The 54,902-nt window shown below is 50.8% G+C and carries 62 protein-coding genes and 1 riboswitch (2 of these 63 cut by a window edge); of the genes, 31 read left to right on the top strand and 31 right to left on the bottom strand.

The features are described 5' to 3' along the window. The 5 genes from NSQ73_RS29560 to NSQ73_RS29540 all read right to left on the bottom strand — a co-directional run. Positions 1-160, bottom strand: partial view of a lantibiotic immunity ABC transporter MutG family permease subunit gene (locus NSQ73_RS29560; RefSeq protein ID WP_340989779.1) — the 5' end (the start) only. Its footprint begins 599 nt before the window's first position; 160 of the gene's 759 nt are visible here — the first part of the coding sequence; the start codon lies at positions 158-160; its stop codon lies off the left edge, out of view. Position 161: 1 nt separating this feature from the next. Continuing rightward, complete coding sequence (locus tag NSQ73_RS29555; protein WP_340989778.1) at positions 162-890, bottom strand: lantibiotic immunity ABC transporter MutE/EpiE family permease subunit; 729 nt, start codon at positions 888-890, stop codon at positions 162-164. After that, entirely contained in the window at positions 883-1,599 is a 717-nt protein-coding gene (locus NSQ73_RS29550) for a lantibiotic protection ABC transporter ATP-binding protein (protein WP_076243680.1), read from the bottom strand. The genes NSQ73_RS29555 and NSQ73_RS29550 overlap by 8 nt, the downstream gene beginning before the upstream one ends. A 166-nt stretch (positions 1,600-1,765) precedes the next feature. Further along, positions 1,766-2,023: a GlsB/YeaQ/YmgE family stress response membrane protein gene (locus tag NSQ73_RS29545; protein WP_039296107.1), complete on the bottom strand. Its 258-nt coding sequence runs from the start codon at positions 2,021-2,023 to the stop codon at positions 1,766-1,768. An 88-nt stretch (positions 2,024-2,111) separates the two neighbouring features. Beyond that, positions 2,112-3,197: a GntR family transcriptional regulator gene (locus NSQ73_RS29540; protein ID WP_340989776.1), complete on the bottom strand. Its 1,086-nt coding sequence runs from the start codon at positions 3,195-3,197 to the stop codon at positions 2,112-2,114. Between the two features lie 281 nt (positions 3,198-3,478). Between NSQ73_RS29540 and NSQ73_RS29535 the strand changes: the two genes are divergently transcribed. From NSQ73_RS29535 to NSQ73_RS29515, 5 genes are all read left to right on the top strand, one after another. Next, the gene (locus NSQ73_RS29535; protein ID WP_340989775.1) at positions 3,479-5,092 is read left to right on the top strand and encodes a xylulokinase; all 1,614 of its coding nucleotides are present in this window, start codon (positions 3,479-3,481) and stop codon (positions 5,090-5,092) included. Positions 5,093-5,095: 3 nt separating this feature from the next. Further along, complete coding sequence (locus NSQ73_RS29530; RefSeq protein WP_042140499.1) at positions 5,096-5,791, top strand: L-ribulose-5-phosphate 4-epimerase; 696 nt, start codon at positions 5,096-5,098, stop codon at positions 5,789-5,791. 40 nt (positions 5,792-5,831) lie between these two features. Continuing rightward, positions 5,832-7,256 (top strand): L-arabinose isomerase, encoded by a 1,425-nt coding sequence (gene araA, locus NSQ73_RS29525; protein ID WP_039296120.1) that lies wholly within the window; start codon positions 5,832-5,834, stop codon positions 7,254-7,256. Between the two features lie 465 nt (positions 7,257-7,721). Continuing rightward, a riboswitch (glycine riboswitch) is annotated at positions 7,722-7,801 on the top strand. 150 nt (positions 7,802-7,951) lie between these two features. Then, positions 7,952-9,328 carry an amino acid permease gene (locus tag NSQ73_RS29520; RefSeq protein WP_340989773.1) on the top strand — a complete coding sequence of 459 codons (1,377 nt, stop codon included), beginning with the start codon at positions 7,952-7,954 and terminating at the stop codon, positions 9,326-9,328. A gap of 63 nt (positions 9,329-9,391) precedes the next feature. Beyond that, positions 9,392-9,988, top strand: coding sequence for a Crp/Fnr family transcriptional regulator (locus NSQ73_RS29515; protein ID WP_340989771.1), 597 nt, complete (start codon positions 9,392-9,394; stop codon positions 9,986-9,988). Here the strand turns inward: NSQ73_RS29515 and NSQ73_RS29510 are convergent. Next, positions 9,945-10,652 carry a DUF4386 domain-containing protein gene (locus NSQ73_RS29510; RefSeq protein WP_340989770.1) on the bottom strand — a complete coding sequence of 236 codons (708 nt, stop codon included), beginning with the start codon at positions 10,650-10,652 and terminating at the stop codon, positions 9,945-9,947. The genes NSQ73_RS29515 and NSQ73_RS29510 overlap by 44 nt on opposite strands. 218 nt (positions 10,653-10,870) lie before the next feature. On the opposite strand from NSQ73_RS29510, the gene NSQ73_RS29505 reads away from it, so the two are divergent. Next, positions 10,871-11,692, top strand: coding sequence for a methyl-accepting chemotaxis protein (locus NSQ73_RS29505; RefSeq protein ID WP_042140495.1), 822 nt, complete (start codon positions 10,871-10,873; stop codon positions 11,690-11,692). Between the two features lie 23 nt (positions 11,693-11,715). Here NSQ73_RS29505 and NSQ73_RS29500 read toward each other — a convergent pair whose 3' ends face one another. Continuing rightward, positions 11,716-12,084 (bottom strand): DUF1304 domain-containing protein, encoded by a 369-nt coding sequence (locus NSQ73_RS29500; RefSeq protein WP_340989768.1) that lies wholly within the window; start codon positions 12,082-12,084, stop codon positions 11,716-11,718. Positions 12,085-12,230: 146 nt separating this feature from the next. On the opposite strand from NSQ73_RS29500, the gene NSQ73_RS29495 reads away from it, so the two are divergent. After that, positions 12,231-12,734 (top strand): GNAT family N-acetyltransferase, encoded by a 504-nt coding sequence (locus NSQ73_RS29495; protein ID WP_340989766.1) that lies wholly within the window; start codon positions 12,231-12,233, stop codon positions 12,732-12,734. A gap of 118 nt (positions 12,735-12,852) precedes the next feature. Here the strand turns inward: NSQ73_RS29495 and NSQ73_RS29490 are convergent, their stop codons facing one another. From NSQ73_RS29490 to NSQ73_RS29475, 4 genes are all read right to left on the bottom strand, one after another. Further along, positions 12,853-14,259 carry an S-layer homology domain-containing protein gene (locus tag NSQ73_RS29490; protein ID WP_340989765.1) on the bottom strand — a complete coding sequence of 469 codons (1,407 nt, stop codon included), beginning with the start codon at positions 14,257-14,259 and terminating at the stop codon, positions 12,853-12,855. Between the two features lie 42 nt (positions 14,260-14,301). Next, complete coding sequence (locus NSQ73_RS29485) at positions 14,302-14,664, bottom strand: phosphotransferase (RefSeq protein ID WP_340989764.1); 363 nt, start codon at positions 14,662-14,664, stop codon at positions 14,302-14,304. 15 nt (positions 14,665-14,679) lie between these two features. Then, positions 14,680-15,039: a phosphotransferase gene (locus NSQ73_RS29480; RefSeq protein ID WP_340989763.1), complete on the bottom strand. Its 360-nt coding sequence runs from the start codon at positions 15,037-15,039 to the stop codon at positions 14,680-14,682. Between the two features lie 170 nt (positions 15,040-15,209). Next, complete coding sequence (locus NSQ73_RS29475; RefSeq protein ID WP_340989761.1) at positions 15,210-16,874, bottom strand: histidine kinase N-terminal 7TM domain-containing diguanylate cyclase; 1,665 nt, start codon at positions 16,872-16,874, stop codon at positions 15,210-15,212. 149 nt (positions 16,875-17,023) lie between these two features. On the opposite strand from NSQ73_RS29475, the gene hprK reads away from it, so the two are divergent. Beyond that, positions 17,024-17,941: an HPr(Ser) kinase/phosphatase gene (gene hprK, locus NSQ73_RS29470; RefSeq protein ID WP_039296145.1), complete on the top strand. Its 918-nt coding sequence runs from the start codon at positions 17,024-17,026 to the stop codon at positions 17,939-17,941. A gap of 64 nt (positions 17,942-18,005) precedes the next feature. Then, on the top strand, positions 18,006-18,290 hold the full coding sequence (locus NSQ73_RS29465) for an alpha/beta-type small acid-soluble spore protein (RefSeq protein ID WP_039296148.1): 285 nt from the start codon (positions 18,006-18,008) through the stop codon (positions 18,288-18,290). Positions 18,291-18,365: 75 nt separating this feature from the next. Here NSQ73_RS29465 and NSQ73_RS29460 read toward each other — a convergent pair whose 3' ends face one another. The 3 genes from NSQ73_RS29460 to NSQ73_RS29450 form a co-directional block, all read right to left on the bottom strand. Next, positions 18,366-18,944, bottom strand: a complete 579-nt coding sequence (locus NSQ73_RS29460) for a class I SAM-dependent methyltransferase (RefSeq protein WP_336100089.1) — start codon at positions 18,942-18,944, stop codon at positions 18,366-18,368. Positions 18,945-18,968: 24 nt separating this feature from the next. After that, positions 18,969-20,468, bottom strand: coding sequence for a GNAT family N-acetyltransferase (locus tag NSQ73_RS29455; protein ID WP_340989759.1), 1,500 nt, complete (start codon positions 20,466-20,468; stop codon positions 18,969-18,971). 64 nt (positions 20,469-20,532) lie between these two features. Then, entirely contained in the window at positions 20,533-21,330 is a 798-nt protein-coding gene (locus tag NSQ73_RS29450; RefSeq protein WP_039296152.1) for an AIM24 family protein, read from the bottom strand. A 215-nt stretch (positions 21,331-21,545) separates the two neighbouring features. Between NSQ73_RS29450 and NSQ73_RS29445 the strand changes: the two genes are divergently transcribed. The 5 genes from NSQ73_RS29445 (at position 21,546) to NSQ73_RS29425 (ending at position 26,807) form a co-directional block, all read left to right on the top strand. Next, positions 21,546-22,784: an ATP-binding protein gene (locus tag NSQ73_RS29445; protein WP_340989757.1), complete on the top strand. Its 1,239-nt coding sequence runs from the start codon at positions 21,546-21,548 to the stop codon at positions 22,782-22,784. 89 nt (positions 22,785-22,873) lie between these two features. After that, positions 22,874-23,323, top strand: coding sequence for a tetratricopeptide repeat protein (locus tag NSQ73_RS29440; protein ID WP_340989755.1), 450 nt, complete (start codon positions 22,874-22,876; stop codon positions 23,321-23,323). 20 nt (positions 23,324-23,343) lie between these two features. Next, positions 23,344-24,156, top strand: a complete 813-nt coding sequence (locus NSQ73_RS29435) for a sugar phosphate isomerase/epimerase family protein (RefSeq protein ID WP_340989753.1) — start codon at positions 23,344-23,346, stop codon at positions 24,154-24,156. Between the two features lie 289 nt (positions 24,157-24,445). Beyond that, on the top strand, positions 24,446-26,152 hold the full coding sequence (locus NSQ73_RS29430) for an ABC transporter ATP-binding protein (RefSeq protein WP_340989752.1): 1,707 nt from the start codon (positions 24,446-24,448) through the stop codon (positions 26,150-26,152). Between the two features lie 79 nt (positions 26,153-26,231). Beyond that, the gene (locus NSQ73_RS29425; protein WP_340989750.1) at positions 26,232-26,807 is read left to right on the top strand and encodes a GNAT family N-acetyltransferase; all 576 of its coding nucleotides are present in this window, start codon (positions 26,232-26,234) and stop codon (positions 26,805-26,807) included. Between the two features lie 420 nt (positions 26,808-27,227). On the opposite strand, the gene infC is transcribed toward NSQ73_RS29425, so the two are convergent. Next, positions 27,228-27,740 (bottom strand): translation initiation factor IF-3, encoded by a 513-nt coding sequence (gene infC / locus NSQ73_RS29420; RefSeq protein WP_340989748.1) that lies wholly within the window; start codon positions 27,738-27,740, stop codon positions 27,228-27,230. A gap of 191 nt (positions 27,741-27,931) precedes the next feature. Between infC and NSQ73_RS29415 the strand changes: the two genes are divergently transcribed. Next, positions 27,932-28,513 carry an RNA polymerase sigma factor gene (locus tag NSQ73_RS29415; RefSeq protein ID WP_039296179.1) on the top strand — a complete coding sequence of 194 codons (582 nt, stop codon included), beginning with the start codon at positions 27,932-27,934 and terminating at the stop codon, positions 28,511-28,513. Further along, complete coding sequence (locus tag NSQ73_RS29410; RefSeq protein ID WP_340989746.1) at positions 28,506-29,351, top strand: anti-sigma factor; 846 nt, start codon at positions 28,506-28,508, stop codon at positions 29,349-29,351. The genes NSQ73_RS29415 and NSQ73_RS29410 overlap by 8 nt, the downstream gene beginning before the upstream one ends. Before the next feature lie 199 nt (positions 29,352-29,550). On the opposite strand, the gene NSQ73_RS29405 is transcribed toward NSQ73_RS29410, so the two are convergent. Further along, positions 29,551-30,801, bottom strand: a complete 1,251-nt coding sequence (locus tag NSQ73_RS29405) for an MFS transporter (RefSeq protein ID WP_042140484.1) — start codon at positions 30,799-30,801, stop codon at positions 29,551-29,553. After that, positions 30,798-31,970, bottom strand: coding sequence for a serine hydrolase domain-containing protein (locus NSQ73_RS29400; protein ID WP_179093498.1), 1,173 nt, complete (start codon positions 31,968-31,970; stop codon positions 30,798-30,800). Before NSQ73_RS29400 ends, NSQ73_RS29405 begins: the two co-directional genes overlap by 4 nt. Positions 31,971-32,146: 176 nt before the next feature. Here NSQ73_RS29400 and NSQ73_RS29395 point away from each other — a divergent pair, with 176 nt between their 5' ends. From NSQ73_RS29395 to NSQ73_RS29365, 7 genes are all read left to right on the top strand, one after another. Then, positions 32,147-32,605 (top strand): Lrp/AsnC family transcriptional regulator, encoded by a 459-nt coding sequence (locus NSQ73_RS29395; RefSeq protein ID WP_039296185.1) that lies wholly within the window; start codon positions 32,147-32,149, stop codon positions 32,603-32,605. A gap of 138 nt (positions 32,606-32,743) precedes the next feature. After that, positions 32,744-33,790: a DUF4097 family beta strand repeat-containing protein gene (locus NSQ73_RS29390; protein ID WP_340989744.1), complete on the top strand. Its 1,047-nt coding sequence runs from the start codon at positions 32,744-32,746 to the stop codon at positions 33,788-33,790. A 24-nt stretch (positions 33,791-33,814) separates the two neighbouring features. Then, the gene (locus NSQ73_RS29385) at positions 33,815-34,492 is read left to right on the top strand and encodes a response regulator transcription factor (RefSeq protein WP_081956746.1); all 678 of its coding nucleotides are present in this window, start codon (positions 33,815-33,817) and stop codon (positions 34,490-34,492) included. Positions 34,493-34,501: 9 nt separating this feature from the next. After that, a complete protein-coding gene (locus tag NSQ73_RS29380) occupies positions 34,502-35,884 on the top strand; it encodes a sensor histidine kinase (RefSeq protein ID WP_340989743.1) in 1,383 nt (460 codons plus the stop codon). A 149-nt stretch (positions 35,885-36,033) separates the two neighbouring features. Continuing rightward, the gene (locus tag NSQ73_RS29375) at positions 36,034-36,357 is read left to right on the top strand and encodes an ArsR/SmtB family transcription factor (protein WP_076243660.1); all 324 of its coding nucleotides are present in this window, start codon (positions 36,034-36,036) and stop codon (positions 36,355-36,357) included. 19 nt (positions 36,358-36,376) lie between these two features. Further along, positions 36,377-36,886 carry an SRPBCC domain-containing protein gene (locus NSQ73_RS29370; RefSeq protein WP_042140480.1) on the top strand — a complete coding sequence of 170 codons (510 nt, stop codon included), beginning with the start codon at positions 36,377-36,379 and terminating at the stop codon, positions 36,884-36,886. Between the two features lie 251 nt (positions 36,887-37,137). Beyond that, positions 37,138-38,868 carry an Imm51 family immunity protein gene (locus NSQ73_RS29365; RefSeq protein WP_340989741.1) on the top strand — a complete coding sequence of 577 codons (1,731 nt, stop codon included), beginning with the start codon at positions 37,138-37,140 and terminating at the stop codon, positions 38,866-38,868. An 87-nt stretch (positions 38,869-38,955) separates the two neighbouring features. Here NSQ73_RS29365 and NSQ73_RS29360 read toward each other — a convergent pair whose 3' ends face one another. Beyond that, positions 38,956-40,431: a collagen-like protein gene (locus NSQ73_RS29360; protein WP_340989740.1), complete on the bottom strand. Its 1,476-nt coding sequence runs from the start codon at positions 40,429-40,431 to the stop codon at positions 38,956-38,958. A gap of 710 nt (positions 40,432-41,141) precedes the next feature. On the opposite strand from NSQ73_RS29360, the gene NSQ73_RS29355 reads away from it, so the two are divergent. Beyond that, complete coding sequence (locus NSQ73_RS29355) at positions 41,142-41,810, top strand: HAD family hydrolase (RefSeq protein ID WP_340989738.1); 669 nt, start codon at positions 41,142-41,144, stop codon at positions 41,808-41,810. A gap of 92 nt (positions 41,811-41,902) precedes the next feature. Here the strand turns inward: NSQ73_RS29355 and NSQ73_RS29350 are convergent, their stop codons facing one another. The 3 genes from NSQ73_RS29350 to NSQ73_RS29340 form a co-directional block, all read right to left on the bottom strand. Further along, positions 41,903-42,250, bottom strand: a complete 348-nt coding sequence (locus tag NSQ73_RS29350) for a helix-turn-helix domain-containing protein (RefSeq protein ID WP_340989736.1) — start codon at positions 42,248-42,250, stop codon at positions 41,903-41,905. Positions 42,251-42,352: 102 nt separating this feature from the next. Beyond that, positions 42,353-42,712, bottom strand: coding sequence for a helix-turn-helix domain-containing protein (locus NSQ73_RS29345; protein ID WP_340989734.1), 360 nt, complete (start codon positions 42,710-42,712; stop codon positions 42,353-42,355). A 29-nt stretch (positions 42,713-42,741) separates the two neighbouring features. Continuing rightward, positions 42,742-43,092, bottom strand: coding sequence for a helix-turn-helix domain-containing protein (locus NSQ73_RS29340; protein WP_340989732.1), 351 nt, complete (start codon positions 43,090-43,092; stop codon positions 42,742-42,744). A 163-nt stretch (positions 43,093-43,255) separates the two neighbouring features. Here NSQ73_RS29340 and NSQ73_RS29335 point away from each other — a divergent pair, with 163 nt between their 5' ends. Beyond that, positions 43,256-44,002 carry a DNA-binding protein gene (locus NSQ73_RS29335; RefSeq protein WP_340989730.1) on the top strand — a complete coding sequence of 249 codons (747 nt, stop codon included), beginning with the start codon at positions 43,256-43,258 and terminating at the stop codon, positions 44,000-44,002. Positions 44,003-44,107: 105 nt separating this feature from the next. Here the strand turns inward: NSQ73_RS29335 and NSQ73_RS29330 are convergent, their stop codons facing one another. Further along, positions 44,108-44,308: a hypothetical protein gene (locus NSQ73_RS29330; protein WP_340989728.1), complete on the bottom strand. Its 201-nt coding sequence runs from the start codon at positions 44,306-44,308 to the stop codon at positions 44,108-44,110. A gap of 140 nt (positions 44,309-44,448) precedes the next feature. Here NSQ73_RS29330 and NSQ73_RS29325 point away from each other — a divergent pair, with 140 nt between their 5' ends. Continuing rightward, positions 44,449-44,820 carry a RidA family protein gene (locus tag NSQ73_RS29325; RefSeq protein WP_340989726.1) on the top strand — a complete coding sequence of 124 codons (372 nt, stop codon included), beginning with the start codon at positions 44,449-44,451 and terminating at the stop codon, positions 44,818-44,820. Positions 44,821-45,142: 322 nt separating this feature from the next. Then, entirely contained in the window at positions 45,143-45,331 is a 189-nt protein-coding gene (locus tag NSQ73_RS29320) for a hypothetical protein (protein ID WP_340989725.1), read from the top strand. A gap of 51 nt (positions 45,332-45,382) precedes the next feature. Here the strand turns inward: NSQ73_RS29320 and NSQ73_RS29315 are convergent, their stop codons facing one another. From NSQ73_RS29315 to NSQ73_RS29280, 8 genes are all read right to left on the bottom strand, one after another. After that, positions 45,383-46,195, bottom strand: coding sequence for a hypothetical protein (locus NSQ73_RS29315; protein ID WP_340989723.1), 813 nt, complete (start codon positions 46,193-46,195; stop codon positions 45,383-45,385). A gap of 218 nt (positions 46,196-46,413) precedes the next feature. Further along, the gene (locus tag NSQ73_RS29310) at positions 46,414-46,617 is read right to left on the bottom strand and encodes a hypothetical protein (protein WP_340989721.1); all 204 of its coding nucleotides are present in this window, start codon (positions 46,615-46,617) and stop codon (positions 46,414-46,416) included. Then, the gene (locus tag NSQ73_RS29305) at positions 46,610-46,858 is read right to left on the bottom strand and encodes a helix-turn-helix domain-containing protein (RefSeq protein ID WP_340989720.1); all 249 of its coding nucleotides are present in this window, start codon (positions 46,856-46,858) and stop codon (positions 46,610-46,612) included. Before NSQ73_RS29305 ends, NSQ73_RS29310 begins: the two co-directional genes overlap by 8 nt. A 5-nt stretch (positions 46,859-46,863) precedes the next feature. Then, a complete protein-coding gene (locus tag NSQ73_RS29300; protein WP_340989719.1) occupies positions 46,864-47,028 on the bottom strand; it encodes a YvrJ family protein in 165 nt (54 codons plus the stop codon). Then, the gene (locus tag NSQ73_RS29295) at positions 47,021-47,473 is read right to left on the bottom strand and encodes an RNA polymerase sigma factor (protein ID WP_340989717.1); all 453 of its coding nucleotides are present in this window, start codon (positions 47,471-47,473) and stop codon (positions 47,021-47,023) included. Before NSQ73_RS29295 ends, NSQ73_RS29300 begins: the two co-directional genes overlap by 8 nt. Positions 47,474-47,883: 410 nt before the next feature. After that, positions 47,884-48,489: a hypothetical protein gene (locus tag NSQ73_RS29290; RefSeq protein WP_340989715.1), complete on the bottom strand. Its 606-nt coding sequence runs from the start codon at positions 48,487-48,489 to the stop codon at positions 47,884-47,886. Positions 48,490-48,900: 411 nt separating this feature from the next. Further along, the gene (locus NSQ73_RS29285; RefSeq protein WP_340989714.1) at positions 48,901-50,034 is read right to left on the bottom strand and encodes an SMP-30/gluconolactonase/LRE family protein; all 1,134 of its coding nucleotides are present in this window, start codon (positions 50,032-50,034) and stop codon (positions 48,901-48,903) included. Continuing rightward, positions 50,034-50,834, bottom strand: coding sequence for an SDR family NAD(P)-dependent oxidoreductase (locus NSQ73_RS29280; protein WP_340989713.1), 801 nt, complete (start codon positions 50,832-50,834; stop codon positions 50,034-50,036). Before NSQ73_RS29280 ends, NSQ73_RS29285 begins: the two co-directional genes overlap by 1 nt. A 277-nt stretch (positions 50,835-51,111) precedes the next feature. Here NSQ73_RS29280 and NSQ73_RS29275 point away from each other — a divergent pair, with 277 nt between their 5' ends. Both NSQ73_RS29275 and NSQ73_RS29270 read left to right on the top strand, forming a co-directional pair. After that, the gene (locus NSQ73_RS29275; protein ID WP_340989711.1) at positions 51,112-51,807 is read left to right on the top strand and encodes a TetR/AcrR family transcriptional regulator; all 696 of its coding nucleotides are present in this window, start codon (positions 51,112-51,114) and stop codon (positions 51,805-51,807) included. Further along, positions 51,804-52,562, top strand: coding sequence for a nucleotidyltransferase family protein (locus tag NSQ73_RS29270; protein WP_340989709.1), 759 nt, complete (start codon positions 51,804-51,806; stop codon positions 52,560-52,562). Before NSQ73_RS29275 ends, NSQ73_RS29270 begins: the two co-directional genes overlap by 4 nt. Positions 52,563-52,653: 91 nt before the next feature. Here NSQ73_RS29270 and NSQ73_RS29265 read toward each other — a convergent pair whose 3' ends face one another. Beyond that, the gene (locus NSQ73_RS29265; protein WP_076243654.1) at positions 52,654-53,301 is read right to left on the bottom strand and encodes a Vat family streptogramin A O-acetyltransferase; all 648 of its coding nucleotides are present in this window, start codon (positions 53,299-53,301) and stop codon (positions 52,654-52,656) included. A 145-nt stretch (positions 53,302-53,446) separates the two neighbouring features. Between NSQ73_RS29265 and NSQ73_RS29260 the strand changes: the two genes are divergently transcribed. Together NSQ73_RS29260 and NSQ73_RS29255 are read left to right on the top strand one after the other, a co-directional pair. Next, on the top strand, positions 53,447-54,712 hold the full coding sequence (locus tag NSQ73_RS29260) for a YncE family protein (protein WP_340989707.1): 1,266 nt from the start codon (positions 53,447-53,449) through the stop codon (positions 54,710-54,712). A 33-nt stretch (positions 54,713-54,745) separates the two neighbouring features. Beyond that, positions 54,746-54,902: the 5' portion of a hypothetical protein gene (locus NSQ73_RS29255; protein ID WP_340989706.1), read on the top strand. Its footprint extends 65 nt past the window's final position; only the first 157 of its 222 coding nucleotides appear in the window; it begins with the start codon at positions 54,746-54,748; the stop codon falls past the right edge of the window.

Raw genomic sequence — 54,902 nt, 5'->3', positions numbered from 1 at the left:
TGAACGCCAATGCCTTGTCTGAGGCGCTCCATGGGGAGTAAGAATAGTAGGCCAGGAACACGGCAGCTCCGGTTAAGGGGGCCAGCAGATGAATCAGCAGAAACGGTGTGTGCCGGGTTTTGAGCAGATCCGCCCGCAGCAATCCCAGTAGTGTGGCCATGTTACTTCGCCTCCTGCTTATGGAACCATAGTGCAGTAAGCAGGAACAGTAATCCGAACCAGACCAGGGAGACCAGCACATCAGCCAGAATCATGTCTGTGCTTCTCAGCGGACTGTCCGCCGGTACCGGGAGGCCATTCGGCAGGATGGACAGCACCGGGCACATGAGTCTGAAAGTAATCGTATAGGGGATGTAATCCCACAGTCCTCCGGCATCGAAGGTAACCACGCCCACGACAGTACCGAACATATTAAGCAGAACAGCGGCGAATAATCCGAGCCGTGCGGCCAGGAACAGACACAGTGGAATCTGCCACAGAAACGTAATGAAGATCAGCGCGCTGCCGGCCATGCTGTTCAGCAATGGAATGGTCTGGCCAAACAGCATTCCCCCTGCTGTAATGCCAATCAGGAACAGGAGGAGAGCCGCGGACAGCCACTGCGCACAGGCGATGATTTTCCCGGCCCAGAGGATCTTCGGATCGACGGGAAGTGCCAGCAGTCCGCGGTATTTCATCTTGGCATCCTTATGCAGAGCCAGTGAACAAGTGAGTGTCAACGCCCCCGGCAAGAGCATGGTGTACCACCAGTTATAAGCCCCGGTCTGAAAATAGCTTCCGCCCATTAGAATGGCACACAGCAGCATCGTGAATACAGGGGCGATCCAGACCAGACTGGGGATGAAGGTGCGCCGCCATTTTAAACGTTCAGCCCTAATATGATTAAGCATGAGGCGCAACCTCCCTCCGGCCTGCTGCTGCCACCTGCATGAACAAGGCTTCCAGCTCTTGGCCGTGGGGAATGGCACCCTGATATCCCAGCACTCCGCCGGCGATAATCCCGATCTGATCCGCTACCTGTTCGACCTCGGAGAGCATATGACTTGAGAGAATGACAGTGATTCCCTGCCCGGGGAAGGAACGGATCAGCTCCCGCAGCTCCTGAATCCCGATAGGGTCAAGCCCGTTGGTCGGTTCGTCCAGAATGAGCAGCTCCGGCTGGTTCAGGAGTGCAATCGCGATGCCGAGCCGCTGCTTCATCCCCATGGAGAACTGTCCGGCACGCTTCTTCCCCGTCCGGGCCAAATCCACGGTCGTGAGCACCTCTTCGATCCGGGACTGCGGCAATCCGAGAGCAAGTGTACGTACCTTGAGATTCTCACGGGCGGTCAGGTTCTCATATAGCGGCGGCGCCTCAATCAGTACGCCAATTCTGCGTAAGTCCTTCCGGGTCCAATCATGCCCTTGAATGCGGATGCTGCCGGAATCGGGGCGCAGCATGCCTGCGAACATTTTGAGTGTTGTTGATTTGCCGGCGCCATTCGGACCAAGCAGTCCATAGATCGAGTTGCGCGGTACAGCAAGTGATACATTGCTCACGACGGTTTGATGCTTGAAGCTTTTGCACAGATTCTCGGTTTCCAGAATAATGTCCTGCATAGTATATCATCCTTTCTATCTCCACAGTCTAAGAGGAGATTCTAAGGATTCTATAAGGATAACGGAGGGTTCCCCCGCAAGAATGAAGGGTTATGCATGACAGAGACCCTCCCCGGTACTGCAGGAGGGTCTCTGTTATGAAGCTGAAGCTAGAGCCGGCGGGATTCTAACGTTTCCGGAATGCGCCCCCGCGGGCCAGTGCAAAGAATATCAGTAAGGCGATAATTGAACCAACAATGGCTGGAATGATATGGAATCCTCCAACAACGGGACCCCTCGGCCCCAGCAGCTCGGTACCCAGCCAGGAGCCGACAAAGCCGGCAATGATATTTCCCAGCACGCCTCCTGGAACGTCGCGTCCAATCAGATTGCCGCTTAGCCAGCCGATAATTCCGCCGATAATCAACACCCAGAGCAGATACATTGATTTGTCCCCTTTCCAGTGGTTTATTCAAGGTATGTTAGAAAAGTGGATAGGTGAACTGCTTTGTGAATTTTTCTTGAAAATTCTGCTAATCCAGCGCCCTTACCGTCTCCCCCTCAATCAGCACAGGCTGATAATAGGTGCTGTTCCGCAAATCCTTCTTCCCCTGCAGCTTTTTAATAACCCATTCAGCAGCATCACGGCCCATCTGCTCCTGCGGATGGGTTAAGGTTGTGAGCTTAATGCCCGCATTCTTGGCGATATAAGAATTATCCTGGCCAATAATTGATAAATCCTCCGGAATCGAAATTTCCAGCTGTCTGCACACATTTACGACTTCCAGGCCAACCTCATCGTTATAGCAGACAATAGCTGTTAATACCTCTCTGTTATCGGTCAGGAACTGCTTCAGGTTCTCGGACAGGGCTTGCTTGGACTCGGTATCGAAGGACAGCACCTGCTCGGGGTGAAAGCGTAATTTGGCTTCTCCAAGCGCTTTGATATACCCCTTCATGCGGTATTTGCCCTGCAGGTCATCCATTTTGGCGATAATACCGATCTGGGTGTGGCCCTTCGAGATTAGCTCTTTGGTTGCCAGATAACTGGACTGCACATCATCAAGGCAGAAGAAAGGCACCTCCAGTTCTTCATAATAAGCATTAATCATGATAAACGGGACATCCTGTTCTTTGAACGACAGATAGTATGCAATATTAGGGTTGTACAGATTGCTCTTCGTAGGCTCAATAATCAGACCATCGACGCCAAAGGACAGCATCATTTCCAGCGCCTTCTTCTCCTGGGCGACATCATTATTGGTGCTGGCGAGCAGCAGCGAATAATTATCCTCGTTAAGTCTGCTCTCGATCCCGCGGATGATGGAAGGAAAGATGTAATCCGAGAGGTAGGTCGTGATGACACCGATGGTTTTCGTATTGGGGTTGCCCCCCGATTTGGACCGGAACTGGCTGCTTACATAGGTGCCTGATCCCTTCTCGCTTCTTAGAAAGCCCTCATTGGATAGCTCCAGGATAGCCTTCCGGACGGTTTGCCGGCTCACACCATAGGTGTCCTGCAAGGCTAATTCTGTAGGAATCTGCTCGCCCACACTATAGGTTCCTGACAGTATATTGCTTTTTATATCATCAAAAATAATCTGGTATTTGGTTTTCACCCGGCTCACTTCTTTCATGGTTGTTCATATGCGAATCGGTATATCCGCAATAGTTGTACGTACACATTATAGTATGAATATATCGTTATTATAATCCAATGTCTACTATGTATAAGCGTTTCAAGGGAAATATGGATTTCTTACTGTAAAATTTGTATGTATATCTTGTGTGTTATGTTGACAAATGTACGAACAAAAAATATACTAAGTCTGTTAATAAAGGAAGCGCCTTCTTTCCATTTCTATTATAACAGTTTGGTTCAGAGAGGAGTAACGTGGGCATGGATCAGAACATCGGGCAAGCGATACTTAAGGGAGAAACTTCACTGGGTATCGAATTTGGATCCACACGTATCAAGGCAGTACTGATTGATCAGCGGTTTGAGACCATCGCATCCGGAAGCTTCGAGTGGGAGAATCTGCTTGAGGGCGGGTACTGGACGTATCATTTGACAGACATTATCAAGGGCCTGCAGGAGGCTTACCATGAACTGAAGCAGGTAGTCCAGCAGAAATACGGTATTACGCTTAAGACCGTTAGTTCTATCGGGTTCTCGGCAATGATGCACGGATATATGGCTTTTGACAGCGCAGGCGGGCTGCTGGTTCCGTTCCGGACCTGGCGTAATGCAACAACCGGTGCTGCGGCCAAAGAATTAACGGAGGTCTTCCAGTTCAACATCCCTGAACGCTGGACCATAGCGCACCTGTATCAGGCGATACTGAACGGGGAAGAGCATGTGCCTCAGGCGGAGTTCGTAACAACGCTGGGCGGGTATATTCACTGGCTGCTGACCGGCAGCAAGGCGATCGGGATCGGCGATGCTTCGGGGGTTTTCCCGATAGATGAGGCCACGCAGGATTACAATGCAGCGATGGTTGCACAGTTCGATGAACTCATTGCAGACAAGGGCTACCCTTGGAAGCTGAAAGATATTCTCCCTAAAGTGTATACTGCGGGCGAGCAGGCAGGGCTATTAACAGAAGCGGGTGCGTTAATTCTGGATGCGTCCGGGGAGCTGCAGCCGGGTATTCCGCTGTGTCCTCCGGAAGGCGACGCCGGAACAGGTATGGTTGCTACGAACAGTGTCCGCAAACGGACCGGTAACATCTCCGTAGGTACTTCCGTGTTTGCAATGATCGTGCTGGAGAAGGATCTTACAGCCGTATATCCGGAGATTGATATGGTAACAACTCCAGACGGCAGTCCGGTCGGCATGGTTCATGCCAACAACTGTTCCAGTGATCTCAACGCCTGGATCGGCCTGTTCCGTGAATTCTCGGAGGCGATGGGCTTTAAGGCAGACCCAGGGCAATTGTTCAGTGTCCTGTTCAATAAAGCACTGGAGGCGGATGCTGACGGCGGCGGTCTGCTGAGCTACGGGTATTTCTCCGGGGAGAATATTACCGGGATTGAGAAAGGCCGGCCGTTGTTTGTACGCTCACCGGAGAGCCGCTTCAATCTGGCCAACTTCATGCGGACGCATTTATTCTCCGCTTTTGGCGCGCTGAAGATCGGAATGGATATTCTGACCAAGCAGGAGCAAGTGTCCATCGACAGTATTCTGGCTCACGGCGGGTTATTCAAAACTCCTGTGGTCGGGCAGAAAATCGTTGCCGCTGCAATGAACGTCCCTGTCTCTGTCATGGCAACAGCCGGAGAAGGCGGCGCATGGGGGATGGCGATTCTGGCCTCTTACATGCAGAACAAAGCACAGCAGGAGCGTCTGGATGACTTCCTTGACCACAAGGTATTTAAGGATGTGGAAGGACAAGTCATCCATCCGGATGCGGCTGATGTGAAGGGCTTCGAGCTGTTCATGGAACGTTACACTGCAGGGATCGCGATCGAGCAGGCTGCTGTAGATCATCTGGTAGAAAACGGGAGGGGTTAACCTATGTTGGAGCAACTGAAAGAAGAGGTATTCGAGGCCAATCTGGACCTGCCTAAGCATGGACTTGTCAAATACACCTGGGGCAATGTGAGCGCAGTTGACCGTGAGAAAGGCGTATTCGTCATCAAACCAAGCGGCGTCAGCTATGACAAAATGAAACCGAGTGATATGGTCGTAGTGGATTTCGACGGTAACGTGGTTGAAGGGGAGATGAGACCATCCTCGGATACACCGACCCATGCCGTACTCTACAAGCATTATGCAGAAATCGGCGGCATCGTGCACACGCATTCGACCTGGGCGACCATCTGGGCGCAGGCCGGGCTGGATGTTGCTGTAATGGGCACGACACATGCCGACACCTTCTATGGCGCGGTACCCTGCGCGCGCTTCCTGACGCAGGAGGAGGTTGACCGCGGCTATGAAGCGGAGACCGGACGCGTGATCATTGAGACTTTTGAACAGCGGGGCCTTGATATTATGGCAGTTCCCGGCGTCTTGCTGAAAGGCCATGGCCCGTTCACCTGGGGGAAGAATGCCCATGATGCAGTGATGAACAGCGTGGTGCTGGAGGAAGTGTCCAAGCTGAACCATTTTGCCCGCGAGCTGAACCATTTCGCTGAAGAATTGCCGCAGCGGATTCTGGATAAACACTATCTGCGCAAGCATGGTAAAGGCGCTTATTACGGTCAGAAATAATCTGATTTATATATTATCCAAGAGAAGAGGATGAAATAATATGTCAACAGTAAGCGCTAAGCAATTCTGGTTTGTTGTAGGATCACAGCATCTGTACGGAGAAGAAGCCCTCGGTGAAGTCAAAGCTCATGCACAGGAGATGACGGATGCCCTCAATAACAGCGGGGTGCTGCCTTATCCGCTGGTGCTGCAGGATCTGGCGGTCAGTGCAGACAAAATCACTTCGATCATGAAAGAAGTCAACTACCGTGACGAGGTTGCCGGTGTGATTACCTGGATGCATACCTTCTCCCCGGCCAAAATGTGGATCCGCGGCACGAAGCTGCTGCAGAAGCCGCTTCTGCACCTGGCTACGCAATACAATGAGAGCATTCCTTGGGCCACACTGGATATGGACTTCATGAACCTGAACCAGGCTGCCCATGGCGACCGTGAATACGGGTTCATCAATGCCCGCCTGAAGAAACAGAACAAAGTGGTAGTAGGGTACTGGGAACGCGCCGAAGTCCAGAAGCAAATTGCCGAATGGATGGACGTTGCCGTTGCGTATAACGAAAGCTTCAACATCAAAGTGGCCCGCTTCGGCGACAACATGCGTAACGTGGGCGTTACCGAAGGCGACAAGGTAGAAGCCCAGATTCAGTTCGGCTGGACCGTGGATTACTTCGGGATCGGCGACCTGGTTGCGTATGTAAACGAAGTGAAGGAAGAAGAAATTGATGCGCTGTTCGCTGAATATGCAGAGCAGTATGATTTCGATTACGGTTCATACAGCAAAGAAGCATGGGAAGCCAGCGTGAAGGTACAGGCCAGCTATGAAATTGCCCTCAAACGCTTCCTGGATGCCGGCAACTACAATGCGTTCACTTCGAACTTCGAAGACCTGCACGGCATGAAGCAGCTTCCCGGTCTTGCCGTTCAGCGTCTGATGGCACAAGGCTACGGCTTCGCCGGCGAAGGGGACTGGAAGACAGCAGCCCTGGACCGCCTGATGAAGGTGATGAGCCATAACCTGAACACCGGATTCATGGAAGATTACACCTACGAAATGGCTGCCGGACAGGAAGCGATTCTGCAGTCCCACATGCTTGAGGTTGACCCGAGCCTGGCCAGCAACAAGCCGAAGGTGCTTGTGTCTCCGCTGGGTATCGGCGACCGCGAAGATCCGGCCCGTCTCGTATTCGACGGCAAAGCCGGCGAAGGCGTTGTGGTATCGATGGCTGACTTTGGCACGCATTACAAGCTGCTGATCAATGAAGTTACTGCCTTCGAGCCGACGGTTCCGGCTCCGAATCTTCCAGTGGCCCGTGTGCTCTGGCAGGTGAAGCCTAACTTCCAGGATGGAATTAAAGCATGGATCGAGAACGGCGGCGGCCACCATACCGTGGTGTCGCTCAACTTGACTACAGATCAGATCGTAACCTACGCCAAGCTGGTTGGCCTGGATTATGTAATCATTAAATAAATAGCTTAATAATGTTGGATCAAATGAGCGGATGGGCTGTTGCCTGTCTGCTTTTTTTTAATGCAGAGCCAAGGTATTACCGGCAAACTCATCCTCCGTGCCCGTGACTTTCTAAAATCCTATACAAAATACAACATTCGATTCATTAAATTGGACTAAATCGAAAATTGTTGTACAAAAGGCAGCATTTCTCCTCCTTCATACGGTTTAGCGTGGAAATTCTTGTATTTCATACAACAATCTATCTAAACAACCGGGTGTCTGCGCATCCAAGTTGCAAAACGTACAACATTTATGCCGCTGCAGTGCAGGAGCGCACCCTAGACATCTAGCCATAGGTAGGAGACTTTTATCACTGTTCAATACTCACATGCCGAGTAATATGTTAGAATATCAGAATGCATTAACGCTTCACCAATTTAATACATTACACGGGCTATGATTGCTATGGATCACACTATAGCAGGAGCAGCTTCTGGAGAGACTGCGGGAGACCGTAGCGCCGAAGGGTTCACAATCTCAGGCAAAAGGACAGAAGAGTACGGAATTTGTATTTGTTATGCTGATTAATTACGGTCAGCGGCGCAGGTAGCTTATTTTGATATTCTTATGAACCGGGAGATTGGATGACATCCAATCTCTTTTTTATGTTATTTGGCAGCAAAGCGTTGTACACATTAAGGGGGAAAAAGGCAATGGCACAGACAGAATTAAAGAGAGATTTGGCGAACCGGCATGTACAGCTGATCGCTATCGGCGGCACGATTGGTACAGGGTTATTCCTGGGATCAGGCAGAGCGATTCAGCAGGCCGGGCCGTCCATTATGATCACGTATTTACTCGTGGGAATTGCCGTGTTTTTTGTGATGAGGGCGCTGGGTGAGCTGCTGCTCTCCAAAGCGGGATATCAATCTTTTACGGACATTGCTGAAGACTATCTGGGACCGCGGGCTGCGTTCATTACAGGCTGGACCTACTGGTTCTGCTGGATTATGACGGCGATGGCGGATGTGATTGCAGTGGGCGTCTATGTGCAGTACTGGTTCGATATCCCGCAGTGGGTACCGGCCGTCATCTGCCTGATTATTCTGTTAGGACTCAATCTGCTGACGGTCAAAAGCTTCGGCGAACTCGAATTCTGGTTTGCTCTCATCAAAGTCGTCACGATTCTTGCCTTAATTGGCCTGGGAATCATTCTGCTGGTCATCGGGTTCAAGACGGATGCGGGATCGGTGACGGTCCGCAATCTCTGGGAGCACGGGGGTGTGTTCCCGAACGGTGTCAAGGGCTTCTTATTTTCCTTCCAGATGGTTGTGTTCGCTTATGTCGGTGTGGAGCTTGTGGGTGTATCAGCCGCAGAAACAGCAGATCCGGAGAAAAATATTCCGTCGGCGATTAACAAAATTCCTCTGCGGATTCTCTTCTTCTATGTAGGCGCGCTCTTCGTCCTGCTGTGCATTAACCCGTGGACCCAGCTCAGTGCGGCTGAAAGTCCTTTTGTGCGGACCTTCAATCTGGTCGGGATTCCGGTTGCTGCAGGTATTATCAATTTCGTCGTCTTAACCTCAGCGGCTTCCGCCTGCAACAGCGGGATGTTCTCAACCAGCCGGATTCTGTATAATCTGAGCAGAAGGGATCAGGCCTCCCCGCAGCTCGGCAAGCTGAACCGAAATCATGTGCCTGCTAACTCTTTATTTATTTCTACAATAGTTATATCGGCCGGGGCGCTGCTCAGCAAGCTTATTCCGGGCCAGGCCTTCGGCATCGTTACAACGATCAGCGCCATTTGCTTCATCTGGGTGTGGGGGGTTGTGCTCGTATGTCATATCAAGTATAAGAAAAACCGTCCGGACTTACATGCCGCGTCCAAATTCAAAGCACCGTTCACACCGGTTATCAATTATGCGGTATTAACGTTGTTTGCTGCTATTCTGATCATTATGCTGTTCGCAGATGATACCCGTCCGGCGCTGCTGTTTACTCCCCTATGGTTCATTCTGTTGTTCGTCCTGTACTCCATGCGAAGCAAGAAGGAGAAAAGTGATGCCGATGTTAGTATAATCAATACATGAGTGCAAGAATGTTCAAACGCTGCTGACATGTTGTCAGCAGCGTTATAAGGAGGAATCCGAAACATGAAGCATAGATTACTCCAATATATGACCCGGCTGACCTCCCTCAGTGAAGAGCAGCAGCAGGCCATTCTGGAGGAGATTCTTGTTGAGGAATACAGCAAGGGAGCCACGCTGCTTAGGCAGGGGGAGGTTCCCGGTCATTGCTATTTCGTGTTAAAAGGATGCGTACGGCAGCATAGTGTTGACGTCACAGGCCGCGACATCACCTCGAATTTCTACACAGAGGAGCAGGCGATCGCTATCTTCAATGCGCATAAAGAGGAGGCCTCGTCGGAATACAGCCTGACTTGTCTGGAGGACTGCGTACTGGTTGTCGGTTCGCTGAATACCGAGAGGGAAATGTACGCCAGACACACGCAGCTGGAGCTGATGACACGCCGGATGATCGAGGAGAATTTCGGACAGGTGCAGGCGGAATTCGCCGCCTTCATTGCGGCATCCCCCGAAGACCGCCTCAAGGCACTGCTGCATCGGAGGCCCGGCCTGATCAGCCGCGTCCCCCAGCATCAGCTGGCCAGCTATCTCGGGATGACACCGGAGTCGCTCAGCCGGATTAAGAAGCGGCTTGAGCGCGAACACGCGCAGCCGGGACTTTGAACAGCAGCCAGATGCCGAGCCCCAGCTCCCCTGCGGTCATCGGCAGCATGAACACCCATTTGATGATTTGGAGGAATTCCCCATACCCGGGCACAAGTGTGCCGCACAGATGAACCATAATATAGCCGAAGCCTGCCAGCAGCAGCAGCACACTGACGGGCTTCGGAATATTTTCCGACCATAACGCCAGCACACCTATAATCAGCAGATGCCCCCCGAACAGAATCAAACCAGCCGACCATACCGCTTCAAAAGCATGAAGAATAAGCATGACCTCCGCCTGCAGCTCCCCTCGTGTGAAGCCGGAAAGCGCAACCTCCCTGTTACCGGTAAGAAGTGATACCACGATCAGACTGGAGACAGCAACCCCCAACACTGCCGTATAAGCCAGGCGCAGCCATGCTCCCAGCAGGGACAGGCCCGGATGCACAGGCTTCAGCACCAGATATAAGGCCCAGGCAGCTGCCACATCACAGGCCATAATCAGTACCCAGCCCAGAATCCCGGCCCTGAACAGCGACGGAGAGGCCTGAAGATTGGCGAAGGTCCCAGCGGCATCTCCATCCACTACCAGACTCCCTTGGACATATCCGTACGAGAGCGCGGCGGCAACCGCCATTACAATGAGCGATATTCCCCCGGTTCGAGCCACTGCAGCAGACATTAGCATAACCCCCCTGATTGATTATTGATTGTGGTTATATTGTACTAAGGTGCCTGCAGGGCTTCATTGACTTAAGTTAAGAGGACATGATTAAATTTTAAATATTAAGTTTTTGAATAAAGGATAGTCATTGGAAAATGTCGAACCTTAATCTAGATATTTCTGTACTGTGTTCTGTACTGTGTAATGAGCAATTCAATAAAGGAGAACCTACATCCATGAAGAACATTATCCGCTCCCTTGAAGATATAGTGAACCTGGCACCGGTCCTGAAAGCTGCTTTTCCCTATGATGTATCTATTGCTGTCTGTGATGTGGAGAAATTCATCGCTTATTTCCCTGGAACGTCCATTGATCTGGGAATTCGGGCAGGACAGATAATTCTTGCGGACGAACCTCTGTATCATGCGCTGAGAAATGATGAATTCTCGAAAGCTAATGTCCCTAAGGACTACTATGGGTATGAATTCGTCGGTACGGTTCTTCCGGTACACGGAGAGGATGGAAGCGTCTGCGGGGCGGTCTGCATCCAGGTCCGCAGACAGACCGAGCTGCGCGAAATCGCTGATCAGATCTCGGTCTCCCTAAATCAGGCTAACGCCCGGATTGGGCATGTGGCAGAGGGCTCGGGGCTGCTTGCCGATTTCTCGCAGAAGCTGCTGCTCCAGTCGGAAACGACCGCTGAAAGTGTCAAAAAAAGCGATGAGGTACTGGCTGTCCTCAGAAAGGTCGCCGACCAGACGAATCTGCTCGGGATTAATGCAGCCATTGAGGCTGCCCACGCAGGAGAGAAGGGGCGGGGATTCGATGTTGTAGCGAAAGAAATCCGCAAATTCTCGAAGGAAACCGAGCAGTCTGCGCAGCGGATCCGGGATACCCTGGGGGAGATCCAAGCCGCGATGAAGCAGATCAGCCAATCCATCCATCAGATTGCGTCAGTCGGGCAGGAGCAGGCTGCTTCAACGAATGAAATCTCCAGCTTCATTGAGGAGATCCGGACGATGTCCGAGCAGCTGAACCAGTTCGCACAGAAGCTGTGAGGGAAGAGCGGCCATTCTCATAATTACAGATTCGCCAGAATAACGGCAAGCAGAGCAATGAAGGCCGGGAGGCCCTGAACCAATAGAATGGATTTCTTGGCCGTGATGCCGCCATAGATGGCTGCAACCGCAACACAGATCAGGAAGAACAATTGAAGCTGAACACTGAAGGTATCATTCGGATGCAGCAGGCTCCAGACTAGACCGGCCGCCAGAAAGCCGTTATACAATCCCTGATTGGCCGCCAGCGATTTCGTTTCCCGGGCGAACTGCGGAGTGGTGCCGAACGATTTTTGCGCCCGCGGGGTAGTCCACAGGAACATTTCCAGCACTAGAATATACACATGCTCCAGTGCAACTAAGGCCACGAGTATTAAACTCACGATCATCATAGTAAATCCCTCTTTTCATAATTATGTAAGATTGATTAACGGAGAAATTAAATTGTTCAAAATATAATTTTACACTGTCTAAATATAGCCAAATTCTGCAATTTTGTCAATTTGGAATCCCTAAATTCCTTGAGGAGGCAAAACCGTTGTACCTAAGAATGCTGACATCTGTGGATGCGGAGGTTTACCGCGGGCTTCGGCTACAGTCGCTGCGGCTGCATCCGGAAGCCTATCTCAGCTCCTATGAATCGGAAAAGAAGCTGTCTATAGTCACCACCCGCATCAGGCTGGAGCCCTCGGAGAATAATTTCACGCTGGGAGCTTTTGATGCTGAGGAGAAGCTGGTGGGCATCGTCACTTTTTTCCGGGAGAGCCGGCCCAAAATTGATCATAAAGCTAATATATATTCAGTATATGTGGATTCGGATGTCCGTAAACAAGGAGTGGGCCGCCGCTTGATGATGGAGCTGATTGCCCGGGCGAGGCTGTTGCCGGGGCTCGAAATTCTGAATTTAACGGTAACCTCGAATAATGTAGCTGCCAAAAGACTATACGAATCTCTTGGATTCATCTGCTATGGCACAGAGCCGAAGGCGATGAAGCTTGGAGATGAGTATCTGGATGAGGATCTGATGATTCTGCTGCTGTAGCTGTATCGTGTTGACAAGCTCCCTGGCGGTGATCATAAAACATGCCAAAAAGCACAAGCTACTGACTTGTGCTTTTTGAGCTGATAATTGCTTGCGGAAAATTGGAATGTTCCGGCTATTATTGATTCGCAGCAGCCCGCTTCAGGATCTCCTGAACCTGGCTAACCATAGCGGCCGCGTCTGTACGGGTGATTCCAGCCTGCGGATTGAACTTGCCGTCAGCATCCAGCTTCACGATCTTCAAGGCGATGGCCGTCTGAATGGCTCCCGAGTTCAGGATATTGATCTTGTCGTTATCCTTGATCTCTACCGGAATCAGATTAAGCAGCGGCAGCTGGCCGCTGGTCTGGAGGGTATGCACCAGCAGGTAGGTGAACGACTCGCGGGTCATGCTGGCTGCCGGATCAATCTTGATCTGCAGATCAGCCTTCGGTCCTGCGGCTTCCTTGATCAACTGAACAGCTTGCTCAGCCGTAAGAACTTCGCTCTCTGCTGCGGGTGCTTGATGAGCCTTCAAGTATTCCACCGCTTTATTCACGATATCCGTACCGGCGGTACGTGTAATATCACCCTTCGGATTGAAATTGCCGGACTCATCCAGTGTAACGAAGCCAAGCGCCAGTGCGGTTTGAATAGCGCCCGAATTGGAGATATCCATCTGACTCTCATCTGCGACTTCAACCGGAATAAGCTTGAACATCGGCAGCTGGCCGCTGGTCTGGAGGGTATGCACCAGCAGGTAGGTGAATGATTCGCGGGACATGCTGGCAGCCGGGTCGATCTTGATCTGCAGGTCTGCTTCCGGACCTACAGCCTCCTTAATCAATTGAACGGCCTCTTCGGCAGTAAGCGTCTCACTCAGCGCAGCCGGTGCCGGGTGTGCCTTCAGATACGCCAGCGCATTGCTGATCGCTACAGCTGCTTCAGCCCGGGTGATTTCCTGCTTAGGATTAAGCTTGCCACTTTCATCCAGCTTCAGGACACCGTAGTTCAGTGCGCGCTGGATCGAACCGGAATACTCTGCCTTAACTTGATCCTGGTCCTTATAATCAATAACAACAGGCTTGATCATCGGCAGCTGGCCGCTGGCTTCGATCGCATCAATGAGCTGGTGCGTGAATTCTTCACGCGTTAATTTCTGGTTTGGCTTCAGGTCGGCGGGCAGATCCAGCCCGTGGACACCGGCAATAATGAGCGCCTCTGCATACCAGGCGGAATCATTGGCATTCTTGAAATAGTCGGTAGCATGCGGCTCCTTCACAAACCGGATCAGGTCAAGGTTCAGGTCTAGTGCATTTACGATCATCTGCACTCCTTCAGCCTCCGAGATACTGATATTCGGACCGAACAGGTCTTGGCTGATCCCTTTGATCAGGCCGCTATTCTGCAGAGCGATGATCTTGTCTTTGTCCTGCACATTGTTAATATCCTTGAAGGTTGCCGCGGAAGCGAACTGTTGTCCCGCGAAGCTGAGCGCCAGTGCAGCAGCTGCCGATATAGTAATGATCTTGAATGTATTCTTCATTGTCAGTCACCTCATAGAGTAGTTTGTGGTTTATTTGTGATCTTAGACGTGCCGTTCTGCAAAAAGGTTACAGCAGGTTTGAATTATCCGGAATTCCGGTTTATTAGGGTAGTGAGTGTTATCAGACATATAGGCAACATCCATGGCCGGATAATCACCTGAAGCGTCATCGAAGTCCATAAGCACGTATTGCCCGCGGCTGTCCCTGAGCATGTTGCCTGTATGCAGATCGCCATGACAAAAGTGTCTAGGCAAATCTGACATACGGCTCCATAGTTCATTGCCATAGTGTTCGAGCGCAGCAACGGACTCGGAAGCACAGTCCAGTTCGCGCATAATGGAGAGATAGTCACCGATGTAGTCGGTTTTTGTCCGGTGGATCAGTTCATCCGGGTAGCCCTGCATGAGCTGATGCAATTCTCAGGTTTGTTGACCGATAACCTCTGCTTCGGCTATCCCATCGGGCGTAGCCCCCTCGGCATAGCGGAAGAGCACCGCTGCCTGCAAGCCATCCTGAGCTTCAAGAAGGATATGACTCTCCTGCCCCGCCGTCCGCAGCACAGTAACGGCAGGATAAGAATGAGCCTCTAAATAATCAAGAATACGGACGGACTGCAGGGCATCGGCTGTTTTGAAGCTGCGGTATATTTTGAGTACATAACGCTTACCCCCGCCCTCTGCGAAATACACCCCGCCGATCATCTCCCGGTGAAGCCGGATCTGCTCAATACGGAGCGGGTAGGAGCGGTTAATCTCGCGGATAAGATAATCATAGTTCATCTGCGGGAACCCCTTTTGACGAATGGTTCTAACTGTTATTCATTATCCTGCTTGGCGAAACCGGATGTATAGAGAAAGCTTAGCTATAATTAAAGTTACAGTAGGGAACAGCCCCGCGGACAAAAGTTAAGCCACCCGGCTTCCTGAGCCGGGTGGCTTATGTGCATTCGCTATCTTTTCACGGAAACAATCTGATTTCGGCCCTGATGCTTGGCTGCGTACAAGGCTTTGTCTGCCGATCTGAACAAATCGTTCAAGTAAGTTGTTGTGCTCATGGGCGGTGTGACCTTGAATTCCCCGATGCTGAGCATTCCTATGCTGATGGTGATGGATATAGGCTCGTCTATATGATCAATTCTGATCTGGTTGGACTCAATGCTTGATTTAAGCTGCTCTGCCAGCACATACGCCTCATCCTCTTCCGTATCGGGCAGGTAGATAAGGAACTCCTCGCCGCCATAACGGGACAGAATATCAGAGTGGCGCAGATTACGCTGCAGGACCTCTACCGTACTGCAAATGACCTCATCTCCGGCCAGGTGGCCGTAGCGGTCATTGACCATTTTGAAATAATCGATGTCGATCAGTATAATGGTCGAAGGGACCCTGGGATCCCGGTCCTTCATTAATTCATTCTCCAGCTGCTGCATGAGATAATGGCGGTTATAGCAGCCGGTCAGGCTGTCGGTGATGGCCATCTTCCGGAGCTTGGCGTTCGTCTGGAACAGCTCTTCCTGGACTTTGATTAAGGCGGAATTGCGCTCCTGCAGAATGGTGTTCTGCTGGTTCGTCTCATCAATGAGGCGCCGAAGCTCGGTTATATTCTGGAAGGTGACAATCCGGCCCACCCTCACACCGCTCACCATAATCGGTGCGGCATGAATGCTGATGTACATTTGGAGTGCGGGATACATTAGTTCTGTCTCGGCTACCTCAAGCGGATGGTCACGGTAGGTTTGCAGGAACTGTTCAGTCTTCACGATATTGCCGCCGGGCAGGTGGCGGGCCATATCGAACCTCTGCCCGGGATTCAGCCGGATCTGGGGAAGCAGAGCCTGGTTGATCTCGACCACCTGTTCTTGATCGTCGAGGACAAGAATTCCGTATTCCATCGTATTGATAATATCCTGGTGGGCGATAGTTACAATATCAAACACTTTGTCCTGGTGAATGGTAATCACGAAGAAGGTAGCTGACACCACAATGCCTAGCGAAGTAAAGCCCGGAATGACCGGCAGGTAATCGTCCAGCACTACGTTCAGGAACACATCGATCATCAGGAAGACACAGACGGCAAGAATCCCTTTTAGCATATACATGATCTGATTCTTGATTCGCGGCGCCTGATCGGAGACCAGAGCTACATAAATGATATACAGCGATACGATGGCGTGTAGAATAACAATAGACATGTTGATCCAGAAAATAGGTCCGTAGATCCGCTCAACATATCCGCCGTTTACCGGAAGAACAAACCAGCCGTTCGGATTCAGCACCACACCCAGCGACGACAGGAATGCCGGAACGAGCAGGGCGATTAATATTTTGCGGTTAAGAAATTGCGATTGGCCAGAGAGCAGAATGGTGAAGAAGATCCAGCCCGTAGTCAGCAGGGAGGCATCGATAAAGGCAAGCTTCACATAGAATAGCTGATAGATTGGATCATCAACGGTCCGGATGGCAAACTGGCAGTAAGGCCAGATCATCATGGAGAAATGAAAACCCAGGTAGACTTTGTGCAAATTGGTTATCGTACCTACAGAAGTAAATATGTATATAAATAAAAGGAACAAGACAAAGCACATCATCAGATCAATCCAAGACTCCAAGGCCAATATACTACACCTTCTTGATATATTTAGTGTTTTATTGATTTTTCTGGGTCAAAGGTCTTATATATTGATTTTAATATATAATTAGCGTGTGCAGATTACAAGATTTTTAAGTGATTCTATCGGAAGAATATGGTTGAGAGGAGAACAATATGAAGTCTATCACCGTTCAGAATCTTACGGACAAGTTTCATTTGGAAGTGCTGGCAGGGGCAGAACGCATGGACCGCGTCATTACCCGTCCACGGACGCACAGACCCGGGCTTGAGTTCGTCGGTTATTTCGATTTCTTTCCGATGGCGCGGGTACAGGTGCTCGGCCGCAAGGAGATCAACTATTTGTTAACGCTGAGTGTAGAGGAACGCATGCTGCACATCGGCAATATCGTTAAATATCATCCGCCTTGTTTCATTGTAACGAGCGGCCAGCAAGAGATTCCTTACCTCACCTTATACTGTAATCAGGAGGGCATTCCGCTGCTGCGGACACCAGAGGTGACCACGGAGTTTATTGCCAAGCTGGACAGCTATCTGGTAAAAACGCTGGCGCCGGAGCTGTCGATTCACGGGGTATGTGTCAATGTGTCGGGCATCGGGATTCTGCTTCGGGGCAAGTCCGGGATCGGTAAAAGCGAAACGGCGCATACGCTCATCCGGCGGGGCCACCGGTTCGTGGCCGATGATATTGTAGTGCTCAAGAAGCTGGGGCCGGCGACGCTGCTCGGGACGCATAATGAGACGACCCGCGAATTCCTGGCGCTGCGCAGCATCGGTCTGATCAATGTCGTACGCCAGTACGGGCGCAGGGCCTTCCAGGATGAGACGCGGATTGTATTAGACATCGAGCTGGCACCGTGGCAGGAGAATTCACTCAACAATGACCTGGAGCTGGTTCCCCAGTTCACGGAATATCTCGGCGTTCAAATCCCGCATATTGAGGTTCAGCTTCAGCCGGGGCGCGATGTGGCCGGCCTGATCGAAGCTGCTGCGAATAATTGGTATCTCAAGCAGCTTGGATACAGCGCGGTAGAAGACTTCATGAAGCGGATTGAAGACGGGATGCAGTCTTAAGGCGGGATAATCCCCTACGCTCCAGGGCATCTTAGTTAAAAGACAGCAGAGGAGTGTACCCGAAATGGCGAGAAGAAACAGGAAATATGCGGTGCCCGGGTCAGCCCAGGGCATGCAGACCTTCAAAGCAGAGGTCATGAAGCAGGAAGGATACCATGTAGATCCGAATCATCCGGACGATGTGAAATACGAGGTGGCGAAGGAGCTCGGTATCCCGCTGCAGGCGGGCAATAACGGCAATTTGACCACGGAATCTGCGGGGCAGATTGGCGGCAGAATCGGAGGCTCCATGGTCCGGGAGATGGTCCGTCTGGCACAGGAGCAGTTAGCGGATAAGGGGAAATCCTAGAAGTACGCGATCCATCCAATGGCCCAAGGCAGCGGCATGCTTTTGGGCTATTTGCAGTTTCTACGCAGGTAATATTCAGACAATGTAGACATACACCTTCGTCCGCAGCCGGTCCGGGCAGGTGATGATGCGGACCGGCTGCTTATCCGGCAGAGCGAAGCAGACACTGATTACGGCTGCGCCCGGCGGCAGCTCCTGCCTGAACTTAGGCGCCAGCCGTTCCATGGCTCCGGGGAACAGGTAACAGAGTACAATATCGGCATCGCTATAAGAGCTTCTATATATATCGCCCTGCCTAAAAATGACCTTGCCCTGCAGCCGCTCCCGTTCACTCTTCACTGGCAGGAATCGTGTGCATACTACCGCAAACAGCTGTGAGAACCATAGGGGAATCCTTGAGTTCTCTATGCCGGTCAGCCGTTTGCCGGGGCAGCGGCGGATCACTTCCAGGCCCAGCGTTCCCCAGCCCGACCCCGCCTCCAGAACATTGGCATATCCCGGGATGCGGTTCACCTCCCCGGCTACTGCCGCCCTTACAGCCCTGGACGCGGGCATCGGCGATATTCCGTTCTTCCAGCTTACGAGCACAATCCAGACTACGGACAGCAGAATGAGAAATGCGGCAATCCAGGGAATACTCTCGGTAACGGGCATATATCGCTCCTTCTTAATCTGTGCTCACGCCGGGCTGCCGCTGTAATATTTATACTCGAAATTGATCTTGAAGCCGGCATTGAGGTAGAGGGTCAAAGCCCGCTCATTCTCGGTGACAACACCTAGACGGATCGAAGAATAGTTCTTCTGCAGCAGGAGATCAACAGTCTGCCGGAGCACCTTCCCGCCATACCCTTGGCTCTGGCAGGCGGGCAATATGCAGAAATTATGGATAAACGCTGTTGCCTCATTCACGTAATTCACCCGGATCAGGCCGATCCGCTGGCCGCCCGCCCAGGCAATATAGGTGATACGCTCCGGTTCATTCGTCTGCAGGAAATACTCCCGGGTGGCGTCTTCGGAGTCTCCGAAGGCCCGGGACGAGCAGGAGACCATGAATTCGAAGTCCTCCGGCAAGGAAGGCAGCAGACGCAAGTCTCCCGGAGCCTGTTCTCTGCCGGACTCCGTATGGGCATATGACATCGAGTATTCAGAGCGGTCATAATCAGCACCGATAGCCTTGGCCGCGCGGAGTCCTGCCTGTGAACGGCTCGGAACCCTGTAGCTGAGCCTGTGTACGGCGAGAGGCGCAATATCTTCCTTGGCCCGCTGCACAAGACTGCGGAATACGCCCTCACGGCGGTATTCCGGATGGACCATGGCATTAATCTGCGCATAATCGCCTTCGGTAGCAAACCAGCTCAGCAAACCTATGAGCTGGTTTCCGCGATAGCAGAGCAGGGCGTGGTCGCCATCCTCTTTGACGAGATGCTCAAGATCTGAGCTTAATTGGACCGAGTCCGCGTGGCTGCACTGCTGCTCCAGTACAGTAATGTCCGCCGCTTGCTGCTTGGAATGATACGTCATTGCAATGATGCTATTTAACTTGAGAAGCTTCCGGAACTCATCAACACTGTCAAACACGCCATCCGGCGGGACATCGTAAGCCTGGCTCTGGAAGGTGGACAGCCAGCGGACCCCGTAGGTCTGCAGTCCGGCAGCCTTGCCCGCGAGAATATCTGCATTACTGTCCCCAACAAATACAGCATTGGAGGGAGCAATGCCAAGTATACGCAGCGCCGAATGTATGCCTTCGGGATCAGGCTTGGGCTTAACCACATCATCTCCGGTAATGGAGATATCGAAGAAGCGTTCCAGATCCAGTGCCCCGGCCGATATCTGATAGGCCCGTCTGCTTTTACCGGTAATGACGCCAAGCTTCATCCCTTGCGCCTTCAGGGCCTGAAGTAATTCTACAATGTGCCCGTCATTCTGAAATTCTCCGAAATGCCCCTGCTCATATAACGAATAATAATCCTCTATAGCTTGCGGAACGGAAGACGGGTCAGCGAAATTGCCGCCAATGATGTCCTCCTCGGTGGGGCCAAACATGGCGACAAGTTCATCGCGGGTGACTTCTCTATGATCATATTGCTGAAATACGGCCTTGAACGCATGGAAGGATAACGGCAGCGTATCTGCGAGTGTTCCGTCGAAATCAAATAGTACAGCTTGAATAGACATACAGATGGCCCGTCCTTTAGATGAATTTAGGTTGGATGGAGCATTGCCTCAAGTGGCGTCAGAATCAGGAGGTAGGTGCAGCCTGAAACAGGCTATTCTTGTAATTCATGAGCGGTGCCAGCCAGACCATACCGGTTCCCCGGTAGACATTGACCAGGCCTTCGCCGGATACGGCAGAGCCCATGCGGGTCTTCCCTGATTTCTCTACGGTAAAGTCAAGCGAGTTCGACCACATCAACGCGAAATTGCCATCTACCTTCAGCACGTCATTCTGCAGCTCGACCACCACGGCTTCCTCGGATGGAATAGGAGCCTCAAGAGCGATAATCCCTTTACCCCGTGCGCTCAGGTTGAACAGCCCTTCTCCGCCGAGGACGGCTGAGGATACATTCTTGCGAGCAGCGACAGCAATATCCAGCGTAGTCTCGCAGGCCAGGAACATGCCGTCATCAATCACGATATGGTCGTTGTCGACATCAATCAGCCAGAGATATTTGTAGGTGGTTTCGAGCATAATCGTCCCTGTTCCTTTATAGAGCGGTTTAATGGCACTCGTGCCGGTTGCTGCACTGGATATTATATTGCGCATCAGACCGCCGACACCTTTGACACCCGACGTCATTTCGATATTGCCGATCATATACTGCATAGCGCCTGCGCTCAGCATAACCTCGCTATTCGTAAGCTCAATCATCAGCTGCTTGTTGCGCATATTGCTCTTGCTCATGAAGAAGTTGGCCTGGGCTTCCAGCATGGAGGTGCTGCTCAGATCCTCCTTATATTCAATGACCGAGAATCCGCCAAGCTGTTCTTTAATCACAACATTAGGGTTATCCTTCAGATTATTAATGGTAAAAGCCATAATGCTTCCTCCCCTGAGATGCAGTTATTTAGGCATGTCAATTGATTATAGCAGAGTCCATAACATGTGGTAAAATAATGGAAAATCATAGAAGATTATAATAGTAATCCGGTTTAGCTTTACTTATAATAATAGATTAGCGTAATGTTCTAAGTATAGTGCACAGAACACAAATGCAGATACCATACCAGTATTGGATCGAAAGGAAGTTAACCTTGTTTGAGACGTTGCTTCTTAATTTCTTGTTTATGCTGTTTCCGGTACTTATCTTTCTGATCTTCTTTGAGAATAGGCCTCACGCCTATAACCGGAAGATTCTTGTACTGCTCACAGCTATAACCATGATCCTGTGTATCGCCAAGCCGATCCGGCTGGAGACGGGGTTTATCTTTGACCTGCGGTATGTTCCGTTTCTTATCGCAGCTTTGTATGGAGGGTACAAAAATGTTCTTCCGCTCTATCTGATACTAAACGTATACCGTTTCTATATAGGCGGAGAGGGAACGATTCACTCGTTTCTTTTTTCAACAGCAGTTCTGATCGTTGTGCCGTTATTAAGTTCAAGATTTATCCGCTCGAAGCCAAGGACACGGATCAGCTGGGCAACCGTCATTGCCGTGCTTACGATGGGCTGTTATCTGATTGTGCTGAGCATGGTTATGGAGGCGCTGGATATGCAGTTCTGGATGCTCACCTTCTATGCTTTGACCACTCATGCAGCGGTGATGGCGGTCTTAATGATTCTGCTGGAGCAGATCATTACCAATCTTAAGAATCGTGACCGGATTATGCAGTCGGAGCGGCTTAATGTGGTTAGTGAGCTGGCGGCCAGCGTCTCCCATGAAATGCGGAATCCGTTAACCGTGACGAGCGGGTTCCTTCAGCTGCTCAATAAATCGAAGACGCTTACGCCCGAAGAGAAGGGATATATTGAACTGTCGATGCTGGAGCTGAACCGGGCGGAGAAGATCATCAGCGATTATCTCTCTTTTGCCAAGCCGCAGTCGGAGAATATGGTCTATTCCAACCTCCAGGCCGAGTGTGAGTACACCAAGAATGTCATCATGCCGTATGCCACAATCCACAAAGTAGCGGTCGAGTTCAGCTTCAACAACTCACTCTGCGCCCATTATGACCGGAATCTGATGCAGCAATGTCTGATTAATCTGTACAAAAACGGAATCGAAGCGATGAAGGGAATGGATGACGGCGTTCTGTCCATTGATATCTCCGAAAGGAAGCAGAATATTATCATTACCATCCGCGACACCGGCATCGGGATGACGAAGGATGAAATCTCACGGCTGGGCAAACCCTACTATTCCACCAAAGAAGAAGGTACGGGTCTGGGAATGCTCATGGCTTACAGTGCGATCAACAAAGTTAAGGGAGTTATCGAGGTTAGAAGCGAAAAAGGAAAGGGAACCACCTTCGAGATCGCCATCCCGGCTTAGGGCGGACAGGGCAACAGTGGGAAACTCTCCGTGAAAATGATAAAGTAACTCTTAGAGGAATGGATATATTAACCGGGAGGCTGTTTGTAATGAGACAAGAGTTAATTGCGCAATTGAATGCTTGGCATGAGGAAGATGAATTCGAACAAATCGTATCCCGCATCAAAGAGGTTCCTACCCCGCTGATCGATGATGAGCTGGCGGTCCATCTGGGCCGGGCGCTCAATAATCTGGGACGTTATAAGGAAGCGCTTAAATGGTTCAACAAGACCGCCGACAAAGGCAAAAAAGATCCGCTGTGGCATTTCCGCGTCGGTTACGCGCATTATTATCTGGACCAGTACGATGAGGCGATCAAGGCTTTTGAAAAGGCTCATAAGCTGGACCCTGAGGATCAGGACATTATTGAGTTCCTGGAATGGAGCCGGAATGAAGCGGGCGTGCAGGAGGGTCCTGACGATTCTGGGGATGCTGAGGATTCGGCCGAAGAAGCGGACGGTAACTCGGATTCTAAGGATACAGAGGATACTAAGCGCTAGGCTGAGAGGGGCTGGAGAGCTTGAAGCTGTCGGTATTTTACAATCATATTGTGAAGGCAAGCGAGCAGAGCGGCCTGCCGCTTACGGATGTACTGGACAAAGTGCATGCCTATGGCATAGAGGCGGTAGAGCTTGATCTGGAAGAGGCGCTGACCGGTACTGAGGCGATGAAAAAAAGGCTGGATGCAGCGGGGATCTCCGTGGCGTCGATGTATGCTTTTTTTGACTTCGGGAATCAGCCTGCACCGGAGCCGGGGTATGCATTCATTGATACAGCAGCCTATTTGGGAGCCGGCAAGGTACTGGTCATTCCGGGCTTCACCGAAGAAACGGCCACCCCGGAGGCGCGGGGCCAGGCTCTTCAGAGCATGGTTGCTGCGCTGAATGCCATTTGTGATTACGCGGAGCGTAAGGGCATCCGTGTGACGATGGAGGACTTCGACGATATCCGGGCACCTTTCTCGTCGGCGGACGAGCTGCTCTGGTTCCTGGAGCAGGTGCCTAAGCTGGCGATCACCTTCGACACCGGGAACTTCATCTACCGCGGTGAGGATGAACTGGAAGCGTTCGCGAAGCTGAAGGACCGGATAATCCATGTCCACTGCAAGGACCGGTCGCTGGAAGACAACGGCGGGGAGCCCAGAATCAGCGCAAGCGGGATTCCGCTGTATCCGTCCCCTGCAGGCTCAGGCTGCATCCGGATCGCCGAGGTGCTCCGGATGCTGAAGGCAGAGGGATACGCAGATACGCTGGCCATCGAGCATTTCGATGCTGTAGACCAGCTGGGTTATATGGAGCAGTCGGCGGCTTGGCTGAGCTCCATGCTGGATTAGGAACAAGACAATCTTACAATCGGGGTGAAATGGATGCCATACCGTACTGTCGCAAGGAAGTAGTTATCGGGCTGGGTAGAACGCGTACCAGCCATCAAGGGGGCAGTCTGCCTTTTTGATCACATGATAACTATAACCTTGGACGGTGCCAGGCATTCATTTTTAGAGCCGGGACACTGAGTTATTCAACGTAAGGACCACACTGCATATGCAGGGGGGTCATTAGCGTTGGGTGGCGAAGCGTGGTCCCGGCTTTTTTATACTCATTTCAAGATTGGAGATTGTAATTATGCTGCGAAAATGTCTTGTCCACCTCAAAGGGTGGATTGCTCTGTATATCCTTCTTGGTTTCGCCATTCAGTTCATAAGCAGTCTGGGCATAGTGGTCTTTCAGAAGATTCTCGATCAGGCGGTGGATGGAACGGGCTTCAGCGAAATCACACATTGGATTGTCGTCTACGGGGTGCTGCTGGGCGCGAATGTACTTCTGAATTATGCGGATGAATATCCGGGCGCCCATCTGTCAAACAGCATCACGGAAAGGCTGAAGATCCTGGCCTTGTCCAAAATCTCCAGAATGGATTATACCGCCTATCAGAATATGGGCACAGGCCAGATGATCAAGGTAATTGAGAACGGCGCGGCGGCCGGGAACAGCATTCTGTTTACTTTTATTCTGGGGACACTGCATGAGCTGCTGCCTACCATCCTCTTCAGCTTGTTCTTCATCAGCTATTATGACCTCAGAATCATGCTGGTGATTGCGGGCGGGTATGTGGTGATCTTCGTGATCACGAATGTGCTGCTGAAATACCTCTACCGGATTAAAGCGGCTGTGCTTAAGGAGCAGGAGTCCATGTCCCGCTATTCAATCCGCGGATTCATGGAGCTGGTTGTGTTCCGGACCAATAAGAAGTATGCGCAGGAGATCAGCAGATTGAACGAGACCGCACGGCAGATTATCCGCAAAAGCTCTCAACTGCAGATGATCCATGAGTCTTTTTTTGCCTTATTCGAATTATTCATTACGGTCATTAAAGTGTTTGTCCTGCTCTATGGAGTGAAGAATGTGATGTCCGGGCAGGCCTCGGTCGGGGTGATGGTGGCCTTGTTCATGTTCATTGAGAAAATATATACGCCGATTGCCATCTTCAACGTGTTATTCGTCGGCTACAAGCTGAACAGGGTGACCTATCAGCGGTTCAGTGAATTTCTGAATGCCCCGGAGGATGCTAATCTGGAGAAGGGGAAGGCGGTGGCCGGGCTGCAGGGCGATCTTGAATTCAGGGACGTGTCCTTCGGCTACGGGGAGGTTCAGGTGCTGGACCGGCTGTCCTTCTCCATCGCGCACGGAACCTCGGTTGCACTGGTTGGCTTAAGCGGAAGCGGAAAGTCGACGGTTATTAAGCTGATTACGGGCCTGCTGAAGAAAAGCGGCGGCAAGCTGCTGGTGGATGGCACGGATATCGATGAGCTGAGCCTGAACAGCTACTATGATCATATCTCTTATCTGTCGCAGGACAGTCCGGTATTCGATACTACGATCAGGGGCAATATGGTGTTTGACCAGGATGTGCCGGATGAGGAGCTGTATGCGGTTCTGGATAAGGTCCATCTGAAGGATAAGGTGCTGGAGCTGCCGGAGAAGCTGGACACGATGGTGGGTGAGCGGGGCCTGAAGTTGTCGGGCGGTGAGCGGCAGCGGCTGGCTTTTGCCCGGGCGCTCCTGCAGAAGCGGAATCTGATCATCCTCGATGAACCGGTCTCGGCGCTGGATAATATTACGGAGAAAAGCCTGATGGAAACGGTGTTTGCAGAGTTCAGGAACAAGACGGTTATTATTATTGCGCACCGGCTGAATTTCATCAGCGGAGTAGACCAGATTCTGGTGATGGAGCAGGGAAGGCTGGTAGGGGAGGGGGATTTCGATTCCCTGATCCGCAGCTGTGATGCCTTCAGAACGCTGTGGAATAACGGCAGGGGGCAAACGGATTAAATCATCTTTTACCTTGTGGACCTTCTTTCGCTTGTACTATGCTGGGGTACAGACAGGACTTGAAAGCGGGGCCACCTAAATGAATATAACGTTAGCTGCGATGAGGCTCGAAACAGAGCGTCTGATCATCCGTCCTTATATTGAAAGTGATCTTGGCGCCTCCTTCGCGCTGATGCAGAATCCGGAGGTGCTAACCTTCATGCATATGGAGGTCATGCAGCGGCATGAATATGAAGGATTGTTCCGCTGGCTGATGTTCAGCTATCATACGCCGTTTGAGCTGCCGTTCAAATATTCGTTCGCGGTTTGCAGCAAGGCAACCGGACAGCTGATCGGCTGGTGCGGCCTCGGCGTACTGGATTTCAGCGCACCGGATACCGAGCTGTATTATCTGATCGGGCGTGAGCATTGGGGCCGGGGGTATGCCACCGAGGCCGCCCGGGCGCTCACGGCTTATGCCTTCAATGTAATCGGGCTGGACCGGTTATATGCCAAGGCAGATCCGCGGAACACAGCGTCGCTCGGAGTATTCCAGAAGCTGGGCTTCCGGTTTAAACGTGAGCTGGCCGGACTAACCGGCGATTATGAGGACTGCAACGGTGAGCTGCTGCATGTGCTGGAAAGGTTGCGGTTTGCTGGGCGGCTTGGCAGTTGAAGATAACCCTAGGATGAGCGGGAGATGTATGAAAGACGAGTAGAAGATGAGCGGCCCGGCAGGGCAAGATGAGTGGAAGAAGATGGGGTTCGAGAATAACGGCTTTGCCTTCCTGTAATAGGACGGCAAAGCCGTTTCCACTTAATAGATAAGAATGTATATGCTCCGAACTAGAGAGAACGAACGGACAAGCTCGGATGCTATGAGGGCCGGAAGCAGTTATGGATATTGTCCACTTGCTGATGAACGATAGAACCCTGCTCCAATAACAGTTGGACAAACAGCACTTAAATCCTCCCTTTTTACTCACAGTAGCTAAACCTAACAATATTAGATGTTGTTTTTCCACTTGCTTCGGTCCATCCCTCAGAAATAGGTGAATTAAGATACCTTTTTCCACTTGTTGCTCTCACAGCAATATTACGTACGCGGAGTTACCCGTACCTGTGCACCTTTGCCGCTGGTCTGAATTCCGGTGGTTTTGCTTCCGGCCTCTTTCAGATCTGCAAGCAGACGCTCCAGGACTGTCTTCGCGGCAGCCGCTTCCTTCGCACCGGAAGACTTCACAACCAGCTGCACCGGCTTGCCCGTGCGCAGATGCTTGTCCGCCTGACGCAGCTTCGTGTCGTAGTCATGCTCTTCAATATGGGCGGTGAAGCGCAGCTCCTTCACCTTCTCATGGCTGCCTCCGCCGCCTTGCGGACGGCTGGTATCGCCCTTGCGGGCCGCTTGCGCAGCGGCTTTGCCTTTGCCCTTGACGACCAGGCTGCAGGGCGGCGGACTGCTCATCAGCGAGGTGCAGACCAGATCGGCTCCTGCGGATCTGGCCATAGCCAGCGCCTCGTCTCTGGATACGGTGCCGAGCTTCTGGCCCTTCAGCCCGGTAAGCTCGACCTCAGCTGCTCTAATCTGTTCATTAATAAGTACGGCCACGGAAATGAATCCTCCCTTGCGGATATGATATAGCTATCATATATGGAAGCCGGCCTGGCTTCAATTCCGGAGGGCATGATCTTTGATTCAAAGTTGAGCCGCTTGTGCAAAGCGGTTATACTCAGTGAAACGCAGGAAGTTCAGCGCTGGAGTGCCGGGGTACTAAATTTTTGTTGAATGGGGGATGGCAATTGAATGACACAGCTGACGATAAGCAGTTAATTCTGCTTATTGCACAGAAAGACTCGAATGCCCTCGAACTGCTCTATGACCGATATGAACGGGTAATCTATAGTTTCGCTTACCAGATCGTGAAGGATTCGATGGCCGCTGAAGAAGTAATGCAGGAACTGTTCCTGCGGGTATGGAAGAATGCGGAGCAGATTGATTTCGGCAGGGGCAAGCTGCTTACCTGGATGTTCGCAGTTACCCGCAATCTGGCGATTGATCATCTCCGCAAACGCAGCTCCCGGCTGCCGCAGCAATCTGCAGACTCCGGGAATCTGGATATGATTCAGGACCATACAAAGCTGACCGAGGATCTCGTTGAGCTGCAGATGGCCGGGGAACAGATCAGGGACGCGCTGCTGGGGCTCAGCCGGGATCAGCAGCAGGTGATGGATATGATTTATTATCAGGGCTATACCCAGCAGGAAGTAGCGAACCTTGCGGCAATTCCGCTGGGGACGGTCAAAGGAAGGGTCCGATTGGCAATGAAGCAGCTGCACAAATCATTACGGCACTGGGGAAGGAGGGATCATGCGCATGAGTGAACATAAGGATGATCTCTGTGAACTGGCCGAATTATATGTTCTGGGCGCACTGACGGCAGAAGAGACAGCGCAGTTCGCTGCCCATGCAGAAGCCTGCAGTGAATGCAAGGAGCTGGTAAGTGAATACCGGCAGGTACTGGACCATCTTCCCCTTGCTTCCGAGCCCGCAGAGCCTCCTTCCGGAATGAAGGATCGGATATTATCACGGGTATTAGAGTCGGAAAAGTTGAGTACACCGGCTGCTCCGCCGAAAGCCAGCCCTAATATTCAGCCTGCGGCAGAACGCACCATTGAGCGTGAGTCCGTTAAGGTGGCACCTATAGAACAGGGCCTGCCCAAGGCGAGAATCCCGGAGCCTAGAAAAACCCGCTTCTGGGGTTACTTAAGCCTCGGACTGGCTGTGGCCGTGCTGCTGCTGATTGTCTATACCGGCCAGCTGCGCGGGGATGTAGACCAGCTGCAGCGGCAGATTGCCTCCGGCACCGGGCCTCTGCAGGGGCTTAAGGTGAATGAGACGGTGGCGCTTAGCCCGTCGGGAGAGGCTGTTTCGGCCAAGGGTGTAGCGACTATTGTCACTGATACATCCGGGACCCACCTCGTAATCCAGGCGGAGGATCTGCCGGAGCTTACAGGCACAGAGGTCTATCAGGTATGGCTGATCAAAGGGGATACGCCGCAGAATGCGGGCACCTTCATCTCACAGGACGGAAACGGGGCACTCTATTATTCGTTTGATCCGAAGGCCTACGATACCGTGGCAATTACGCTGGAGCCGGATGACGGGGGAGACGCCCCGCGGGGACAGATCATTCTGGCAGCGCCGATTAAGCAGGGGTAACAGCTGAATTCCGCAATGCCGATATTGGCGGGAACCTAATGTATATTGAAGAACAGCCGGGAGGGTTCCTGGCTGTTTTTGCGCAAATATAAGAATTTATAGGTTTCACATGATAACTTATCCTTCTATTTTCTCGTTTCCACTTGTGGACAGAAAGATTATACAGCACCTGCAAATGAGGAATAACGAGGTCGTGAAGTTATTTATCGCGATGGATGTCCATGGTTCCTGGAGGGAATCCATGCGTTCTGCTGCGCCGGACTATCCATACAGAGAGGGCCAGCAAGACAAACAACGCCCATGGGAATGACATGACACCCGTTGTTTCAAGAAGAATTCCACCGATTATACCGCCTCCGCCAATGGCCAGATTCCATGCGGTTACAAGCATGGATTGCGCTACATCTGCACTCTCTCCACCAGCTGCAGCCATTGCTGTTTGCAGCAGCGTGGCTGCTCCCCCGAACGTTAAGCCCCATACAGCAGCTACTAGATAGATTACAACAGGCTTACCGCTGCCTATGCTGAGCAGAACAGATGCCAATGCAAATGCAGTGAGGCTAATCAGAACCAGCAGCCTCAGGTGACGATCTATCCAGATACCGGTTAACCAGATGCCAAGAAGTGCTGTAATACCGAAAATAAGAAGCACCAAGTCCACGCGTCCGGTTAGCCCGGCCTGAGTAAGGTACGGTGCTATATAGGTATACAGGATATTGTGGGCCAGTACCCAGGCCAGCACGACAAACAGGATCGGCCGCACTCCGGGGCTTGTGAAGACCTTATTTAGAGGGAGCCGCTTATCTGCAGCTTCTCCCGGATAGTCCGGCAGCTTCCAGAGTATCCAACTGGTCAGTAGCAGAGCGAACAGCGACAAGACTCCAAAGATATTACGCCAGCCTGCAAGATCACCCAAAAACGTTCCGGCAGGGACACCGAGAGCCAGAGCAAGCGGCGTTCCCGCCATTGCAATAGCCATAGCCCGTCCCTTAAGCTGCTCCGGTACCATGCGCCGTGCATAGCCTGCGATCATTCCCCACAGGACACCAGCGGACACACCCGCGAAGAAACGGGCCGCAAGCGTCAGGGGATAGCTCGAAGATAAGGCAGTAACGGTATTGAATATGAGAAAACCAAGGATGCAAATGAGTAGCAAGGGTCTCCGCCTCCAGCCGCGTGTTACCGTGGTCAATGGAATGGCGGCGAGTAAAGAACCCAGGGCATAGAGAGTAACAAGCTGACCCGCCATGGCCTCTGTTACTCCAAGCCCCTTACTGATCTGAAGCAGGAGTCCGGCGGGAATCGTTTCAGTCAGAATACAGATAAACCCGGTCATTGCCAGAGCAAGTAATCCGGTCCAGGGAAGGCGTACGGAAGCAGGGGCACTGGAGCTTTGCTGCGGGGAAGCAATTGTGCTACTCCTCCCGGCGTTCTCTTTTATGTTGTTCATGACGGGTCCAATCTGCCATAGATAGCATTGCAAAGATCAACCGTGAACGGACCCGACATGCCCTCCAGTGCGGTATTGGTGAAGGCTACCACGCTTAGACGCTGCCTGGTATCGACGAACCACGAATGGCCATAGGTGCCGCCCATGCGCCATGTACCAAGGGACTCCGCTGTGTCTGCGGCAGCAGGATCTTTAAGGACTGTGATCCCCAGGCCGAAACCCCGTCCCGGCCAGAAGGGCATGGGCAGGTCACCAATCTGGTTGGTGGTCATTTCGCGGACCAGGGATTCCGGCAGCAGTGGCGCTCCTCCTTTCCGCAACGTTTCCAGCAGCTGCAGAAAATCTCCGGCGCTGCCTACCATACCGGCTCCCCCGGAAGCGTAGGCAGTACTGTCTAACGCCCTGCCCGGGGCGAGCCGGAAGCCCGCAGTTCCTTCTACAAAGGCCAGCCTATCGGGATTCTTCATAGGCCGCAGTCCCGGAATGTCATCGGCATAAGCTGTGGTCAGGCGCTTCGGGTCCACGGCTATGAAACTGGTATCCGTCATATCGAGGGGTTGAGTAATAAGTGAGCGGATCGTTTCACTGAGTGTGTTCCCGCTAACGTTAGCAATTACTGCCCCCAGCACATCTGTGGCAATAGAATACCTCCACTGGGTGCCTGGTTTATAGAGAAGTGGAACAGACGCGAGCCGCTTCAGGTTCTCTTCAAGCGTGATACCAGACTGATCCATGCCATCAGATACACCAGCCTGCTCATAGGAACCGCCCTCTTCCTGAAAGAAGCGGTAGGTCAGACCAGCAGTGTGCGTCATTAAGTGACGGACAGTCATTGCTGCAGTCTCTCCATTCTCCAGCCGTGGCTTAAAGTCCGGCAGCCACCGGTCTACACGGTCATCCAGCTTCAGGCGATCTTGCGCCACCAGAATCAGGGCTGCCGTAGAGGTAATCGGTTTGGAAACCGAGGCAAGCCGGAACAACGCGTCCTCCCGCATAGGGTGGTTTAGCTCACGGCTAGCATAACCAGCAGCACGGCTATAGATGAGTTGTCCATCTAACGCTACCTTTATGACAACACCTGCCAGGCGCTTGTCGGTTAGTGTCTCATCAATGACCTTGTCGATCCGCTCCGGGATACGGTTAGGGTTGATTGTGTTCGAATAGGGCATACTCAACATCCTTTCGCATAGTTAAAGCAGCAACTGTCTTCGCTTTACTATTGTAAGTAAAGTATATAAAATAAATTAACTTGAATACATGAGCCGATAAAGGTAAAACCCACATATAACATTTAAAATAAAGGCATTTTATACCGATAATCTTAAAATTAAAGGAGTGGTCAAAAATGGACTCTATTGATAAGCAAATTCTGTTTCATCTGCAAAGTCAGGCGAGAATTTCCATGACAGAGCTGGGGAAAAGCGTGGGCTTGTCTCAGCCCGCAGTAACGGAAAGAGTGAAGCGGATGGAGGAAAATGGGGTGATCAAGGAGTACCGGACGATCATTTCTCCGGAGAAAATCGGGAAACAGGCAGCTGCCTATATACTTTTCCACTCCAGAGAGTGTCATGCCTTTCTGGACTTCTGCCGTACCCATCCCGATGTCGTCGAATGCTATCGCATCAGCGGAGAACACAATTATCTGTTAAAAGTCATGTCAGACTCCACTCAGGGTCTTGAGGAGTTTGGAAATCAGTGTGATAAATACGGGAATTATACGATTCTAATCGTCATGTCATCCCCTATTGAGCCTAAAAATCTCATTCCTTCGCTGGAGGAAGCAAGCGTAAACCTGCTTAAATAGAAAATAAACAATAGGGCTCTTTAGAACTTGGGGCGGAGTCCCCAGATATTCTCATCAAACTCTAATCTCCCTGCAAAGTCTTTCTCATCAAGGATGGTATACCCTAAGGGTAATCACATGAACTGGAGGAGAGAGAATATGAGAATGATGTGGAAACGGCTAATCACAAGCGCCTCGCTGGCAGCGGTATTAATGTACATGGGCATAGTGGATGGAGGGAGCGCCGGTGCGCGGCCGCTGACAGAGGCGGACTTTGAATCCGCGCCAGCACAGGCTTCGGTGTCAGCTCCGGCGGCTGCAGTCTCTCTGCAGACAGCGGGGAAGAAGACGGGGACGGGATACTCTTTTGACAAAGGCATTACCCGCGTCAGCCTGCCGGCCGGCACTCAAAGTGTCTCTATTGCCAACACGAACGGAACCATCGAAATTAAGCAGGGCAATGTCAAGGAGATGGAGGTCCATATGACAGTGACCGTCCATCAGGCAACCGCGGATGAGGCAAAGGCCGTAGCGGACAAGGCGGGGATGAAGGTAAGCAAAGGGGCTGATCTGGAGATTAGAACCTACAGCGAGTCTTATGGCAATTGGCGATATCCAAGCCTTGATCTGACGGTTACACTGCCGCAGGGCATGAAGGCCGAGCTTCAGGCAGAGACGGAGAACGGCAATCTTTCTTTGTCAAAAGTTTCTAGTACAGGTAGAATTGAGTTAGCGGCTGTGAACGGAAATATATCTGCTTCCGGCATAGGCAATGCGCTCAAATTACATACGGTGAATGGCAATGTGCAGGTCTCTGAAGCGAAGGACCGCGTAGAAGTCACAGTTACCAACGGCAACGTGAAGGCGGAGCAAATTGCCGGAGCCTTGACCCTGAAGGCCACAAACGGCAATTTGTCGGTGAAGGACGCATTGGCTGCTGTAGAAGCGGTTACCGTAGCCGGGAACATTCATGTGAAGAGCCGGAAGGTCGGCGGAGACTGGAAGGTAACTACAGCGGTAGGGGACGTAGAGCTGGCCTGGCCGGGGAATGCGGGAGTCGTGGTCGATGCCGAATCCGCTTTTGAAGAGATTGAAACGGACTTCCCGCTGACAGTGAAGAATCACCGGGCCAGCGGGAAGCTGGGCGCAGGTACGTATCAGATCCGTGCCAAATCTATGGCCGGGTTGTCGCTAATGCAGAACTGATCTTGTGAAGAGGTGGACGAGAGGTTGAAGGAACGCGTATTGGTTATTGAGGATGAGCCTGCCATGATCCGCCTGCTGGAGCTGGAGCTGTCCTATGAAGGTTATGACATTACGGTTGCGTGCGATGGTCTTACGGGTGCCGGGAAAGCGCTGGGGGAGCATTTTGACATCATTCTGCTCGATTTGAATCTGCCGGGCATCAGCGGAATAGAAGTATGCAAGCGGGTACGCGCGGTGAAGCAGACTCCAATCATTATGCTGACTGCCAGGGACACGGTCAGTGACCGGGTCCGGGGACTGGATACCGGGGCGGATGATTATGTGCCGAAGCCCTTCGCTATCGAAGAGCTGCTGGCCCGCATGCGTTCCCTGCAGCGCAGGCTGCACGCCGCAGAAGCCGGAGATGAGGTCCTGCATGCCAAGGATCTGATACTGGACAGGGCTGCGCACCGGGTCAGCCGCGCCGGGCGCGAGATTGAATGCTCACAGCGCGAATTCGAGCTGCTGCACTGCCTGCTGGTCCATAAGAACCGGCTGATGAACCGTGAGGCACTGCTGAACCTGGTCTGGGGCTACTCGTATGAAGGCGAGACGAATGTGGTGGATGTCTATATCCGGTATGTGCGTATGAAGGTGGATGAAGGCTTCAGCGAGAAGCTGATTCATACGGTCCGGGGCAGCGGCTATATTCTGAGAGACTGAGGTGAGCGAATGAAGCCATGGACGTTCTCCCGTAAAGTCAGCGCTTCGATTGCGCTCACTGCACTGGCCGTTGCGGCGGTGGTCAGCGGATTTGTCTATATTACCTTCAAACATTGGACAGACAGCCAGGAGACCCGGCTGCTGGATGCCAAGCTTAGACAGTTTGAGCTGCGGGTCGGTGAGGTGGAATTTCTGCCGTCCCTGCTTCAGCCCGGATTGGGCAAGGGTAGCGGTGCAGCGGCTTTTTTGAAGCCGGATTTCTCTGTCTTTGCCCCTGAGCTGGATAAAGGCCAGGTTCTGCAAATGCTGGATGCACGCGGGCGTGTGCTCGCAGAAGCGGGCGAAGGTGAACCGGCGCCCGGCTCAGATGTCTACAGCGCAGAGAAGGAGCTGTCCTTGCCCGTGTATGGGCTTGTCCGGCTGCAGCTTACGGACAGCGGGCAATCACGCAGTGCTACCGCCGAGAAGGAGGTGGGCAGACTGCTGCTGCTGGGGCTGCTGCTGGCTGCCGGAATGGCTGTGCTTGCAGGGGGCATCGTCTCCCGTTCAGCGCTGAAGCCGATTCGCAGCATGATTGGCGAAGTGCGCAGCATCGGAACGAACAGCTTGTCCCGGCGGCTGCATGTTCCTGCTGCCCAGGATGAGCTCCAGCAGTTGGGCGAGACCTTCAACGGGTTCCTGCATAAGCTGGAGGTTTCCTTCGACCAGCAGCGCCGCTTCATTGCCGATGCTTCCCATGAGCTTAAGACACCGCTGGCCATTATTGAAGGCCATACGCATATGATCCAGCGCTGGGGCAAGCAATCGCCGGAGGTGCTGGATGAGTCGCTGGCGTTCATGATGGATGAGACGCGGAGGATGAAGCAGCTGATCTCCCAGCTGCTTCTGCTTGCGGAAGCAGAGGCGGAGGCCCTGGCCCCGGAGGACGGAGAAGAAACCTGCGATCTGAAGTCTGTGCTGAACGAACTGCTGCCTCAGACTGTTCATGTCAATCCGGGGGCGCGGCTTGATTATGACGGCGGCCCCGGTGAACGGGCGTTACCCATCCGGATGCCTGGCAGCGCCTGCTATCAGGTGCTCCGCAACATCGTGGAGAATGCGCTGAAATATACGCCTGAAGGCGGGGCGGTAATGATCGGGCATTCCCGTTCAGACGACGGGAAGGTGATCCTGACCGTAGCCGATACAGGCATCGGAATATCCGCTGAGCAGCTGCCGCATATCTTCGAGCGCTTCTACCGTACGGAGGCTTCACGCAACCGCTCGCAGGGCGGCTCGGGCCTGGGACTGGCCATTGCCAAAGCAATCATGGAGCGGTATGGCGGCTCCATCGCCATCGACAGCACGCCGGGACAAGGTACAACCGTAACGCTGACGTTTGCAGGAGTGTAAGCGGGTGGCGGTATGAGTAAGGTCTATCCAGCGAATCAATCACCTGATTTAGTAGCGTGAATAGGAATATTCCTTGACTGGAATATTCCTATTAGGGTATATTGTAACTGTACCCCAATACTAATGGTTTCACTAAAGGAACATCTGAAATGGACACAACGACATTTAGCGCACTTGCCGAACCGACCCGCCTGCGGATGGTAGAGATTCTGAAGGACGGGCCGCTGAGCGTAGGCGATATTGCTGAGCGTCTGGAGCTGCGGCAGCCTCAGGCTTCGAAGCATTTGCGCGTACTGCTGGAAGCCGGACTGGTTGAGGTAGAGGCGGCGGCGAACCGCCGGAATTACAGGCTGCGTACAGAGCCGCTGGAGGCTATGGATGCTTGGCTGGAGGCCTATCGTAAGCTGTGGAGTGAACGCTTCGACAATCTGGATGAGTATCTCCGGAAGCTGCAATCCAAAGACAATTCATGATTATCAGGAGGGATTAGCAATGTCCAGCAAAATGATTTCGAGAGTAGAGGGTCTTGAACTGGTTCTTGAACGTGTATTCGATGCACCGCGTGAGCTTGTATTCAAAGTATTCTCCGAGGCTGAGCATCTGAAGCAGTGGTGGGGCCCGCGCGGCTGGATCGTTCCCTTCTGCAGCGTTGATTTTCGTCCGGGCGGCGTCTGGCACTACTGTATGAAATGTGTGGATGAGAAGCAGGGCGACTTCTTCGGCATGGAATCCTGGGGCAAAGGGGTATACCATGAAATCACCGACGGCGAGAGTTTTGTCTATACCGATTACTTCTCGGATGCCGAAGGCAACGAAACCGAAGGCATGCCGTCCACGCTGGTCAGCATGTTCTTTGAAGAATACGATGGGAAGACGAAGCTGGTGAGCCGGTCGAAATACGATTCCGCGGAAGCGCTCAAGACGGTGATGGATATGGGGATGGAGCAGGGGATTACCGAAACCTGGGACCGCCTCGAGGAGCATCTGCAAGCGATTCAGTAACCGGACGGGCAGCGGAGCAGATAAATGTAGTAAGAGCGATAATACGAAGAGGCTGTTTCCTTGCCGGATGTCGGCGGGGGATGGTCTCTTTTTTGAAAATACAGATTTATATATTGGGGGTATATCCCAAACCTATGTTTAGACCTGTCCATTCAGGGTGAATGGGTAATAGCGATTTAACTGACTGCAAGCAGTCCGGCAGCGATCGGGTACGGGCTTATTTGCAGTGTCACAATGGGGAGGCCGAAGGCATGGATGAGGAGTTGCTGGCACAGCTGAAACGCTGGCATGAAGATAATGAGTATCAGCAGATTGTGGACCGCATTCAGGAGATTCCGCCGGATGCAAGAGATTATGAGACTATCAGCCAGTTAGCCAGAGCCTACAACAACCTGGAATATTACGGGGAGGCATTGGAGCAGCTGCTCAGTATTGCGGGGGAGGGCGGGAATGATCCGCTGTGGCATTTTCGCATAGGGTATTCCTATTATTATCTGAAGCAGTATGAACAGGCTATAAGCGCATTTGAACAGGCGGACCAACTGGCTCCCGGGGATGGGGATACCCACATGCTGCTGAAGTGGAGCCGGAGCGGCGCGCAGCGGGAGAAGCGGGAGCAGGCAAGGCGTGCCGCAGCGCTGCGTGCCTCTAATGCACAGGGGGATGCGGACGGAAGAGAGCTGAACTCTTTCATCGAATACTGCGCGGATTTCTGGGAGGACAGCGACTATGCCCGGAAGGAGTATGTGTCGGCGCCGCCTAGTGACGAACTGATTGCTTCTGTGGAGCAGGAGCTGGGCTATAAGCTGCCGTCTTCTTACATCGCGATGATGAAGCAGCAGAACGGCGGGATTCCCCGCAACACCTGCTTCCCGGTGGAGGAATCCACCTCCTGGGCTGAAGATCATATCGCAATATCGGGAATTGCCGGTATCGGCCGGGACAAAAGCTATGCGCTCTGCGGCGATCTCGGCAGCCAGTTCATGATCGAGGAGTGGGGATACCCCGATATTGGAGTGGTTATTGGGGACTGTCCGTCTGCAGGCCACGATGTGGTGATGCTGGATTACCGCTACTGCGGGCCGGAGGGAGAACCCGAGGTCATTCATGTGGACCAGGAGAACAACTATGAAATTACGTTCCTGGCCAAGGATTATGAGACCTTCATCCGCGGGCTGGTGAGCGAGGAGGTCTATGATACATCGGAGGAAGATAAGCAGGACGATCTGCGGAAGGTAGCGGCCGGGCAATTCTCTCCTCTGCTTCAGGAGCTATGCGATAAAGTCACCGGAGTGGACAACATAGAGGGGATCATCCGCAGCATCTGCACCGCCATCGTTGAAGAGAAGGGCCATTTCTCTCTTCATGCGGACGAACGCTCGACCTTGATGTATGATCTGCAGTTCTGGCTGTACACCAGCGCCTATCCGCAGACGAACCGTGACCAATATCTTGAGGTCTATTCGAAAATAATCGCGTTCGGCGGAGAATTCAGCACAGGCGGATACGCCCCGGGCTTCATCTCCGACTGGCTGGATGAACGGGTGCGGCAGGGAATGATCGTGGAGAGTGAGGGAGCACTGCGGTTCACGGATATAGCAGAGGAACAATTGCTTGAGAAGCTGAAGGAGGCGGAAGCCACGGAAGCTGTGGATGTTAAGCCTTTTATTATAGTAGAGCAGGAGAATGGCGGAAAATCTGTGATTCTGAACGTAGGCAGCTACAAGGCCGAAGTGTTTGCTGCGCGGGAAGAAGAGGGATTCGAAGGCAATGGATATGACTGGGGCTCTCTGGCTGCGGTATTCCTTGAGGAACAGATGCCTGAACTGGCCGGAATCATCCGGTTTGACCCGGAGGCCGGTATGTTCTGCGCGTATGCCTCCGATGGAGCTGCGGTCGTAGCCTTCGCCTCCGCATTCAAGCGGGCTTGTGAGGACGACGTATTGATCCGGGATCTATTCTCGCGTGCGGAGCTGGATTAAGCGGGGCGCTTGATTGGCATATAGAAACGGGGACTGCCGTTTTATAGGACAGTTCCCGTTTTATTTGTACCATGCGCCAAGGAAGGGTTAAGCGAGTCCCGCCAGCCAAGGCGACAGTAGGATAGAATCGCTCGTATTGATAGACTGGCCTGTTGTAAATCCCGTGAGGTTCTGTGATCTGAAATTAATCGGCGGTGCTGCCAGCCCGGGGGTGCCTGTGCTCCGGCCTCCGAGGTTGGAGCCGTTAACCTGGTTGTAGACAGCAAGCTGATACGTAATATCCCCCGATAACGTCAGAGGTGCCGTCAGCGGCAGAATGAATATTCCAGCTTGTAAAGTGGTTGCTACAGTGGTTACTCCAATAACTGTAGACTGGTTAGTACTGGTCGGCTGCAGTACAGCCATCTGAAAAATACCCGTAGAGCCTAGTTGAGTAACGTAAGCTGCAAGCCTGTTGATCGTTATTTGCGATCCGCTGAATGCGAGCGCCCCGATAGCCTCATTATTTCCGCCCCCGGCATTAAATGGGATCTGGGTGTTGAGATCCCCGATTTTCAGCGTCTCGATGAATCCTGAGCCTGCACCCGTTATACCCGTTGAACCCGTTGCGCCTGCCGGTCCGGTCGCACCAGTGGCCCCGGCCGCACCAGTAGCCCCGGTAGCGCCAGTAGCTCCGGGCGGTCCGGCATTTCCCGGCAAGCCCATAAGGCCCATCGCCCCGGTCGCACCGGTAGCCCCGGGAGGCCCGGCAGCTCCCGGTAAACCCATAAGACCCATCGCCCCAGTAGCGCCAGTAGCTCCGGTTACACCCATCAAGCCCATTAAGCCCATAGCCCCCATGAGTCCCATCTCACCCATAGCCCCCATCGAGCCCATGAGTCCCATCGAGCCCATCAATCCCATCGTCCCTGTAGCTCCGGTCGCCCCGGTCGCTCCGGTTACGCCCATGAGTCCCATCGCGCCCATAAGCCCGATGCTGCCCATCGCCCCGGTCGCTCCAGTCGCCCCCATGAGTCCCATCGCCCCGGTCGCTCCGGTTACGCCCATGAGTCCAATCGAGCCCATAAGCCCGATGCTGCCCATCGGGCCGGTCGCCCCCATGAGTCCAATCGAGCCCATAAGCCCGATGCTGCCCATCGGGCCGGTCGCTCCGGTCGCCCCCATGAGTCCAATCGAGCCCATAAGCCCGATGCTGCCCATCGGACCGGTCGCTCCGGTCGCCCCCATGAGTCCAATACTGCCCATGAGCCCGATGCTGCCCATCGCTCCGGTCGCCCCGGTCGCACCCATAGCGCCAATACTGCCCATGAGCCCGATGCTGCCCATCGCGCCCGTGGCCCCGGTCACGCCCATTGCTCCAATGTTGCCCATAAGCCCGATGCTGCCCACCGCGCCCGTGGCGCCTGTCGCGCCCATGGCTCCAATGTTGCCCATAAGCCCGATGCTGCCCATCGCACCCGTCGCGCCTGTCGCGCCCATAACTCCTATACTGCCCATGAGTCCTACAGCGCCAGTGGCTCCCTGCATCCCCATTGCAGCCATGTTTTGCATGAGTTCCATCATACTCATTGCGCCCGGTGAAGCGGCTGTCACGCTTGGCGGGCACTTAGCGTTTTGGGAGGCAGAATCTCCTTTAGCACTTCGTTTCCCTTTTAACATCCTGCTTTTTTTCAGATATCTTTTGTATTTGTAGGTTGTAGTGCTGTAGAGCGGAAGCTTTATCCGTTTTCGTTTGAATTGCTGCATCTTCAGCTTTCTGTGCTTATTTGCATCCGACTTATTCACGTTATCCCACCTTCTGCCGGTCAGGTTTATACATAACCACTCGGGCTTCTGTATAACGTATGAGGGCTAGTGTGGAATGGAGTAGACGTATGCCTCGTGGATTCCGGTTTCTTTTTACAATGGTACAATCGCTTTGAATTCCTCCAGCCTGCAACCGCAACTTCTCCATTAGTCTTAATGGAGTGCACACATCAGAGAGTGAATCGATGGAGGGTGAGGCAACCCCTTCTCTTCTGTCTGAGTTGCAAGTTTATCCTACAATGGAGGTAGTTACATGCTAACAAGGTTCAAGCTTCACAAGCTCGCGGTGTACTTACTGATTCTGGCTTTACTGGCGGTTCCGGTTCCGCTGGGTAATGTTGCTTCTGCTGCGGCACAAATTTCAGCACACGATTTAACAAAATGGTTTTCACTAGTTTAAATCTGACGCTATACTAGGAGGGATAATGATCATTTATAACGAATTTTAGGTAAAAAGGAGTGAGTGAATGACAATCAAAGCGGTTCTTTTTGATCTGGATGGAACACTGCTGGACCGTGACTTATCACTATTAGAGTTTGTCAGAGATCAATACGACCGTTATTCGGAGCTTAAGATCGTTAATAAAGAAAGTTTTGTTAAGCGGTTCATCGAACTTGATAATCATGGTTACATGTGGAAGGACAAAGTTTATCAGCAGATTATAAATGAATTCTCTATTCAAAACATGGAATGGACGTTACTTTTAGAGGATTACATAAGAAATTTCCAAATGTATTGTATAGGTTATCCGAACTTGTTAAGCATGCTTACTGAGTTGAAGAACAATAACATAAAGTTAGCACTGGTATCAAACGGTTTTGGACAATTCCAATATGATAACTTCAAAGCGCTACACATCGAGCATTTATTTGATGAGGTATTAATATCAGAATGGGAAGGACTACGAAAACCCGATAAAGCAATCTTCAACCGTGCATTGGCAAAACTTGATATAGCCGCCGAGAATGCCCTTTTTGTTGGAGATCATCCTGATAACGATATACGGGCAAGCCGTGATGTTGGAATGAAGGCAGTCTGGAAACGAAATAAACAATTTGAAACTGTTGTTGATGCTGATGCTGTTATTAACAATTTAGAGGAATTAATCAATATCGTATTATATAACGCAACTTGATCAGCGTAAGTTCTCTTCGAATACGTTCTCCAATTCTTTGTACAAGCTCTGACTTAGATTCATCTGGCATCTTGGCTCACCTCAGGGTATGCTCAATCCACAAAAGCTCTCCGTACCTCTCTAACAATCCTATTCAAAGTACTTATTTGCTTAACACTTAACTCACCAACAGTAACCGCATACTCATCAATGGCTCTCCGCTGCGCAGCTTCCGCCTCGTTCAAGTCATCCTTATTCTGAAATAATTCTGCGGGTTGGATCTTTAGTGTTGTCACGATTTTCTCCAGTGTATCAATTGAAAAATTCCGTTCGCCGCGTTCTACGGCCCCTATGTATGCATCATCCAAGTTGGATAATTCCGCTAACTGTTGTTGTGTAAATCCCTTCGCTTTTCTTATAGCTCGAATTCGATCTCCGACAGTATTCCGTAAGTCTGTCATAGTAATCACCTTTTCCAAAGGTTAAGAGGGCAAAATACTACTAGCGGTGAGAAGAAACCCATTATCGATATTAAGCGGGGAGTTATAATCTTTGTAGCATTTTTAAAGGTCGTGCTTCTTCTCTTCCCAATCCAAAACCGACTTTAGTACACTAAGCGCCATCTCCTGATCTGCTGATGGACGTTCAATAAGTAACTCTACAATTTGACTAATTGCATCCTTCTGCTTCATGGGTCCAATGTAACGGAACAATTCCTCTAATGATATACCCAGACTTCCAACTACTTTTTCCAAAGTCTCAAGCGTAAGGTTCTTCTCTCCACGTTCTACTTGTCCCACATAATTCGTATGTAAACCTGACCGTTCTGCAAGCTGCTCTTGCGAAAGGTTTATTTCTTTGCGTACTCTTCGAATACGTTCTCCAATTCTTTGTACAAGCTCGGACTTGGATTCATCTGGCATTTTGGCTCACCTCATGGAGTAGATATTTCTTATTTAGTATTCTTTTCTTCAGAGATATCCAGTGCAGCAATCACTTCCCGATTAATCTTTGTCAGTGCTGCTATTTCCTCTGTACTCCTGCCACTAATCAGAGTCATATGTTCATCTAAGGCCTTACGGCGGTCGGTATCATCCTCGAAACGGAAAATTTCTTCAGCTGGAATTTGAAAGGCAGCTATTATTTTATCCAGTGTCTCCAAAGAAATGTTGCGGTCCCCTCGTTCAACCCCACCTATATAACTGTAATGAAGTGATGCTGCTTCCGCCAGTTGTTCTTGAGTCCATCCTTTTGCTTTTCGAAGCTCACGTATCCGACTTCCTACACTTTCTGGTAAATTCATGGGATCACCTCCACTTAAGGTTAGAAGAGGTCAGCTAACCATTACAGATAATCAAAACCAAATCAATTTATAGATAAATAGTACTTAAAAGTACTGTTTATATTGACCAAATATATATTCAGCTAAACAATTAACTAAAAATGGATAAAAAGGAGGCCCACCCATGCGCCCTTCCATTCTGAAATCACTGAATCCGGAGATTATCATTGAAATGATAGAAATGGCTTACCGCTTCGAGGAATGGGACAAGACGCTGGATGCTGCCGGAATTCTGTACAGCTATGCGCAGTGCGTCTATGAGGAGCGTCAGTATCATAAGGCCAAAAAGCTTCCGTTACCCCTTCTGGATACAGCGCGTCCGCTGGTCTATTACTTCGGGTTCAGTCATCTAATGCGGGGCATTGCCTATCAGAAGCAGGAGAAGTATGGTGAGGCCAGGGAGACTATATACCGCTATGCCGAGCTTGGCTGGATGGAGGACTTGGGGCTGGAGGGGCAGGCGATCGCCGAGGAGTTCAGAGGTCTGGCGCGTGCCAATCTGTATATGGTGGAGATTCTGTCCGGAAGAATAGAATTTCTAGAGGGGTATACCCGGTTCTTGCAGGATAATCCAGAGGAGCTGCTTCCAGGTCTCGGTGTAATTTTACAGGCTGCGGTTCAGTATGGGCTTGATGTCGATGATCTGCTGTATAGATTCGCGGAACAGAGCGCCGGGTTTGGAGAGTATGAGGATGCAGATAATATCGCACAGTATTACTGCTATTGTTATCACTTGGCCTTATATTGTAAGCGAGGGGGCAGAGCGCGGGAGGCGCTGGACTGGACGATGCAATCTTTAAGGCTGGCCCACCAGTCCAGGCATGACGGCAACTTCAAACGCTGCCCTGGCGTTGTTCGAATCACTGCGTGAGGAAGTGACGATAGAAGAGGAGCAGCGGTATCATGAGGTACTGGCAGCGTGTCTGGGACAGGTTGTTATGGAGCTTCCAGAACTTCCGCATGCGGGAGTCTAGAATCAGACCGTCTTCTTCTGCACAAGAAAGATCAGCCCGCCAACCAAAAACCCGCTGATTACCCCGGCTAATATGGATTTAAGGATACTGATTACAATATCTGTAGCCGTGCTGTCGGGAGTTGCCGTCAGATTCACAATGAACAGCAGGCTGAACAGAACAGATGTAATCAGGAAAGATTTTGAGGTGAGAAATCGTTTCATGGTTCTCCTCCGTTTCGGGTGCAATCTTTTCAATCAGTTTAATATTACCATAATTATCCTACAAAACCACGACACACAGCTGTCCGGTTTCCACCGTTATACTGGGCTTATCTCAGATGACAAGGGGCGAACAAGCGAATATGGGCGAAATCATCAGAAATGATGTGAACAAGGACTATGCGTATTCAGGTTTTGTTGAAGCGGGGGATTTCATCTTCCTCAGCTTTTGTGTGGGCAATGTAGGCGGAACGGTGGAAGAGCAGGTAGAGGGTGCGCTGAATGATATGAGGGACCGCCTGGGGCAGGTTGGCCTTACGCTAACAGATGTGGTGAAGGTGGATATTCTGCTGCGGGATGTATGGGATATTCCGGTCATGGAGGAGGTGTTCAAGCGCAGATTCCAAGGCGAATATCCGGCACGCAAAACCATCTCTACCGAATTCGCCCATGTTGGCGGCCCGGAGGGACTCAAGGTTCAGATCGACGGTGTGGCGTATAGACCGCGATTCTGATTGACGGTACAACTTCCCCGGAGAGGCGGTTTGGAGCGAGTGGCGACATCATGTACGTGATGAGCGGAAATAAATGCAATAGGATCTGTTGGTTCTGGCGGGTGACAATGTACTCGGATTTGGCCTGACTGGGTATCTGTACTATTTTCACAAGGTGGATCGGCAGTATCGGTGTGGCTGGACTGGATACACAGATGCGGGTTCTTTCGCTGGAAGAGAGGCAGCAGTAGCTGTGTTCGAACATTGGTGTATTGCGCTGTATATTTATAAAAATTCACGCTGCCATTCTTCTCGCCTTATTTGGCCGAAGGAGGCGATCCGGATGTGCCTAGCTATTCCCCGGAGCGGCTGCTTCCCGGCAAGAGAGGGCGCCTATTACACCGTGGTGACGATGGATGATGTCGGCATTCCGGAGATACGGGTTAGGCTGAAGAACGGGCAGCGTGATAAGGTTAAGCAAAGGGCGATTCATCCTGTAGGGGGTGCGCTTTTTTGCCTGGATATGATGTAACTTATGCGAAAGGTCTTCAACCTTCCAAGTTATAACCATCTAAATTATCAATTATTTAGTCTGAAGCTTATAAGTATATTCTTTATCATTGTAGTTAAACTGAATTGAGTCGGATGATTGTCCGCTAAGAGAATAATCTTCTAGCTTCACTTTCTTTCCGGTAGAAATATTATAAACATAGGCTTCAGAGTTGCTGCTGCCATCAGAATTTCCAGGGGTTACACTAACCCAAATATAGAGATTTTCAATTTGATCAGTTGCATATTTGTAAGAATCTCCTCCCGTTGAGTGAAACTCATTAATTACTCTATTGTATGAGGGGTCTTCTACCTTCATAATCCATGTTTGTTGTCTTAGCGGCTGAGCTCCATCTGTAAAGACAGATGATGTATGGTAGAGAATATAATCTCCAAATCCAAATACATCATCTACAATCAGCGTAGCTTCACTATCTTTAAGTGGCAAGGTAAATAACTTTTTAGACTTCTCTAAAGTAAGAATTTTTTCATTAGGAGAACTCAAATAAAAAACAAACGGCTCAGTCGGAAAATAAAATGGATTTGTTTCTGTTCCGGGAGCTATCTCCATTTTAGGCGCTGGCAACCAAACAATACCGGCTAATGTCTTGACAGCAAAATTGTACTTTTTTGTTTTTTCATCATTTAATGGAATGCTGTAGCTTTCTTCCCCGATTTGTACACTTTTACTGCTTGGGTTTGAAGTTGAGTTTGCCTTTTCCTCTTGATGAGAGAGTATGTTTGAAGTAGCGCTATTGTTAAGAGAATTATTACTGTTATTACATGCCGAGATAAGCAAAGTGCCAGCAAGAATTGTTGTCAACGTATAGAATTTTGCATATTTCATTTGTTGAACTCCTCTAAAGATTTTATTTTGAACATTTTTAATTATACATTATGAAAATAGTTTTTTGTTACATATTTGCAATTATATTCAAATGATAATTCAAAATACTGTAACTGTAACTACGTATAATTAGACGCTCGACCTAATAAAATGTTTAACAAATAATAACATCGAAGTTATATGTCGAATACTATACGAAATAGAATTCGAAATTGGGGTTAGCAATTTGACGGTATAACGACGCAATTATCGCTTTTTAAGGTAAGGCATTCTTCTTGGATTTCTTTCAATTTCAAAACATAGAGCTGTCCAATTGAATCGTAGAATGCCAGATCTTCCGGTGCGGCAGTAATTATTTTTTTACTTAACATGCAAATTTCTTTTTGAATTTCTAATTGTCTTTCCATATTACTTTTATTCATCCTTAAGTTCCCCTTTCAATTTTTTGAAATGTGAAAAATCAGGTGAATGTTCGATATCGAAGTGTAGTGTTTTTTCTATTAATAGCTCTCTTAAAGTCTGAAGTAAATCGTCTTGGTCGTTCAAACCAACCTTCCTCTTTTGTTTATTAAGTAAGGGGGAGAACATTTCAAGAATACTCTCTAACGCCCCTCGATCTCCTTGCTGGGCCAAACTGACTAGGGTATATAAATCTTTTTCCATAAAACTCAGTTCTCCTTTGATTCATTTATTGAAGTGAGCAGGTCGTGTATGACGTTAGTCAGAGCATCTATCTTTTTTTCAAATCTAATTACTAAATATCCAATCATAACAATTGGAAAGCCAACATTATTTATTGCAGTAATGAAAATAGTAAATGCCTCACTATCCACTGATGTTCACCACCTTACTGGAATAAATTGCTCTCATTTTAACTAACGCCTTTCTTTTTCTATTAAATACTGCTTGCGGGCTAATTGAGAGAAATTTAGCAATTTCAATATCTTGGTAGGACATCGTGTAAGACAATAAAATAACCTGTTTTTGTTTAGGACTTAGATCGATCCAAGCAAAGTAAAGTGCGTCGTCTTCAATACTATCTCTAAAAAATTCATCTCCTGAAAAGTATTGATCTAACATTGGAGAATGGTTATATAGAAATTCGTCTTTATTGTTTTTCTCAGAGGTATCATTATCTAAGAAAAGAGGATTTCTTTCTTTGACCTTCCTCATTCTTCGCATAAAACCAATAGCTGCGAAGCGAATAGTTGAAGAAATAAAGCGAATAAAACGTATCCTGAAGTAATGTTTTTTGAACGCCCTATTGAGAAGTTGCAAACTAGCGTCGTTCCCTTTTATTGCCGATAACAACCACTCTATATGTTGTTCCTCATCAAAAAAGGAATTGACAATTGGATTTAGAAACGGAATTGTTTTTTCATTTTGAAAAAAATTTTTTTACAATTACTGACTCTGCTTCATTCAATAATGTTAAATTCATTGCTGATAGCCTCCTTTTAGATTCATTCCATTAATAAAGTGAAGAAAAAACTTCCATAATCAACCTAACTAAGAACATATGTTCTATTATATCTCATAAATCTACATTTTTTGATTGTTTTTCAAAGAACAGTTACTTCCTTTTAGTCTTATTATTACTTAGGTCTAAAATACAAAAGAAAGGACGCGTTATTCCCGTAATGGGAATTTCGCGTCCTTATGTCTATACCTACTATTTTGTTTTTATTTTAGCTGCAGCAACTAGGCGCTAAAGTTGTACCGATTTTAGTTTTGGATATAGAAGAGTAATAAATCTCCCACCAACGTTGAAGGATATTTCCGGCTGCGCTAGGAATTGCACCAACAGCAGAACCAGAAGAGTAGTAAAAACTTTCAGCCCATCCCATTGCTCCCATAGCAGCACATCCAGCGCCGAAACCAGGAGCATAATATGTGCCAGCACCAGGGACAGATCCGTACCTATTACTGGCTGGCAGCGTGTAGCCGTTAGCAATAGCGTCTTTGATATACTTAGATGCAGAACGTCCATTTGCATCAACAGCACTGACACTAAAATTTGTTCCTGTCATCAGATTAATGAAGTCTGTAACGCCTACGCAGATATTTGTATACGGGTGAGCAGGGCCACTTCCATAAGCATTTGCTGGATTGTTGAAGGGAGTGTTAATGTTTTTAATTCCTTTCCCGCTCTCATGGTACCACATGATCAGGATCATTACATAGGGAACGCCTGTCTTGTAACTTGCCCAGTCCGCATATTTCCCATAAATTGATTCGAACGTAGAAGCTGAAAGTTCGACTCCTCCTCCATTTGTTGTACACGTAAATGCCATAAATCAACACATCCTTTAATAGAATTTAAGCTCAAACAATTCACCATGGATGATATTGCTCTCTTGCTTATATTTAATAAAGTGAAAATCAAATCCTTATAATCAACCTCATTTCACTATTTGAAATTTTTAAGAATTAGGAGTATGTTTCAGCTGAACGGTAACGCCACGAAGCAGGTGGAATGCCTGTCCAGAGATTGTCGGATTGTATATGTCTGCTAGCACAGGTCGCGGGGGAACGACTAGGTTTACGCGGAAGGAGCGCTGAGTGAGTTTAGTGATCGTCTGGGCAGGTGGGTCTTACGCTAACAGAAGATGATGCCTCCAGCCAAACAGCAGCCCCTCCTGCCGGAGCGGGCTGCCATTTGGACTGCCTCAAACCGGCAGTAGAGTGGATTAATGTAACAATCCCTAGGGTTTCAGAAGCACCCGATGAACACCCTGTCTTCCTCCCGGTGCGGTTCCGAGATATAAATATCCTCCCTGGCTTACGGCAGTGGTGATGCCATACAAGGTTCCTTCAGGATCATGCCAGCTGTTCACAAGCTCTCCTTCGGGTCCATATTCTGCGACAAGTCCGTGCTTCACCGGCGCACTTGCTCCATTTAACAAGGCCTGCGGAACTTTGGACATCGTCGCTGCTAACCAGGGATGACTATGCATGTAATCGGCAAAAGCCAGACGGGTTGTGAATACCCCCACCCAGAAATGTCCCTGAGCATCGCGGGTGATATTGTCTGGAAACCCCGCCAGGTTCTCCGCAAAAATATCAGAGGTGCCTTGTTTGGGCCCCTTTAGCCAATACCTTGTCAGCTGGTAATGGTACGATTCAGCAACAAGCACGAAATCTTCTTCAGCAGACAATACGACTCCGTTGGCGAAATATAAATCCTTCAGCAGAACGGTTGTCTGTTTGGTCTGCGGATCATATTTCAACAACCGTCCATGCGGTTTGTTCTCGGCAATTTCTTTGAACATGACCTTACCATAGTTAGAGGTATCGGAGAAATAGACCGATCCGTCTTGCGCGATGTCCAGCTCGTTCGCCAGATAGATCGGTCCTCCATCTACTTCAGTGGCCAATACTTCAATCTTTCCATTCGGGTCGATCGACAGCAGCCCCTTCTGAATATCCGCCACAATCAAATTTCCGTCAGCATCGAATTTCAGCCCGTTAGGTGTTCCCTGGGTATCGGCGAACACTTCGGCTGGCTGCGCCTTGCCTTCCGCATCGAAGGCCACTCTGTAGATTGTGCCGTCAGAGTCGCCTGTATACAGCCGCCCCGTAGAATCAAAAGTGATAAATTCCGGGAACTTCGCGCGGTCTGTCACAAGCTCTGCGGAGCTAAGCTTGCTGTTCTCTTTCCAGGGACCCTCTTTCTCAAAAGAAGGGGCGGCAGGTGCAGACCATACAGCAGGCTCTACCGGGGCAGGCATCAGCAGGAATCCGGCTATTCCCAGCACAATTACGCCGAGCAGGACCAAGCCCCATCTGCGAATGTGTTGACCGGTGGAACGTTTACGTGGATTGGTTTCTGTAGACATTATAGATCCTCCTTAGGGTGTGTGGGGCGAAGCATACCACCGACCAGCCGCAGACTTTGTCTGCGGGTCATGAACCGGGTAATCTGGGCACTCAGGTAATTGCGGAGTCCCGGAACAATGTACTGTTTCCCTCTGGCCATAGCGCGCAGGGTAAGGGCCACTACCCGCTCCGGCGAGTCCTTCGCGCCGCCGACAGAAGCATCCTCCGTACCCACCACGTTGAAGAAATTGGTCTCCGTCGAGCCTGGACACAGGGCGAAGAATTGTACGCCGCGATTACGATTCTCCCACCACAGGGCGTCGGTAAAGGACAAGACAAAAGCTTTGGTCGCCCCGTAGACGGCCATATAAGGCAGCGGCTGAAAGCCTGCGGTAGACGATACATTGATCACAGCGCCTGCCCCTCTGTGGAGCATTCCGGGAAGGAATAAATGAGTCATATCGACGACAGCGGTGACGTTGAGCATCACTTCTTCATGCTGGCGTTCGCCGGAGACCTCCTCAAACAGGCCATGTGTGGCAAAACCCGCATTGTTAACCAGCAGATCGATACTCAGGCCAAGCTGTTGGCATTGCTGGTACAGATCTCCGGCAGCGCCTTCGAGCGAAAGATCCAGGGGAATGACCCGGCACTGAACTCCATGGCTGCGCGTCAATTCGGCTGCGAGCGCATCGAGTTTGCTTTTGGTTCTGGCTACAAGCACCAGATGACTGCCTACCTTGGCTAATTGTCTTGCGAACTGTTCGCCGATTCCCGAAGAGGCTCCGGTGATTAACGACCATTTCCCTTTAATATTCATAGTTTCTACCCCTTCTGCTACAATGTTTTGTAATGGAAACAATGTTACCAGATTCGGAAAAAATATGACCGATCTTAGCGGCCATAATGTCCGTTCTCAACGGCATAAATACAATTGGTAACAGTGTTTCCTATGTGAATCATAGTAACCATAGCGACACACCTGTGTCAACTCATTTTTTTCAGCGTGAGGGTTCAATTGACAACCTATGTTCAAATGTTTAGAATTCCTGTTAGAACCCGGCAACTCTGTTGCTGGTCAATAACATGATAACCGGATGAAGGTGATTCTTATCAGTACCGAAGACAAACCCACACCCTCCACGGGGCGGGTATTAAAAACATATCAGGAAGCCCGTCTGCAAAATACGGAGAATCTCCGTAAGCTTGTGGTGGATGCCGCCGCTGCCATTCTGCAGGAAGAGGGGCCGGAGGCCGTCACTGTGCGTAGAGTATCGCAGAAGATGGGCTGCTCAACCAAGATCATTTACAGTTTGTTTGTCAATAAAGAGGGACTGGCCCAGCAATTGTATCTGGAGGGCTGCAAACTGCTGGCCCAGCGTTTTGAAGAAGTGCCGCTATCATCGGATCTGCTGCAGCATTTGCTGGATCTGGGCGAAGCCTTCTGGCAGTTCGGACAGGACTACGCCAGCTACTATAAGCTGATGTTTGGGGGGGCTTTTGCAGAGTTCAAGCCGGATGCAGAGAGTATGCAGGGCACGTTGACAGCCATACACCGTCTGCTGGTTCTAATCAGCACTGCCCAGGAACAAGGACAGATTTCGGATCAGGAAGAGACGGGTACCCTGGTCAGCACGATATGGGCATCACTGCACGGTGTAATCCACCTGTATATGGGCGGGTTCCTTGGTGATGTAGAGGCAGCCCATACCATATACAGACAAACAATGGGTTTGCTGTCTGAGTCCTTGTTTGCGTCATCAAGCCGGGGTAGAGGAGCGAACAAGGGATGATAGCACTAATCTTGGCTGCGGGGTACGCGACCCGCCTCTATCCGTTAACCCGGGACACACCCAAGCCGCTGCTCCCTGTTCAAGGGAACCAGACGATTCTGGATCTGCTGATCGGCCGCCTGGAGGTGCTGGAGGATATCACGGAGATTCTCATTGTGACGAATGACCGTTTCTTTCATGCTTTTGGGCAGTGGCATCAGCAGTATCGGGGATCGAAGCCGATCCGTATTCTGAATGACGGCACTTCCTCCCCGGAAGGACGGTTAGGTGCAATTGGCGATATCCAATATGTGCTGGAGCGGGAACAGCTGCAGGATGATCTGCTGGTACTGGCAGGCGACAATGTGCTCGGATTCGGCCTGGAAGGGTATTTGAACTATTTTCATAAAATAGATAGGGACTGTATTCTGGTCCGTACCGTCGACAATATAGAAGAGCTTCGCAGTGTCGGTGTAGCTGAGCTGGACGCAGAGATGCGGGTCCTGTCGCTGGAGGAGAAGCCGCAGGAGCCGCGTTCCAACATCGGCGTGTTTGCCCTCTATATCTACAAGCAGACTACGCTGCCGCTGATCTCCCGCTATCTTGCCGAGGGAGGCAACCCGGATGCGCCGAGTTATTTCCCGGAGTGGCTGCATTCCCGCCAGGAGATGCGGGCCTATTATACAGAGGGGACGATCGATGATGTCGGCACCCCGAAGGCGTATGCGGAGATGCGGGCCAGACTGAGCGCGGGCGACGATAAGGCATCTTACTGAACTTAATAGCAGAAAAAACGGCTGTCCGGGAAGTGAGTAATAGCCCATGGACAGCCGTTTTTGTATTCAACTGTAGTCCGGTACTGCGAGTTTAGCTGCCAGCCGCAAGACTTCTGATCCGCTCCGGATCACTGCTGCACAGTACCTCAAGATTCGCCGTAATCTTCTCCGGGCTCCAGTCCCACCATTTCAGCTCCAGCAGCAGCCGGATCAGCTCATCGCTGAAGCGCTGCCGCAGAATCCGGGCCGGATTGCCCCCGGCGATATGGTACGCGGGAACGTCCTTGGTGACAGTAGCATTAGCGGCGATGATCGCCCCGTCGCCAATCGTCACGCCCGGCATGATTGTAGCATTCTGGCCGATCCAGACATCGCTTCCGATAACGGTATCGCCTTTGTAGGGCAGATCCGCCAGCTCAGGCGTCGCCTGCTCCCAGCCGCCGCCCATAATATTGAACGGGTAGGTGGTCACCGAGCCCATCCGGTGGTTGGCCCCATTCATAATGAATTCGGTGCCGCGGGCGATGGCGCAGAATTTGCCGATGATCAGCTTGTCCCCGATGAACTCATAATGATGGGTAACCCGGCTCTCGAAGGATACCGATTCGTCAGGGTCATCATAGTAGGAGAAATCTCCCGCAATAATGTTGGGACGTGTGATTGTATTTTTGATGAAACGGACCTGCCTGATATGGGGATTGGGATGGACCTCGTTCGGGTTAGGGCCAATAGAATGCATAGAGTCACACCTTTCTTGGAAAATGGGCAGTCGAGCCGTAATTTAATTCTAGCTATAGTATAGTCCAATCCGGACTCCAGTTCTTACATACATTAAGAGAGAGAGGTAGTTTCTTAGATCCGTTCAAAAGGGAGGATTCGCTAGAATGGCTATTCTGTCAACAGGACCTATTGAAAATAATGAAGTGAGCGGTGTCAGGCCTACTGTGCAGGTGACGGTCAAGATCGATAACCGGGACGCGGTGAATCAGTCTGCTATTCTGATCCAAGGATACAATTTAACGCTCACAAGGACGCTGTATGTAAGCGAGCTTATTACGGTTTCCCCGGACGAAGTGATCACAAGAAATTACTTTGCCAATCTGGATGCCTATGAGTTTGTCTTCACAACGGAAGGTCTTGCTGAATTGCAGACGGAAACCTCTGTGTGGGGTAAAAATTCAGCCGGGCAGCTGGTTACCGCCCACCGTCTTGTCTCAGCCGAGCTGCTGGGTGCTGAAGAGGGGGGAGTCACAGGCTCCGTCAACCGTATCTATGTTGCCAATTTCAACAGCAATGATGTTTCTGTAATCAACGGCGCAACAAATGCGGTGATCGCAGTCATCCCTGTAGGTGTGAATCCTGCAGGAGTCGCGGTGAACCCGTTAACCAACCGCATCTATGTTGCTAATTTGAACAGCGATAACGTATCCGTTATCGACGGAGTGACCAATACGGTGCTGGCCACCGTTCCTGCCGGGGACGGAGCAGGCGGAGTCGCGGTCAATACGGCTACCAATGCCATCTATGTTGCGAATTTTAATGATAATACGGTCACTGTCATTGACGGATTAACCAACACTGTGGTGACTACCATTATTCCCGCTGGCGGTTCTCCTTTTCCGACGGGAATCGGCGTGAATTCATTAACCAACACTATTTATGTAGCTGAATTCAACTCGGATATTGTTACCGTCATTGACGGGGCTACGAATACGGTTATTACACAGATTCCCGTGCAGGTGAACCCGTTCCGGTTGGGTGTTGATCCCTTGACGAACCGGATTTATGTCGCGAACTTCACCAGCAACACCGTTTCTGTCATTGATGGAGCGACCAATACGGTGATCACCAACGTGCCTGTAGGCACGACTCCGGCTGAGCCGGGAGTGAACATCTCTACCAATGCCATCTATGTACCGAACCGGGATGACGACAATGTATCGGTGATTGGCGGATTAACCAATACGGTGATTACTACCATTCCGGTGGGGAATAACCCTAATAGTGCAGGCGCCAATCCATTGACGAACCGCATCTATATTACTAATCAGGATGATAACACGGTATCGGTTATTGATGGGGTCACCCAGGCTGTAATTAGCGTTATTCCGGTTGGTGCGCGTCCGTTCTCCGTCGGTGTCAATCCGTAGGCGTTCATCATCTTACCGCAGGGGGTGAAGGATATGATGGAAATAAACTCGGCAGAAGACCTCATGAGCCAGTTGTCTGGCATGGACCAAGTGAATTCTGAGGCCCGGATCTACGTTCCCGGATTAGGTGAATTCACGATTGTATTGCAGAAGAAAGAGGAACGCATGGCTGAAGAACCGGGCCGCCGCA

This window comes from Paenibacillus sp. FSL R10-2736 (genome assembly GCF_038000245.1).
GTDB lineage: Bacteria > Bacillota > Bacilli > Paenibacillales > Paenibacillaceae > Paenibacillus_AQ > Paenibacillus_AQ phytohabitans.
This window is presented reverse-complemented; position numbering and strand designations above follow the sequence as displayed.

Excerpts from the sequence above, each read along its gene's own strand:
- NSQ73_RS29275 (WP_340989711.1), top strand. The coding sequence starts at position 51,112 with ATGAAGGTGATTCTTATCAGTACCGAAGACAAACCCACACCCTCCACG.
- NSQ73_RS29325 (WP_340989726.1), top strand. The coding sequence starts at position 44,449 with ATGGGCGAAATCATCAGAAATGATGTGAACAAGGACTATGCGTATTCA.
- NSQ73_RS29315 (WP_340989723.1), bottom strand. The coding sequence starts at position 46,195 with ATGAAATATGCAAAATTCTATACGTTGACAACAATTCTTGCTGGCACT.
- NSQ73_RS29365 (WP_340989741.1), top strand. The coding sequence starts at position 37,138 with ATGGATGAGGAGTTGCTGGCACAGCTGAAACGCTGGCATGAAGATAAT.
- NSQ73_RS29305 (WP_340989720.1), bottom strand. The coding sequence starts at position 46,858 with ATGGAAAAAGATTTATATACCCTAGTCAGTTTGGCCCAGCAAGGAGAT.
- NSQ73_RS29510 (WP_340989770.1), bottom strand. The coding sequence starts at position 10,652 with ATGTCTGCTGCAGTGGCTCGAACCGGGGGAATATCGCTCATTGTAATG.
- hprK (WP_039296145.1), top strand. The coding sequence starts at position 17,024 with ATGAAGTCTATCACCGTTCAGAATCTTACGGACAAGTTTCATTTGGAA.
- NSQ73_RS29355 (WP_340989738.1), top strand. The coding sequence starts at position 41,142 with ATGACAATCAAAGCGGTTCTTTTTGATCTGGATGGAACACTGCTGGAC.
- NSQ73_RS29530 (WP_042140499.1), top strand. The coding sequence starts at position 5,096 with ATGTTGGAGCAACTGAAAGAAGAGGTATTCGAGGCCAATCTGGACCTG.
- NSQ73_RS29375 (WP_076243660.1), top strand. The coding sequence starts at position 36,034 with ATGGACACAACGACATTTAGCGCACTTGCCGAACCGACCCGCCTGCGG.
- NSQ73_RS29550 (WP_076243680.1), bottom strand. The coding sequence starts at position 1,599 with ATGCAGGACATTATTCTGGAAACCGAGAATCTGTGCAAAAGCTTCAAG.
- NSQ73_RS29400 (WP_179093498.1), bottom strand. The coding sequence starts at position 31,970 with ATGCCCTATTCGAACACAATCAACCCTAACCGTATCCCGGAGCGGATC.
- araA (WP_039296120.1), top strand. The coding sequence starts at position 5,832 with ATGTCAACAGTAAGCGCTAAGCAATTCTGGTTTGTTGTAGGATCACAG.
- NSQ73_RS29360 (WP_340989740.1), bottom strand. The coding sequence starts at position 40,431 with ATGATGGAACTCATGCAAAACATGGCTGCAATGGGGATGCAGGGAGCC.
- NSQ73_RS29380 (WP_340989743.1), top strand. The coding sequence starts at position 34,502 with ATGAAGCCATGGACGTTCTCCCGTAAAGTCAGCGCTTCGATTGCGCTC.
- NSQ73_RS29320 (WP_340989725.1), top strand. The coding sequence starts at position 45,143 with ATGTGCCTAGCTATTCCCCGGAGCGGCTGCTTCCCGGCAAGAGAGGGC.
- NSQ73_RS29340 (WP_340989732.1), bottom strand. The coding sequence starts at position 43,092 with ATGAATTTACCAGAAAGTGTAGGAAGTCGGATACGTGAGCTTCGAAAA.
- NSQ73_RS29555 (WP_340989778.1), bottom strand. The coding sequence starts at position 890 with ATGCTTAATCATATTAGGGCTGAACGTTTAAAATGGCGGCGCACCTTC.
- NSQ73_RS29405 (WP_042140484.1), bottom strand. The coding sequence starts at position 30,801 with ATGAACAACATAAAAGAGAACGCCGGGAGGAGTAGCACAATTGCTTCC.
- NSQ73_RS29480 (WP_340989763.1), bottom strand. The coding sequence starts at position 15,039 with ATGAACTATGATTATCTTATCCGCGAGATTAACCGCTCCTACCCGCTC.
- NSQ73_RS29350 (WP_340989736.1), bottom strand. The coding sequence starts at position 42,250 with ATGACAGACTTACGGAATACTGTCGGAGATCGAATTCGAGCTATAAGA.
- NSQ73_RS29485 (WP_340989764.1), bottom strand. The coding sequence starts at position 14,664 with ATGCAGGGCTACCCGGATGAACTGATCCACCGGACAAAAACCGACTAC.
- NSQ73_RS29270 (WP_340989709.1), top strand. The coding sequence starts at position 51,804 with ATGATAGCACTAATCTTGGCTGCGGGGTACGCGACCCGCCTCTATCCG.
- NSQ73_RS29310 (WP_340989721.1), bottom strand. The coding sequence starts at position 46,617 with ATGAATAAAAGTAATATGGAAAGACAATTAGAAATTCAAAAAGAAATT.
- NSQ73_RS29335 (WP_340989730.1), top strand. The coding sequence starts at position 43,256 with ATGCGCCCTTCCATTCTGAAATCACTGAATCCGGAGATTATCATTGAA.
- NSQ73_RS29490 (WP_340989765.1), bottom strand. The coding sequence starts at position 14,259 with ATGAAGAATACATTCAAGATCATTACTATATCGGCAGCTGCTGCACTG.
- NSQ73_RS29425 (WP_340989750.1), top strand. The coding sequence starts at position 26,232 with ATGAATATAACGTTAGCTGCGATGAGGCTCGAAACAGAGCGTCTGATC.
- NSQ73_RS29280 (WP_340989713.1), bottom strand. The coding sequence starts at position 50,834 with ATGAATATTAAAGGGAAATGGTCGTTAATCACCGGAGCCTCTTCGGGA.
- NSQ73_RS29520 (WP_340989773.1), top strand. The coding sequence starts at position 7,952 with ATGGCACAGACAGAATTAAAGAGAGATTTGGCGAACCGGCATGTACAG.
- NSQ73_RS29395 (WP_039296185.1), top strand. The coding sequence starts at position 32,147 with ATGGACTCTATTGATAAGCAAATTCTGTTTCATCTGCAAAGTCAGGCG.
- NSQ73_RS29455 (WP_340989759.1), bottom strand. The coding sequence starts at position 20,468 with ATGTCTATTCAAGCTGTACTATTTGATTTCGACGGAACACTCGCAGAT.
- NSQ73_RS29505 (WP_042140495.1), top strand. The coding sequence starts at position 10,871 with ATGAAGAACATTATCCGCTCCCTTGAAGATATAGTGAACCTGGCACCG.
- NSQ73_RS29410 (WP_340989746.1), top strand. The coding sequence starts at position 28,506 with ATGAGTGAACATAAGGATGATCTCTGTGAACTGGCCGAATTATATGTT.
- NSQ73_RS29265 (WP_076243654.1), bottom strand. The coding sequence starts at position 53,301 with ATGCATTCTATTGGCCCTAACCCGAACGAGGTCCATCCCAATCCCCAT.
- NSQ73_RS29440 (WP_340989755.1), top strand. The coding sequence starts at position 22,874 with ATGAGACAAGAGTTAATTGCGCAATTGAATGCTTGGCATGAGGAAGAT.
- NSQ73_RS29545 (WP_039296107.1), bottom strand. The coding sequence starts at position 2,023 with ATGTATCTGCTCTGGGTGTTGATTATCGGCGGAATTATCGGCTGGCTA.
- NSQ73_RS29450 (WP_039296152.1), bottom strand. The coding sequence starts at position 21,330 with ATGGCTTTTACCATTAATAATCTGAAGGATAACCCTAATGTTGTGATT.
- NSQ73_RS29500 (WP_340989768.1), bottom strand. The coding sequence starts at position 12,084 with ATGATGATCGTGAGTTTAATACTCGTGGCCTTAGTTGCACTGGAGCAT.
- NSQ73_RS29515 (WP_340989771.1), top strand. The coding sequence starts at position 9,392 with ATGAAGCATAGATTACTCCAATATATGACCCGGCTGACCTCCCTCAGT.
- NSQ73_RS29430 (WP_340989752.1), top strand. The coding sequence starts at position 24,446 with ATGCTGCGAAAATGTCTTGTCCACCTCAAAGGGTGGATTGCTCTGTAT.
- NSQ73_RS29535 (WP_340989775.1), top strand. The coding sequence starts at position 3,479 with ATGGATCAGAACATCGGGCAAGCGATACTTAAGGGAGAAACTTCACTG.
- NSQ73_RS29290 (WP_340989715.1), bottom strand. The coding sequence starts at position 48,489 with ATGGCATTTACGTGTACAACAAATGGAGGAGGAGTCGAACTTTCAGCT.
- NSQ73_RS29390 (WP_340989744.1), top strand. The coding sequence starts at position 32,744 with ATGAGAATGATGTGGAAACGGCTAATCACAAGCGCCTCGCTGGCAGCG.
- NSQ73_RS29460 (WP_336100089.1), bottom strand. The coding sequence starts at position 18,944 with ATGCCCGTTACCGAGAGTATTCCCTGGATTGCCGCATTTCTCATTCTG.
- NSQ73_RS29330 (WP_340989728.1), bottom strand. The coding sequence starts at position 44,308 with ATGAAACGATTTCTCACCTCAAAATCTTTCCTGATTACATCTGTTCTG.
- NSQ73_RS29345 (WP_340989734.1), bottom strand. The coding sequence starts at position 42,712 with ATGCCAGATGAATCCAAGTCCGAGCTTGTACAAAGAATTGGAGAACGT.
- NSQ73_RS29260 (WP_340989707.1), top strand. The coding sequence starts at position 53,447 with ATGGCTATTCTGTCAACAGGACCTATTGAAAATAATGAAGTGAGCGGT.
- NSQ73_RS29285 (WP_340989714.1), bottom strand. The coding sequence starts at position 50,034 with ATGTCTACAGAAACCAATCCACGTAAACGTTCCACCGGTCAACACATT.
- NSQ73_RS29370 (WP_042140480.1), top strand. The coding sequence starts at position 36,377 with ATGTCCAGCAAAATGATTTCGAGAGTAGAGGGTCTTGAACTGGTTCTT.
- NSQ73_RS29465 (WP_039296148.1), top strand. The coding sequence starts at position 18,006 with ATGGCGAGAAGAAACAGGAAATATGCGGTGCCCGGGTCAGCCCAGGGC.